Source organism: Ureibacillus sinduriensis BLB-1 = JCM 15800, assembly GCF_000772955.1.
Lineage (GTDB): Bacteria > Bacillota > Bacilli > Bacillales_A > Planococcaceae > Ureibacillus > Ureibacillus sinduriensis.
Genome location: NZ_JPVO01000045.1, coordinates 1 through 57,671 on the forward strand (window position 1 = coordinate 1; position 57,671 = coordinate 57,671).

Genomic DNA, 57,671 nt, shown 5'->3' on the forward strand with positions numbered 1-57,671 from the left:
GCTCATAAAATGAGAGAAACCGCTCATAAAGAGAGAGCGCCCGCTCGAAAAGGAAGAAAAACCGCTCGTAAGGAGTGCGGAAACACTCGAAAAGAAGAAAGTCGCTCGTAAAAGGAGAGAAACCGCTCATAAAAAGAGAGCGCCCGCTCGTAAGGAGTGCCGAAACGCTCAAGAAGAAAAAGTCGCTCATAAAATGAGAGAAACCGCTCATAAAAAGAGGGTGCCCGCTCGTAAGGAGTGCCGAAACACTCAAGAAGAAAAAAGTCGCTCATAAAATGAGAGAAACCGCTCATAAAGAGAGAGCGCCCGCTCGTAAGGAGTGCCGAAACGCTCGAGAAGAAAAAAGTCGCTCGTAAAAGGAGAGAAACCGCTCATAAAAAGAGGGTGCCCGCTCGTAAGGAGTGCCGAAACGCTCAAGAAGAAAAAAGTCGCTCATAAAATGAGAGAAACCGCTCATAAAGAGAGAGCGCCCGCTCGTAAGGAGTGCCGAAACGCTCGAGAAGAAAAAAGTCGCTCGTAAAAGGAGAGAAACCGCTCATAAAAAGAGGGTGCCCGCTCGTAAGGAGTGCCGAAACGCTCAAGAAGAAAAAAGTCGCTCATAAAATGAGAGAAACCGCTCATAAAGAGAGAGCGCCCGCTCGAAAAGGAAGAAAAACCGCTCGTAAGGAGTGCGGAAACACTCGAAAAGAAGAAAGTCGCTCGTAAAAGGAGAGAAACCGCTCATAAAAAGAGAGCGCCCGCTCGTAAGGAGTGCCGAAACGCTCAAGAAGAAAAAGTCGCTCATAAAATGAGAGAAACCGCTCATAAAAAGAGGGTGCCCGCTCGTAAGGAGTGCCGAAACACTCAAGAAGAAAAAAGTCGCTCATAAAATGAGAGAAACCGCTCATAAAGAGAGAGCGCCCGCTCGTAAGGAGTGCCGAAACGCTCGAGAAGAAAAAAGTCGCTCGTAAAAGGAGACAAACGGCTCATAAAAAGAGGGTGCCCGCTCGTAAGGAGTGCGGAAACACTCGAAAAGAAGAGAGTCGCTCGTTTCCAACAAGAAACTGCTAGGATTTAACACGAAAAAATCGCAAAGCACCAGGTGCTTTGCGATTGATCTCTTTTGATTAAGCTAGAAAATTGATGCCCATTTGTAATTTGAATCCCATAAATAATACTGCAAATAATGAAATGGCAAATATTACCCAGAATATTGTCGTTGGTTTGTTTTTAGCTTGACGGACCAATACCATTTCCATCATGCCAATGACGATAATTCCCAAAAGGAATTTAATGCCATACTGCATGCCTTGTCCATAATCCATCGCTTCGATAAATAACGCGCCACCCGTAATAATGACTAAAATATAGAACAAACGCAATACCATGTGAATCCCTTTTGATTTTGATGCAAAGGCCGCCACGAAAAATAGTATCAATGCAACTACCCAAGTGGTAATGTGTAGATGTGTTGAGCCTGTTAAAAAGTCCATATGATTCCCACCTTATTTTTCTTTGTCAGCAATATCCTACCATAGGGGTGTTTGCGTGTTCAATTATAAAAGTCTTTATTTACTTTATTGTACAATTATTTACTATTTTTTAAGATGTAAGAAGGCACTTTACTAGACATTTCTAAATTAATGTTTACTCGAAACGATTGGAAAGTGTCCCAATCCCCTGGATGGATACCTTCACTTCATCCCCCGCCTTTAAGAAAGTTGGAGGATTCATTCCTTTACCCACCCCGGCCGGTGTACCAGTCAAAATTACATCGCCCGGCTCCAGCGTCACGTATTTAGAAAGAATTGAAACGAGATCTTCGATTGAAAAGACCATATCATTCGTTGAACCATTTTGACGAACTTCCCCGTTGACTTTTGTCACCACTGTTAGATTTTGCGGATCTGTAATTTCATCTTTCGAAACGATATAAGGTCCAAGTGGGCATGATCCATCTAAACTTTTTCCTAGGAAAAATTGTTTATGGCGCTCTTGTAGATCACGGGCAGTTAAATCATTTGCGATTGTATAGCCAAAAATATAATCAAAGGCAAGATTTTTTGGAATATCAGACCCTTTTTTACCGATTACAATTGCCAACTCACCTTCGTAATCCAAGGCATCGGTTTTTCCTTCATGAATTGACAGCACCTGTTCATCTGCCGCGATGGAAGTCGGTGATTTTGTAAATACAACTAAATCTTGGGGAGCTTCTAGTGCACCCATCTCTTTTGCATGTTCATTATAATTTTTGCCGATGCATAGAATATTTTTTGGTGTTCTAGGAATCGGTGATAGCCATTCTATATCAGAAAAGGAATGCTTAAATTTTGCAACTTGTTCTGATTGACTTGCTGCTTCAACCAATTTACGAATTTGTTCAACAAAGTCAAAACCTAGCGCAATTCCATCAATAATCTGTGTTGGAAAGGAAGGGAGAATTTCAAGCTCTTCTTGTATTGCCAGCACATCCCAAACTGCTTCTTCTTTTTTAACTTTCGGACCGAATTTCACTTCTCCATTTAATTTGAACGATAAAATCTTCATAAATAATGGCTCCTTCTTTTTTCCTTTGTTGTCTCCACATTCTTTAATTCTCTTGATTGAATGCTAGATTAGTACCATCATACACCAAATTTTCAGAAATTGCTCATTTCCCAGACAAGAATTTTGGACAATTCATAAATAATCACTAATAAGAACTGTTGAATTCTCTAGGTCAATCGGCAGGAAAATCGGTCTATAAAACGTTACTTATAGATTAACTTCTTAACTGCCAACTCCAAAGGTCCCTGTCTAAACTTGATGAACCATAGCTCCGCTAAGATGACCTGGATGATAAATATCCCAATGGCTATAAATGTTCCCATTTGAACATCGACTTTACCATATAAACCGAATCCAAAGTTATAAAATAGCAGTGAACAAATAATCGATTGCAAAAGATATAGAGTAAGGGACATGCGCCCCGCTTTTGCCAATGGCTTAAGAAGCTTTGGCAATACCGGAATCATGCAAAGGCATACGATCAACCCAATATAACCGATTGAAAGAATCGGCCCCCCCACATACACCTTCAAATAGTCCAGCAAATAGGTACGAGTAAATAAATATGGGGCATTCTTAATGAAAAGACCTAAAGCTAAGCATACGATTGTCAATGGTATCCATAGGACCTTCAACTCTTTCCCTCTCTCAATCAGACGCCATTTTGCAAAAGCTGCCCCAATCAGCATATAAGGCAAAATGGTCATTAGCGAGGTAATCCACATGCTGATGTGCATTTGTACCGATAAATCATCGAGTCTTTGAAGGAAAGCATCCGTCCAGCTCCCGATGCCATAGGCGGTAATCGCATTGTTAATCATTGCGATATCGACGGACAGTTCTTCAACTTCCACGTTGGCCAAACCTGCCAATAAGAATATCCCAATGAAGAATAGCTGCATGAAGCCATTGATAACAACGCCAAAAGTCAAAAGCCAGCCACTGCCGAAGCGCAGAAACAAAATAAGGAAAAAACCGCAAAATGCGTACATTGTCAAAATATCCCCGTACCAAATGAAAAAGGCATGGAATAGGCCTAGAATAAATAATATGACTAATCTCTTTGGCGCAAATTTGTAAAAATTGATGCCAGTTCGTTCAGCTTTCATATATTGCATTGCGAGACCGTATCCAAACAGCATTGAAAATAATGGATAAAAACTGCTTTGAACATAAATATCCAACGTTTGGTGCCAGATAATATCTTTTGCTTCCGTAAACCAACTGCCAAGATCAATATGGGGCATCGGCAAATAGAACGCAAACATATTCACAAGCAAAATCCCCAGTAAACTAAATCCGCGCAAAATATCAAGAGTATCTACTCTCTCATTTACAGTCGTAGGTTGAAAATTCACAATCCGTTCTCCTTTTCTTCACAAGTTAAAACTCACCTAAAGTTATTTTACATGATTATCCAACCTTTGTTTAAAAAAAGCCCATTAATTTTTAGTAAATTAATAGGCTCCAGATTTTTGACAGTCCGCTTTATCCTATGTTGGGTAACTTACTGCCACTTATTAACGTTTGGTTCGATTCTAGTATCCTCAATCCAACCGGCCTTGTCGGCAAGCATTCTAGATAGTTTGAAAGTTTTTGTATAAGCTTCACAAGTTACTCCAGCACGATTTCCTTTTCGGCATTGTAAAGATACAGCACTTTTTCATCGACTTTCACTTGTAAAATAGTCTCAATTGCCTCACTATAATTCCTTAATTGAACACCATAGCGTTTTTTCATTTCATTTGTTAAATAAGGTTCTTCGGAGAACGAAGGCAGAATTTTGTCTGTCTTATAATCAAGTAAAACCCACTTCCCTTGCTCATCTTCGAATAAACAATCGAGGATTCCTTGAACGATTTGGGAATCCCCCTCTTCATCAACAATACTTAATGTAAAAGGAATTTCTCGGTGCAATTGCTTTGACCGGGAAAAACGCTGTCCAATATTACTAAAAAAGAATTGAACTACTTTTTGAGGGTCCACAACTTGGATCTCATCTACTGTCAGCAAATCTCTTTCGACGAGGACATTTAAATAGTCACCGACTTCTGCAATGGTAGAAAACCCCTCTTTCGGCGCATGCTGCATCACTGTATGAACAACGGTACCTATTTCCGTCGCCGATAATTTTTTCGCTTGTAAAAACTGCGGCCGTTTTTGTGCTGAAGTGACCGTTGAATTCATGACCTTTGTTTCGGTTTCTTCTGCACGCTGCAAGTTTTCGATTCGTTTAATCTCTGAAACACTCGTTTTGGAGCTTTTCGTCACAGCATTTCTATAAGCATAAGGTGAAGTAAATCGGTTCGTCAGTTTACTTAACAATCCTTCATCCACCTCATGTTCTTCCTCTTCAGCCAATACATCATTCTCCTGTGAGTACAAAGTATTCATAAAGAATGTGTTTGATATTAGAGTAACTACCCATTTAGTTGGGTGGTCGATTGGACGGTACTCTGCATCGCTGAAAGGTACAAAGGATTCATGTCTGGCTACGGCAGGCCCAATCCAATCCAAGTAGTTTTTAGCCCGTGCCCGTAAATACTCCGGCAACATGACATCCGTCGGCAGGTGCTGCACCTCGCACCAAGTCGAACGAACCTTTTCCCAATCTTTCACTGAACCCACAAGGATCAATCTCTCTTTAGCCCTTGTCATGGCTACATACAACACACGCATTTCCTCAGCCTTTAACTCGAGCGTTTTCTTCTCTTTCATTGCCAGAAATGGCAGTGATGTATACATGATTCGGTCATCTGGGTCGATTGCCTTTACAGCTAGTCCAAATTGTTGGTCAAAAAGATAAGGATTGCTAAAATCCATTTGGTTAAAATTGCGTCCCAATCCAGCAACAAAGACAACAGGGTACTCAAGTCCTTTGGATGAATGGATTGTCACGAGACGTACCACATCATCTTTCTCGCCGATTGATTTGGCAACACCGAGATCATCTCCACGGGAGCGTATCCGATCGATAAAGCGCAAAAATCGGAATAACCCGCGAAAGGATGTTTTTTCATACATTAAGGCCCGGTCATGCAATGTTCTTAAATTGGCTTGACGTTGTTTCCCATTCGTCATTGCCCCGACCATTTCATAGTAATTCGTATCGATATAAATCTTCCAAATTAAATCGGATAAGGAACCTCTTCGGGCAAGATTTCTCCAAGTATCAAGCTGTGCTAAAAATCTTTGCAATTTCACCGCAGTGTCAATATCCAATCCCGAATGCCCTTCTTCTACAAATTGTTTTACGGCGTCATAGTAAGGCGCCTTTCGATCGGCAAGCCGGATTTTGGCCAATTCATTTTCAGTACAGCCGATAAAGGGTGCTCTCAAGACGGAAGCTAAAGGAATGTCTTGGTAAGGGTTATCGATTATCTTTAACACATTCAGCATAACCATGACTTCCAGTGCTTCAAAATATCCTTTCGAAGATTCTGCGTATAAAGGAATGCCGGCAGACTTAAACTCTTCGACCAAATCATTCGACCATGTCATGGAACGCATCAAAATCACAATATCGCTATACCGCATCGGTCTGATCCGTTTTGAAGGGTCCTTCTGTTTCGCATCATAAACAGTTGCCCCACCATCAATGAGTTCGCGAATTCGTTTAATAATAAAACGTGCTTCTGCTTGCGATTTCTTTATCTCTTCATCAATGGGTGTTTCCATTTCGGCTTCTTCCGTTACTTGGGAATCTTCTTGTTCTTCATAAAGAATTGCTAGTTCAATCGGCATCTCAACATCATTATAAGGGGCACCGGGTTTCAGCCCCGCTTTTTCATCATAATGAATCTCCCCTACTGTCTTGCCCATAATTTGTTCAAAGACAAAATTCGTTCCATGCAATACTTCTTTCCGACTTCGGAAATTTGCATTCAGATCAATTTTTAAGCCATTCGTATCCGCCTCTTCGTCGAACTGGTTGTACTTATTTAAAAAGAGCATAGGCTCGGCAAGCCGGAATCGGTAAATTGATTGTTTTACATCACCAACCATGAACATGTTCCCGTCGATTTCGGTGCCACTTTTAACGAGCTGTAAAATTGTCTCCTGAAGCATATTCGTATCTTGATATTCATCGACCAATACTTCTTTGAATTTTTCTTTAAAATCAAGTGCAACCGGGGATGGACGGAGTACGCCTTCCTCTTCGACCGTCAATATATCGAGGGCATAATGCTCCAAGTCTGAAAAGTCCACGAGTCCTCTTTGTAACTTCGCGGCTTTAAACTTCTCACTGAAGCTTTCCGTCAACTCTACCAATGTGTCGATAATGGGCGCCATGAGCCTGATTTCTTGCAATAGCCGTTCCGGTTTGCGTAAGAAGAAAGATTCTTTTAGTTGTTTGACCACGTCTTTTGCTTGATCCCTTTTCTTCTTCGCCTTCTTTTGAAGTTCGGGATCGCAACTATCCTTCGGCATCCTTGCCAACGTTGACCATTTTAAAGCATTAAAGAAGTCATATGCCTCCTGCCATGTGCCATGCGAAAGTATTCTTCTCGCTTCCTCTAGTAATTCGGTATCAAGCCTTGCTGTTTCCCCATAATTATATGGTCCATCCGGCTTCAAGGCATATTGGCGTACTTCTTCAATATGGGCAAGTGCTTCCTCAAGACTGAACTTAATGGAATTTTTCAAGGGCTCTATAAAATCCAGTTCATCAATTGTGATATTGTCGGGCAAGTCATATTGCTGGGATAAAGATCTCAACCATTTTGTTGGTTCCGGATGTACTCTTGATGTGTCATACAATTTATCAATTAATGTTTCGATGGCTTGATCGTCTCGATCTGAAGTAAAACTATCCACCAAACGATAAACCGCGTTTACCTTTTCTTCATCTTTTTGGTCATACGCTTCTTCCAACACTTCCGCTAAAACATCATCCCGCAATAAAGCGGATTCTCCTTCATTGGCAATTCGAAACCCAGGGTCGATGTCAATAAGGTAGGCATATTGGCGAACAATGGCTAAACAAAATGAATGCAGGGTGGAAATTTGGGCTTTATTTACTAAGCTTAGCTGGCGCCGCAAATGCTGATTATTAGGATTTTTCGCAATCTCTTTTTCTAGAGCTTCCGCCATACGATGGCGCATTTCAGCTGCCGATGCATTTGTGAAGGTCACAACAAGCAGCTCATCCACATCGATTGGATTTTCGCTTGAAATGGTTTTTTCAATCATTCGGTTAATTAGTACTGCTGTTTTACCCGAACCAGCAGCTGCCGAAACGAGCGTATCTTGTCCAGTGGCCCAAATGGCTTTCCACTGTTCGTCCGTCCAGGTAACATCAGGTCCTTTCTCAGGAATTATCAGCCCCATTGTCCTTCATCTCCTCTCTTATTTTCGAAACAATGTTAATCGGTTTGTCTGCCTGCAGTTGATGATAGAACTGTTCATGGTCGGTTGTGTCGAATTGACATACGGACTTGAAACTGCAGAAATCGCAAGCTGTCCGCCCTTTTAACCGATATGGTTGAATCCCGGTTTCGCCGCTTAAAATACCTTCTCCAGCAACTCTATGTTTATATCGAACATATTGCTTAATTTGACCCATTTCACTTGGCTGGACAATACTGGAGAAATGCGTTGATGCCGATCCATCTTTATTTATTTGCACCGGCACGATTTTCGACTTTCCGTCTATCTCTAGATCCTCATCCATTGCGATTAAGGACTCTGTATTTTCGGTTAGCAGCCCCTTCATGCGGTACTTTCTCATACGTTCCAATTCCAGAGTTGCCTCGTCCACTTCTTGCTCCATTTTTAAAATCGGGTTATGGACATGTACATACAGTACGCCGGCAGGATCGACATCCCCATCAAACCAAATTTGCGAATTTTCCACCGCCACATCCAAGTAAGTCAATAGTTGCAGCGAAATCCCGTGATAGACCTCATTAAGATCAAGATCACGGCTCGAAGACTTATAATCAATAACACGCAAATAGGATTTTTCTCCGATTTTCGCACGATCGATCCGGTCGATACGGCCTTGGATATGCATTTTTTTCCCGCCCGATAAGTCAATCTCCAAAGGCGGCAGCTTCTCATTTGGACCAAATGCCGCTTCAATCGCTACTGGTTTAAAGAAGGAATTTTTCGCATGCTGGGATAGTGCCATCATCGTTCGCTCAACAATCCGTATTAATTTGCGCTGGATATAGCGGTAACGGGCACTACTTAATAAGATTTGGTGCGAGAATACAGGGACGATATGCTCAACAGCCTGCCGGGCAAGCTGGCTGCATTGAATTTTGGATAACCGGTTCCACTGCAAGTTCAATCGTTCCGTTTCGAGGGTAATCCATTTCAATGCTTCGTGGAATAAATCCCCCATCGCAAAGTTTTCGAGCCGGTAAACTGCCCGTTCCTCCAACCTCAAGCCATAGGTTGTAAAGTGGGAGAATGGGCAACGATAAAACTTCTCGACACGAGAAACACTGGAGGTTAACTCAGTGCCGTATAAACTCTCTGTAACTTCGGGAGTTAATTTTTCCGCCACATTTTTCTTTACCAATGGACGCATGACTGCTTGAAGTGCATACTTCCAATTTTTATCCTGTTCGTAGAATGTTTTTAGCGCCATCCACTCCGGAGCAAGCTGCTGGGAATATTCAGCCTGCCGTAATTGCGTCATTAGATATGCCAATGAAGTTCTGGGATGCTGTAAGTAAGAAAGTGCTTTACCATGGTCCACCTCCTCAATCGGATCATTCAGAACTCTTGTGTGTGGACATGTTCTGACTCCATCCACCTCGAACAGCTTATGTAACCGATTGACATAAAGGGAAGGCAACAACGCTTTGCTTTCTTCATCCGAACTAGAAAATGTGACGTACAGTCTGTCGGTTGGTGAAGAGAAAGCACGGTAAATTAATAATGCTTCTTGCAACAGGCGATGTTTCGAAGTCGGTGATAGCTCGGTATCAATCTGTGCAAACCACCCACGTTCAGCATCTGTTATTAGTCCTTCATAATCCATCCGCATTGGATAAACGCCATCATTAACACCAATGACAAATACTGATTTCTTGTTATCAAAATGGGCAAATTCAACGGTTGAAACCGTTACTTCATCTACCGAAGGAGGAATTTTTGAAAAATGCAGCGTATCAAAGCCTTCATCCAAAATTTGCGCAGCTTCCTCAAGCCTCAATTTTTGATCACCAAATAAAAGAGCAAATTGATCCAAGACATTGACCCATCGATTCCATGCTTGATCATGTTCAGTTGCCCCATGCAGGTCATGCTCTTGTAGTTCGGTCGACTTTAAATCCTGCAATTTATCGTACACTCTCAACTCATCTACACAACTATATAGTGCTATAGCAATTTCCCGACCTGTTTCCGCCTTGCTTAGGCTCGCTTGAAGTCTTTCCAAAGGTGCTTTGATGATTTCTCTCATCTCATCAATCAACTTCTGCATTTCGATTTCTTCATCGGTTTGCCTTTTGGAGTAAAATTCCAAACCGCGGTATTTTTTATAGAACCATCTGGAATCCTCAAACCATCGATAGCCATAAATCCCTTGTGCAATGACAAAGTTTTCAAAAAGGTCGGCTTTTTCTCTCATTGTCTTCAAATCACTTTTAAATGGAAAGAACAAATCTGTTTTTACACTTCTAAAAACAGGTTCGTATTGCCAATTGGACGTCATCACTTCCAGAATGGATCGACTGAATTCAATCAATGGGTGGTGCAGCATGGTCTTTTTCTCATTTGTAAAAAAAGGTATATCATATTGGGCAAAAATCGTTTGAATCAACGGATCGTATAGTTCTGCTTGACGATACATAATCCCGATATCCTGATACCGCATTCCTTCCTCTTGGACAATTCGACATATTTCCCGGGCAATCGCATGTATTTCCGCTCTTCGATTTACACCTTCCAATATTTGAACATGGCCATTTGAATGAATGGGCTTTGCAACCGATAGATGAAATTGTTCTTCAATATGCTGCAAGTCATGGTTATGGAAGCGGTGATTTGTTTCCAGATGAATGCGTGGTTCAACTTCCATTTGTACTTTATACGCTTCCTGAAGCAGCTTATCGTACACCATTGCCGGCCGGTAAAATACCGCTTGGTCATCATACATATCGTTTGGGTCCTCAAACGGTAGTACGATCGTCACTCTCTTTGCCAATGACATCAACTGTTTTACAATTTCAAACTCCCTGACGGTAAAAGCAGTGAATCCATCAATATAAATGTGTGCTTCCCTAATCTTCCGGGAATTATGGAGCTGCTCTAGAAGGATGGGGTAAAACCCCTCACTATCGACAAAACGGTCGCCCAGCACGTCTTCCAATTTCGTCAAGATTAATTGCAAATCTTTAGCCTTGGCTATTAGTGTATGCGGTGCTGATGTTTCTTCTAATTTAGAGATGGCTTCATTTAGCGTCTCACTGTCAATGTTATATTGGCTAAACTCCTTCACAAGCTGCTCAATCTCTTTTGTAAACCCACGTTTATCCGCTGCTTGACGGAATAATGAAAACTGTTCTTTATTCTCTGAAAGCAACCGGCGTATGAGCATTCGGTACCCGATTTTATCGATTTGTTCCTTCGCAATACCACCGGTTTCCTGCAAAATATGCCATGCTAAACGCTTGAACGTCATGACCTGCGCTCGAATAATTCCTTTTATATCATAATGATTTGTCAGAACATATTCCGCCTGGTATGACATTTGGTCCGGAACGATTAAATAAATCTGGGAGCCTAAAGGTTGTTCCTTTAACTCTTCAACGATCTCTTGGTGAATGTAAGTGGATTTCCCTGTACCTGCTCGTCCACTGATCACTCGTAACGACATGACGTTCCCCCTCTTTCCTTGAATGATTACTTCTTCTATTATATCAGAATATACGTTCGTTTTTATACTATCTACCACTCTGAAACAATAACAATTTTTACAACCGATGCCAACTTATCATTCTATTATATTTAGTATTAACTCATATCGATCTTTTTTGCTGAAAAAAGAGCGATTTATAGTAATCGCTCTTTCTTGACGGACATTTTCATCTTTTTCTTATCTGCTTGTGTCCTTAAGTCTTTTTCAACTTTTTTATTCAGATGTTTTTCGATTGCCTTGCCAACAATCCATAATAGGAAGATTCCCACACCCGCCAAAATCAACTTTACCGGGTCGGTTAAAAGCGCCTTCAAGTCGTATCCGAGTACACTCATACTAGCTATCATGACAAACTTCCCTGCCATGATAACGATTAAATAGTATTTTTTCTTAATATTTGAAAGACCCGCTACAATATTGACAAGGACTGATGGGGTGAAAGGAAAGCATAGTAAGATAAATAAGGGACTTAAACCGCGCATATCCACCCATTTGATCAACTTCTGCACCTTTTCTTTCCTTATAAATACTTGAAACCTTCGATGTTTGCCAAACCTTCGTACAAGCAGGAAAACAGCATACGAGCCAAGCACGGTTCCAATCCAGGACAATAAAAATCCAATCCATAATCCATAGGAGCTTGCATTCGCAACTACGATCACTACCAAGGGAATGAATGGAAGAAAGGCTTCTATGAATGGAAGTAAAATACCGATCAGCGGCCCAAGTGTCCGATAGTGTGCTGCAATATTTTCGATATTTTCAACTGTAAAAAAATCGTTCACATGTACCACCTCAATCTACATAAATTGATGACGCCCTTTGTTTTTGTGTTTTAGAAAAACGAGAAACCTTCGTATCCCTTGCGAATTTTTATTGTTACTATCTTTTGCATCCATATCCAAATTTAAACCGAAAATTTGATGTGTTCCATAACCCTGTTAAACTTTCTATTCCCAGAAAAAAACGATTCAAATGCTTTTTCGATATTTTTTATATGATTTTATTATAGTAGAATGGATATTAAAAGTAATATCACCAATCTGACATAAATAACGCAAAAAGTTGCATTTAGTTCCAAATTTCTTTCAGTGCTAGTCTACTTTACATGGAAGCATTGATTAGTGTTAATATTTTATTAGATTACGAAATATTGAGATTCTTTTTCAGAAAGGATTAAACCAAATTGAGTACACACTTGAATTTTAACGAGTCAACAATTACCGATGATTCATTTGCACAGGGAATCAAGGACTGTATCCCCACCCTGCTCGGCTATATTAGTATCGGTGTAGCCTTCGGTGTAATCGGCATCACTTCCAACCTTTCGGTGCTTGAAATTTTTCTCTTGTCCGTGCTTGTTTACGCTGGATCTGCCCAATTTATTTTTTGCGGATTATATGTAGCGGGGGCTCCTTTTTCAGTGATCATCGTCACAACTTTCATCGTGAATTTGCGCCACTTTCTCATGTCATTGACCGTTGCCCCTCACCTTACACGCTATTCATCATTGCGCAATATCGGCTTTGGAACATTATTGACCGATGAAACATTTGGGGTCGCCGTCACAAAGGTGATGAAAGACAAACAACTTGGCGGCAATTGGATGGATGGATTGAATCTGACTGCTTATCTTGCTTGGATTGCTTCATGTACGATCGGAGGAGTGGTTGGCAAGTGGTTGCCCAATGCAGAGGACTGGGGACTGGACTTTGCCCTTCTCGCAATGTTTAGTGCATTACTTGTACTGAGCTTAAGCAGTGTCGGAAAAAGCAAACTGATGCATTATTTAAAGCTGATTGCCTTAATGGCCATCTTATTGTATGTCCTTTTATATTTCTTGCCGGGACATTTGGCAGTACTAATTGCAACGATGATCGTTGCCACGATTGGGGTGGCGACAGAAAAATGAGTATCTCATTGGAAATGCTATTGTTGATGCTCGGTTGCGCACTTGTCACATGGATTCCGAGGGTCACGCCATTTATTTTAGTGCGGAACCTACAATTACCTGATGTCGTGCTGCGTTGGCTGGCCTACATACCTGTCTGTATCCTTAGTGCGCTTGTGATCGAATCACTTTACCACGCTGAGGGAAAGTTTGTTACGTTTGATTGGCTAAACTTAATCGCCTTTATTCCGACGTTGATTGTTGCCATCTGGACAAAGAGCTTGTCCAAAACCGTCATCGTCGGTGTTATGACGATGGCAGTCTTGAGGTTTTTCTTGTAGTTTTTAAAATGCTCCATCTCATTACTTTGTAATCAATACACTAGAATACATTACCGAGCCAAAACATAAGACACATCGAAGAGGCAACTCGCCGGTGTTCTGGGTGGGACGCCTGAACTTCGCAACCATGGTGCCCCTTAGACATCTCTATAACTTCACAAAACCAGGATTTATATTTAATAGGAAGAATATCCTTACAAAAGGGAAAAAGCGAAGACGTTTGATTGTCTTCGCTTCTTTAGAATATTTGACGTTATTCCGCAACTAACAGCCCGATGCGGTGGTGATCGCCATTGTAGACAACATGCTGGGTTAATCGGACTTCGTTTTGATGATTGAGCACTTCCAAGCGACAATGAGCAGCATTGATTTGCAATGCTTCATACAATTCGCGTTCACTGCGGACCTCTACACCATTCACTTTTCTTATAATTTCCCCAACATTCAAACCCATCTTTTCAGCGGGTGAATTGGGCAGTACCCCTGCAATCATCACGCCGCTTGATTTTGCGGATACTGCATATACAGCCTTCTGTTCACGTGTTACGTAAAGAATAGAGATGCCGATTCGTGCAATTAAACCTACGATAAGCATAGCAAATCCTACTATAGGAATAAAATAAGCTACAAGGCCTCCAATAATGATGATTTCCCCTAATATAATGACCGCTCGACCTAGCTTCTGGTGCAAATAAACGGGTAACGTATGTCTGCTCATTTGCTGGAAACCTATAATAACTGGAAACAGTACGAGGGAAAACTGTGTAGAATCCAGCGAAATTTGCGGCCACCAAGGGAAATAAGCATCGATGACATTCCCCGGAATGACAACAAAAATCGGCAACACCCAAATTTTCTTACTTAAAAAGGCTACTGCTTTTAGCCCTCTTTTTGAGTTTTCCACAATTGGCGACGCATACTGGGCACCGTATTTGCGTATCAACATTCCTTCTGCAACGAGCAAAAGTCCTGCCATTACTGCAACAGTTATTTCCAGGCCATCGTTCATCTTCACACCAACGATTTCGATGCCGAACAAGTTATAAGACACATCCAAATAATTAAATAAGAAAAGTGTCAATAAACTTAATGAGAAGATGATAATGGGCGAAAGAAAATGAAAGACGTAAACAATAAGTGCTATGAAACTTATCATCGTCGCAACATATAAAAATTGTGTCGGCAATGTTAGTCCAAAGCCGAGTGTAAGAAGCGATATACATAGGGAAATGAGTAATCCTTCTTTCAATAAGCCAATCGTTTCCGACCATCCCCACAAAATACGGATATGGAAATATTTCCTTTCCCTCTTGACCCGACGATAGCCTAAATAGATTGCCATAATAATTGCTATATAAAAGATTGGATTCATGAAGAATCGTCCAATCGCTCTAGCAATCTCTAATAAAATTTCTGTAACCATTTTTCCACCGCCCGTTTACACATAACTAATGTCATTGTATCAAACGAACAATCAATTGCGTAGATAGAATCTAACTATTTCCGGGGTAAAATTACATTTTTCTTGCAAATTTCCATTATGGTAAGTAGTGTTCATTATCGAAAGTTAAATATCGCCTTTTAAACGATTCATCATCACACTAATCCCCATGTTTAATTGCGCATCATTTTCAGCATTTTCTTTATAGGAAGCAACCTGCTCCCTGATACTTGCAAAGAACTCATCATCCATATGGCGCCCTTTTTTCAGTTCATTCTTCTCACGATACAGCACAACCGCCTCAGCTGTATCTTCATCATAGAACCCATCTGTTCTTGTAATATTGTAGCCTAGTCCACTTAATACTTTTTGCGTATAGGCTACCTCTTCCTTGAAATCACCTTCAGCATACTCCCCAGTCAATGGGATAACCTCGAGGGAAAATAAAGGATGTGGTTCTGCTTCGATGTCTGCCTGGATTCCTTTTCCATGAATCCAATCCCTTTGGGGAGTCAGCCATTTATTTGTCGATAATTTCAATTCCCCTCCATTATCAAGCCCCCACGTTTCTTGAACAGTACCTTTGCCAAAGCTTTTTGTACCAACAATCAACGCTCGTTCCCAGCTTTGAACCGCCCCTGCCATTACTTCGCTTGCGGATGCACTTCCTTCATTTTGCAGTATGACAATTGGGAGCTTTTTCATTTTGTCCAAATAAAAATCATCCAGTTCAAGTTTCGATGTCTTTAATGGCTCCATTGCTCCTTTGCCGTTTTGCATATAGGCAAAGACGGTATTATCCTTTTCAATGCTACTTACAACAGCTGCGACGCTATGTAAATATCCGCCCGGATTATCACGAAGATCGACAATAAGGCCTTCAACGTCTTCCCCTATTAATTTTGTTGTCTTTTCCACCCATTCTTCCGCGGTCTTTTCCCCGAACATGGAGATCGAGACATAGCCAATATCCGTATCATCAACAGACATCACCTTTGAAGCGACCGTATCATTATTTATTTCTGCCCGTTCCACACTCACTTTAATATGACGTTCTGTGCTTGGACGGTATAAAACAAGATTCACTTTTTGACCAGCTTCCCCTTGAATCATTTGCATCAGCTCACCAATTGTTTTTCCCTCAAGCCTTTCTTCATCTACTTGTACGATTTCATCATAAGGTCGAATTCCGGCTTTTTCGGCTGGGGATGATTTTACAGGTGAGACAACAATGAATTTTCCATTTTTTTCAGTAATCTCAATGCCAATCCCTACACGTTGCCCGGCTAAGGATTGCCTATGCAAGGCCGCTTCCTTTTCCGTATAATACGTGCTGTATGGATCTTTTATCGCACCGGCCATTCCCCTTATCGCGCCTTCGATTAGCGTAGCTTCGTTTGTACCATAGACCGATTTTTCCGTAATCAGGGAATAGGCTTGGTCAATCACGGCAACATCACTAACATCTTTTCCACCTACCTCATTTGGTTTGGAATTTTGCCAAAAGATAAAGCCCGCTATTATTATACTAACGGCTGCAAGTAATAAAAAAAATCGACTTTTCCTCATTGTTTACCCCCTCTCGTTCACTCTATGAAAAAACAAAAAGGGATAACACCTGGAAATGCCGATTTTTATATTTTAATATACATTCTGCTTATGATGAAAGATTGTCTATGGATGGATAACATCCATCCGCGTGATGAGTACGAATTAATCCAGTTCCTTTACATGATCCCTTAAGGCTTCCTGATCAAGGGGACCTATGATTTGGCGCTGAATGCGCCCTTTTGTATCAATCATGAAAGTGGAAGGAATGGTTATAATATTGTAGAGCTTGTCGACTCCCTCCTCCTCCATCAACGGAATGGGGAATGTCAGGTCAAAACTATCTACAAACTGCTGTACGGTTTTTATTTGGTCCATCGATCTTTCTCTGTGGGTCATATTGACGCCGACAATGACCGCATTATCATCTTGAGCATACTTATCGTGATACTTTTGAAGATGTGGCATTTCTTTTTTGCATGGCGGGCACCAACTTGCCCAGAAATTCAGCACGACTTTTTTTCCTTTCAACTCGGATAAAGTAAACGTTTCACCCGTCAATGTTTGCAAAGTAAAGTTTGGTGCGATCTGCCCTTTTTCCAATCCTTCAACCTGATCCAAGTTCATTTCATAGGAAACAGCTTGTTCAGAAATAGCTTCACTTGCTTCTAGCTGATTTTTTATGTAACTGCCCAGCATGATGACTACGAGCACCATCACTACACCAAGCCCTATTGCTTTCTTTTTCATTTCCCACCCTCCAAGATAGAAAAAATACTTTCAAAGAGACAGAGATGGTTTAAAGTAAACCTGTCATTTTTAACTTCCATCAGAATATCATAAATGTAGAATTTTAAGAAATAATTTGTGTATTTACGGACATAGCAAAAGCAGGCTACTGTCTTAGCCTGCTTCAGACTGTTGACAAACGCTCGCATACTGCGTTGGTCTTCTCACTCGTACCCTCATGAGCGTTATGTTCTATTCGTGTCTTAGCTCGACTTCCCGCCTTGTCTGACAAGCGTTTTCAAGTCAGTCTGGGGATATTTATTTTTTAGTATTTCTCTAAAAAGAGTGTAGACAAAGTCGATTATCGACTTTGTCTACACTCTGGAGCAGGCTCTGTCGTAGCCTGCTTTTGTGATTACTATAGAGAAATATAATTTAGTGGGTTCACACTTCCTACACTTTGGTTTACCCAAGTACCAACGTGGATTTCAAAGTGCAAGTGTGATCCTGTTGAAGCCCCTGTGCTTCCCATTCCGGCAATTTGTTGGCCTTTTGATACCTGTGTGCCTACACCTACGTGAATCGAGCTTAAATGAGCGTAAAGTGAAGTGAAGATTTGTCCATCAATTGAATGTGTCACCATGACCACATTACCGTATGTAGAAAGACGTCCTGCATAGGAAACCACTCCGTCAGCCGCTGCTACTACAGGAGTACCTGTGCTGTTTGCAATATCGATTCCATAATGGAATTTATAACTTCCCGAAATTGGATGGACACGTGCTCCGTATGGACTTGTATAACGACCATTCGCAGGTTTTGTCCAATTTCCAGCCGAAACCGCTGGAGCCGAACCGCCACCGCCATGGCTACTGCTGTTCATGTTATTTGCTGCCGCAGCTTTTCGTGCCGCTTCTTGTTGACGAGCAACTTCCAAAAGTCTTTTTTGCTCTGCCGCGATTTGAGCATTAATTTCATCACTGATTTCTACAGCTTCTTCATACTGTTCCTCTAGTACTTTCTTTTCGCTAGCAATTTGTTTTTGCTGCGCCTCTAGTTCTTTTATTAGATTATCTTTTTCATTTTTTTGCGAATTAAGAGATGCTTTTAAACTATCAAGTTCTGCTTTTTTCGATTCTAGTTCTTGTTTCTTATTTTCCAAACTAGCTTTTTGTTCTTCAAGCTTGTTCTGATCCTCTTTTTGTTCTTTCATAATTTGACGATCGGCATCCATCAAAGTATTGACTGCTGAATAGCGGTCGATGAAATCTACAAAACTATTAGCGCCAAGCAACACATCCAGAAAACTGACAGAACCATTTGCTTGAAGAGCTCTTGCACGTTCTGCAAGCAATTCATCACGTTGGTCGATTTTCGCCTGAAGTGCAATGATATCCGCTTTTAATGTTTCGATTTCACCTGTAGTGACCTCTATCTCTTGCTTTACTACACTGATTTCATTATTTGTATTTGTAATTTCATCCGTTAGTTTTGTAATTTGGTCCAACAGTTTCTTTTGTTTTGCTTCTATTGTATTAATCTCGGAAGTTTTTTCCTTGATTTCACCATTTAATTGACTCTTTTTTTGTTCTACTTGAGATTTCTCATCTTTTAAATCTGACAAACTAGCAGCATATGTAATTGGTCCTTGGATAGCAAGCGCCAGGATAGCAGCACTCATCAAAATCCGGAATGACTTTTTACTTCTTTTCACAGGTTAAGACCCCTTTCCACTTTCTTACACAGGATTCTACTTTTTTATTCTACTTTTTTCGCGCAAAGGGCATATTTATACCTTTAAGAATTTTCTTACCGACATAAAGCTGCCCCATACTCCGATTAAAATACCCATAACCAGGATCAATGCATTGACTTGATAAAGTAGCGGTGTTACGTCAAGTATCTGTAATAATTCACCGTTAAGTTTTGGTTGCAAGACTTTGAAAATATTGACATAGACGATGGATACGATGGTCATTGGAACGATTGATCCCAATACCCCAAGCCACATTCCTTCTATTACAAATGGAATTCGAACGAAAGAGTTCGTAGCACCCACTAGTTTCATAATTTCAATCTCATCTTTACGGGCAATGATTGTAATACGGATGGTATTGGAAATTAAGAATATTGCTGTAAAGAGTAAGCCGAGAATTAGCACGAGGCCAACATTCCGACTCGTATTGAGGAAACTGAATAGTTTACCAACCTTCTCTTCTCCATACTTTACGTCATTGACATTATCAAACTTCTCAATTTTCTTTGCGACATTTACCGTTTGCTGGGGTTCCTTCGCTTTTACATAGAGGACATTGTTTAATGGGTTGCTTTGTTCGAAAAGACTCAAATCTTCCCCATAGCTTTCAATCAATAAATCAAGCTCTTGTTCTTTCGATGAATAGACAACCTCCGAAACACCCGGTAAGTTTTTTATATCCTTCATAAGTTTCGCTTCTGCGGATTTCGCTTCCGCCGGGTCTGCAATAATCTCGATCAATACTTTGACTTCGACATCCTTTTCGATATCGTCTGCAACTTTGTTCAAGTTCATCATGATGATGGTAAAGACGCCCACTAATAGCAGGGTAACCGTTACAGCACTGATGGACGCAAATGTCATCCAACCGTTCCGGCCGAGTGACTTTATACTTTCACGAAAATGTCGTCGGATTGTTCTACCCTTCATAGCCGTAGTCACCTCCGTATACATCTCGTACAATTAATCCGCCTTCGATGGCGATTACACGTTTTCTGATTGTGTTGACAATTTCACGGTTATGGGTTGCCATTACAATCGTAGTGCCACGAGAGTTGATCTCTTCGAAAATATTCATAATTTCCCAAGAAGTTTCAGGATCCAGGTTACCTGTAGGCTCGTCCGCTATAACCACTTTAGGCATATTCACAATTGAGCGTGCAATGGAAACACGTTGTTGTTCCCCACCAGAAAGCTCATTTGGGAACATGCGAACTTTGTGCTTCAAACCTACCAAATCCAATACTTCCATCACCCGTTTGCGGATGTCTTTCGGGTTTTCCTCTATCACTTCCAGAGCAAATGCGACATTTTCATACACATTCAGTCGGGGAAGCAGCTTGAAATCTTGAAAAACTACCCCTAGTTGACGTCTTAGTTGCGGCACTTGTCGATTTTTAAGATTCGATAAGTTCATTCCCGCAATCACGACATCTCCAGAAGTAGGTTTCTCCTCACGATACATTAATTTTATAAAAGTAGATTTACCGGCACCACTAGGGCCAACTACATAAACAAATTCACCTTTTTTTATATCAATAGAAATCCCATTTGCTGCAACAACACCATTTGGGTATTTCTTCACAACATTATTCATTTGAATCATTAATTAAAACCACCTAAGTTCAAGTTTCTATTAACTAGATTTTTTCACTCACCATCCATTATAGCACTCATTCCCTCAGATTTTATTACATTTTCATTTCATATTTCTAGTTACGAAGGTTAGCTTTAGACAAATTTCCACATTTCCCATGATAATAGAACTAAAAATTTTCTTCCCTCTTTCTATTATTCCATTAATAGACAAATATTCCTTTTAAATTACAATAATTTATTTTTGAAACCTGAGAGGAATGAGATAAGAGCTTAACCCACGGTTGGATAATAGAAACTCTTATCATATTTGTCTAACTATCTAAATTTCTGCAAATAGATTGTGTACATGTATTCTTCAATCCAGTTGAAATAAACGGGATTGTTGCTTTCCCAAAATAGATACACAAAAAAAACGAACCGCATTTGCGATTCGTTTTCAAGATTATTCTGCAATGTATCGAACGATGATTGTACCAGTTCGGGATTCACCATTTACTTTTAAAATATCGGCATTGTCGATTATTTTATCGAAGCGATAGGTTTTAAGGAAAAATTGATCTTCCTCCATTCTCGTCTCAACATCCGGCAAGCCTACATCGGCTTTCCCGAAGTTCGTAGCCACTTGTCCATCAATCGATAGAGTTTTCGGCACATACAGTTCCACTGCACCTGCAACAGTTTGTGCTTTTACTTTTCGAGCATCTTTAGCGTTCGTAGTAATGACTACTGCTCCGTTTACAGATTCGGCTTCGACTTCTTGCAACTCACCATCAATATAGATGCGTCCATTTACCGTTTCCGCTTCCAGATCTTCGCCTTTTACATGGCGAAGCTCGATTGCCCCATTACCAGTTTCGATATTAGCATGCTGGAAGGAGGAATGATCCACTTTTACGGCGCCATTATAAGTTTTCACCTTAATGAGCTTAGATTCCAGGTTTTGAATTGTCACGCCGCCATTTAGTAGACGAATTAGGACAAGATCATATAACTTTTCTGGAATGAGTAGGCGCAAGGAAACTTGGGACATCTTTGGCGAAACAGAGATTGTCAATTTTTCATTCGTTAAGTTCACAAATTTTTCTTCAAATTGCGCTCTCGTTTTTTCCTCATCATGATCTATCAGCGAGGTTTTTACTTGTGCTTCCACTAGTAATTGTTCACCATCCGATTTAACAAGGTCCACTTTCCCATTTGGGATCTCAACCTCAATCCCCTTCACTTCATTTGCATCAAAGGAATAAGTATTATCAAACTGCACCTTTTCACCAAATGGAAATTCAAGATCAAAGTCTTTGATTTTAGTAAAGGTCGTATTCATCAATCCCATTACCCGCTCACTAAATTGAGAAAGGTCCAGTTTTAAATCATTCATAAATTCATCCATTTTTTTGTTTGCTTCTTTATTATTAAATGCTTTGCCAAAGATGTCTTCAAAGCCCGTTTTGGATTTCTTTTCTTCATCAAAAGTTTGTTTATGCGTACTGTCAGTTTTCCCCTCTTCCTCAGTGCTCTTTGCAAGAGGTACGATTGTGGTTGGAGTGGAGATTTGTTCTTTTGTTAACGACTCAAGTAAAACAATTGCCTCTTCAGCTGTGATGGTTCCGTTTTCAACTAATTTTAAAATGCGTTTGCGTTCGTTTTCCATGATAAAAAAGCCTCCCTCTATTTATATATTTAGTTATACGCTGAGGGAGGACCAAAAGTTTCAATTTCTACCTATAAATCGATAGTTCAATACGATACTTTTATTCATCATGCATTAAAATAGTTTGCATGATGAACGGTGCCCCCGCATCAGCCCCGATTTAAACATAGAAGAATTTCATGTTACTTAACTAATTCCGATGAATTATTTATTCGTTGCTTCGGCCAGTAGGGCGTCCATTCGTTTTCGATCGCGTTCCAACACTGTTTTTAAATAGCGCCCTGTGTAGGATTGTTCGTTGGACGAAATATCTTCCGGTGTGCCCGTGGCTAAAATCGTTCCGCCCTTTTCTCCACCTTCCGGACCTAAGTCGATCAAATAATCGGCTGTTTTAATAACGTCCAGGTTATGTTCAATTACTAGGACCGTATCTCCGTTCTCCACCAATCGCTGCAACACTTTCAGAAGTCGTGCAATATCATGGGCATGGAGACCTGTAGTCGGTTCATCCAGGATGTAGATGGATTTCCCAGTTGAACGACGATGTAATTCAGAAGCCAACTTTACACGCTGTGCTTCCCCACCAGAAAGTGTGGTAGCCGGTTGCCCCAATTTCATATATCCGAGTCCCACATCAACAATTGTTTGAAGTTTCCTTTGGATTTTTGGGACATTTTCAAAGAATACGACGGCATCTTCAATGGTCATATCTAATAGCTCCGCTATATTTTTGTCCTTATATCGCACTTCCAGCGTTTCACGATTATAACGTTTTCCGTGGCATACTTCACATGGGACATAAACGTCGGGCAGGAAGTGCATCTCGATCCGGATGATGCCGTCCCCACTACACGCTTCACAACGACCGCCTTTGACATTGAAGCTAAAACGTCCCTTTTTGTAACCGCGGACTTTCGCTTCATTTGTCGAAGCGAAAAGGTCGCGGATGTCATCAAATACACCTGTATAGGTTGCTGGATTGGATCGAGGCGTTCGGCCGATTGGAGATTGGTCGATATCAATGACCTTTTCCAAGTGCTCGATGCCTGTAATCTCCTTATGCGCACCAGGCTTGGTACGTGCACGATTTAACTTGTGGGCAAGTGCTTTATATAGAATCTCATTGATCAGAGTGGATTTTCCTGATCCGGATACTCCTGTTACCGCGACAAATTGCCCCAATGGGATATCCACTTTCACATTTTTTAAATTGTTTTCCGTCGCGCCTTTAATTGTGATTTTGCGACCATCAGGTTTTCGGCGTTCAATCGGAAGTGGGATGAATTTTTTTCCGCTTAAATATTGTCCAGTAATCGAAGCAGGATTGTTCATGACTTCTTCCGGCGTTCCTGCAGCCACAATCTCCCCGCCATGAACACCGGCCCCTGGTCCCACGTCTATTAAATAATCCGCGGCCATCATTGTATCTTCGTCATGCTCCACTACAATCAACGTGTTTCCTAGATCGCGCATATCTTGCATTGTCGCTACTAGACGGTCATTATCCCTTTGGTGCAATCCAATGGATGGTTCATCCAGAATATAGAGCACGCCAGATAAACGCGAACCAATTTGTGTCGCTAGTCGGATCCTTTGCGCCTCTCCACCTGATAATGTTCCTGCAGAGCGGGAGAGGGTTAAATAGTCTAGTCCCACATTAATCAAAAAGCTCAGTCTTTCGGTTATTTCACGAATGATTAGTTTCGCTATCTGCATATCTTTTTCCGAAAGTGTCAGATTGGAGAAGAAGTTATACATATCACCTACTGAATGCTGGGTTGCTTCTGCAATATGTAAACCTTCCACTTTCACTGCAAGTGTCTCAGGTCTTAAACGATAACCTTTACATGATGGGCAGGCTTGCTCGGTCATATATTTTTGCATCTGCTCCCTGACATAGTCGGAAGTAGAATCACGGAAACGTCGCTCAATATTGCCAACGACCCCTTCAAATTCAATTTCTTTGTTATGAACACTGCCATATTCATTTTCATAATAAAAATGGATTCTTTCGCTGCCCGATCCATATAAAATTTTATCCATCTGGCTCGTTGGCAACTGTGATACCGGCACATCCATTGCGATTCCATAATGGGTACAAACTGCTTTTAATAACTGTGGATAGTATTGTGAGCTTGTCGGTTCCCATGCAGCAATTGCATGTTCCTCCAGCGTTTTCTCCCAGTCCGGTATCAACAAGTCCAAGTCGACTTCTTGTTTTGAACCAAGTCCATCACATGACGGGCAAGCTCCAAAAGGACTGTTGAAAGAAAACATGCGCGGCTCCAGTTCACCTATTGAAAATCCACATAGCGGACAAGCATGATGTTCACTGAATAATAGTTCCTCATGCTCCATGACATCCACTAGGACCTTTCCATCCGCTAAATTACAAGCAGCCTCAAGGGATTCGAATAATCTCGAAGAAATCCCATCTTTCAGTACAACCCGGTCTATAACTACTTCAATATTATGTTTTTTATTTTTATCCAACTCAATGGAATCGTCCAAATCCTGCATCTCACCATCTATACGGACGCGCACATACCCTTGCTTCTTCAAGTCTTCAAGCAGTTTGACGTGTGCTCCCTTACGCCCGGAAACTACTGGTGCGAGCAATTGCATTTTCGTTCTTTCGGGATATTCCAATAAACGATCGACCATTTGTTCAATGGTTTGCGATGCAATTTCAATCCTATGATTAGGACAAATCGGTTTACCGACTCGTGCGAATAATAAACGTAAATAGTCGTATATTTCCGTGACAGTCCCTACAGTGGAACGAGGGTTTTTGCTCGTCGTTTTTTGGTCGATTGAAATAGCGGGAGATAATCCTTCAATGGAATCAACATCTGGTTTATCCATCTGACCAAGAAATTGTCGGGCATAAGCAGAGAGGGATTCAACGTAGCGGCGTTGTCCTTCTGCGTAGATTGTATCGAAAGCAAGCGAAGATTTTCCCGATCCCGATAAACCTGTTATGACAACAAGCTTATCGCGCGGGATGGTTACATTTATGTTTTTCAGGTTATTTGAACGTGCACCTTGCACTACTATTTCAGTATTTTTCACAATAGATTATCCCTCTACCTTCAATTCAAATATTGTATCTCTCAATTCTGCTGCACGTTCAAAGTCAAGTGCTTTTGCGGCATCTTTCATTTCCAATTCAAGCGATGCAATCAGTTTCTCGATTTCGGACTTTGTCATCTTTTTGCCCTTCATCACCTTTGTAACGTATGTTTCCTCAGCTTCTGCCGCTTGTGTTGCGCGAATCAATTCCGGAATTTTTTTCTGGATTGTCTGCGGTGTGATGCCATGCTCTTTGTTATAGCTCTCTTGTATTGTACGTCGGCGTTTTGTTTCGTCTATTGCCTTTCTCATCGAATCCGTAATGTTATCTGCATACATAATGACATGTCCGTTGGAATTTCGGGCTGCCCTTCCGATTGTCTGGATCAGTGAGCGTTCGGAACGTAAAAACCCTTCCTTGTCAGCATCAAGAATGGCGACAAGAGAAACTTCTGGAATATCCAAGCCCTCACGAAGCAAGTTAATCCCCACTAATACATCGTGTGTTCCTTTACGTAGTTCTCTTAGGATTTCTATCCGCTCCAGTGTTTTTATTTCTGAATGGAGATACTCTACTTTAATACCCAGTTCTTTCAGATAATCTGTTAAATCTTCGGACATTTTTTTCGTTAAGGTTGTAATAAGCACACGCTCATTGTTTCTTACCCGTTCATTAATTTCATCAATCAAATCATCAATTTGCCCTTCTATCGGCCGCACGTCAATCGTTGGGTCCAGCAATCCGGTAGGACGTATGATTTGTTCAACCATTTCCGGTGTGTGCTCAAGTTCATATGGACCTGGTGTTGCTGAAACAAAGATGGCCTGACTGATATGTTGTTCAAACTCTTCAAATTTCAACGGTCTGTTGTCCAAAGCGGATGGCAAGCGGAATCCATGCTCCACCAGAACTCCCTTGCGTGCCTGGTCGCCGTTAAACATCCCGCGAATTTGCGGCAATGTTACGTGACTCTCATCCACAACCAACAAGAAGTCCTTCGGGAAGTAGTCAAGCAATGTATAAGGTGTTGCGCCTGCTTCTCTTAATGTTAAATGACGTGAATAGTTTTCGATTCCTGAACAGAATCCCATTTCACGCATCATTTCCAAATCGTAATTTGTCCGTTGTTCCAAGCGCTGCGCTTCCAATAATTTATCTTCTGATCGGAATTTCTCAAGTTGTTGTTCAAGTTCGACTTCAATATTTTCAATCGCCTTCACCATTTTTTCTTCACGTGTTACGAAGTGGGATGCCGGGAAAATAGCAACGTGGTCACGATCACCCAAAATTTCTCCTGTTAGAGCATCCACTTCGCGAATACGGTCGATTTCATCTCCGAAAAATTCCACACGGAGGCACTTTTCATCGCGCGATGCCGGGAAAATCTCCACAACATCCCCTCTTACACGGAATGTCCCGCGGGTAAAATTGATATCATTTCGCTCATATTGAATGTCCACCAGTTTCCGCAACAATTGGTTGCGTTCTATTTCCATACCGGTACGAACAGAAACAACCATTTCGCGGTACTCTTCCGGATTCCCCAATCCGTATATGCAGGAAACAGAAGCGATGATGATGACATCATCCCTTTCAAACAATGCCGATGTCGCAGAGTGTCTTAGTTTATCGATTTCGTCATTAATACTTGAGTCTTTTTCGATGTATGTATCGGTTTGTGGTACATACGCTTCCGGTTGAAAGTAGTCGTAGTAACTTACAAAGTATTCAACTGCATTGTTTGGGAAGAATTGTTTGAATTCGCTATAAAGCTGTCCTGCCAACGTTTTGTTATGCGCTATTACGAGCGTAGGCTTTTTTACTTCTTTGATGACATTGGAGATTGTAAATGTTTTACCTGTACCTGTAGCCCCGAGCAGCGTCTGGTTACGCTTCCCCTCTTGCACGCCCTTAACAAGCTCTTTTATGGCGTTTGGCTGATCGCCGCTAGGTTGATATGCGGATTGTAAGTCAAATGTGCCCATTTTTCGTTCGTCCTTCCATCCAAATCTTGTATATTCATTTTAGCATATCCTTTTTCAAATTACGAGAAATATGCGAACGTATATTCTTAATCTCTTTCAGTTTAGTTATGTATTATTTAATTGCCTATAATCCATTTAACCAAACTATTAGCATTATTTTCTATTATGGTACAAACCAGATAAAATAAAACAAACTCCAAAAGCGTGATTCCTTTGCTTTTGGAGTTATACCTAACCTTTTTATAAAATTATGTTTGATTCTTTCTTTGCGAACAAAAATTGATGCTCCCGCTTTTTTAAAAGACTGATGAACCAGCTAGCTGTTAAAGCGCCTGTTTTATTGATTCCATACAACCAACTTCGTTTCTGTCATCTCATGGATGGCGTATTTTACTCCTTCTTTCCCGGTGCCGCTTTCTTTCACACCACCGTACGGCATTTGATCCACGCGGTATGTAGGGACATCGTTGATAATCACTCCGCCAACCTGCAGTTTTTTTGATGCTTTGAAGGCTGTTTGGATATCATTTGTAAAAATACCCGCTTGCAAACCATATTTTGAATCATTGATTTCCGCAATTCCTTTATCAATGGACGAAATGCGATTGACAATGACAATAGGTGCAAATACTTCCTGGCATGAAACATTAAGATTTGAAGATACGTTCGTTAAAATGGTCGGCAAAAAGACGTCATTCTCGATTTTTCCGCCCGTCATTACTTTGGCGCCGTTTTCAACCGCTTCTTCTACCCAGCTTAAGGCGCGTTCTTGTTCGGCACTATGAATCATTGCTGATACATCTGTATTTTTATCCAATGGATTACCTACGATTAACTTTTTTGCCGCTTCAACAAATTGCTCTATAAAATCATCGAACACCTCTTCCATCACGTACGTACGTTGCAATGAAATACAAACTTGTCCCTGATTTGAAAAGGCGCCCGCTATACATTTAGGTACAATTTGTGATAAATCCACACCCTTATCAATGATCAGCCCGGCGTTTGAGCCAAGTTCTAATGCAACCTTTTTTAAGCCGGCTCTCTCCCGGATTCCGATTCCGACAGCAGGACTTCCGGTAAATGTGATCATTTTTACTTTATTGCTTTCAACTAAAGCATCCCCTACTGTTTTCCCGCTTCCCGTAATTACATTGAATGCCCCTTTAGGCAAGGCTGTTTGATCGATCAATTCCGCCAAAAACAAAGCAGAAAGGGGCGTTTGGGATGCGGGTTTTAAAACAATTGTATTCCCTGCTGCAATCGCAGGCCCTACTTTATGTGCTACCAAATTTTGCGGGAAATTGAATGGTGTAATAGCCCCGATGACGCCCAGTGGTTCTTCGATTGTGTAACCGAAACGATTTGCCCCATTTTTGGCCGCATCCATCGGGATTATTTCCCCTGTTATACGCTTTGCTTCTTCTGCTGCAAATTTATATGTTTCGATTGTGCGATCAATTTCGCCCAATGCAAATTTCATTGGTTTTGCTGCTTCCAAGGAAATAATCTCCGCCGCTTTCTCACGATTTTCCGCGAAAAGTTGTGCAATATGCTCCAGGATGGATGCCCTTTCATAGGCAGTCAGCTTTTCCATCTCTTCTCTTGAATCAAAAGCCATATCAATAGCTTGCTCTACTTCACTGCGTGAAGCCTGTGGGATATAGGCAAGGATTTCTTTCGTATACGGTGAATAAAGTTCCGCTTTTTTCTCCGCTGTTTTCCATTGTCCATTGACGTAATAGTTCTTTTCAAATGTGTTTGATTTGATATGATTCATATTTTCCATTTTGGTCCCAAATCCTTTCTCGTTTTTGATATTTAAAGAATATATCGTTCTTTCCTCCAATGAAGAAGTTATATTATAGAATGTCATCACACATTTGTTTACAGTGCGATATTTCATATTATAGTCCAAATACAAAAAGGTCGCCTTTAGTTAAGCCCCTACTTCGGTTGAAATAAGGATCGTTACTTGTCATGGCGACTTTTTAAATCGAATTATTCATTTACATTACGGACTCTTGCGTCTCTTCCATTTCATGAGTTTCTTGTAATTCGCTTAGTTCCTTTGTGTACTTATAAAAAGCTTCTTCGTTTCTTTCATCCAATGCATTATCGATGAGATCTTTAAGCTGTTCAATTCTTTGCAATCTTTGCATCCGGTTCAAAAACAAGTCCAAATAAATGTCATTCAACAACTTTTCAGATTCGTTTGCATGTTGATAGTGCCCAACTGCTTTAAGAAAATCTGTGTATGAATAATATTTATCCATCGATATCACCCCGATTCCCTTTTTTCTATTATAAAAAATTGATAGTCAATTTGCAATATTTTCTGAAAAATAGATATATTTTTTATTCTAAAACGAAGATATACCTACTTCCTAGGATGTTTTCAACTTCCACTGCATTTCGTTTAATTATAGTAATAGGGGAAATGGAGATATTTCAAAAAATGTCAAAATTTCCAATTGAATTGGTAAAAAGTTCATATTATAATTTTATTAAATCGGTTATATAGCATTATAAAAATATTATTGGAGGAGTATTTATGCTAAGAAAGAGTATTCATATCGAGTCATATCGTATTTCTCTTAATACGTATTTAATTATGCCTGTACAGCACGGTGATAAACTGTACTCACATGTCTATGACAAAAATGGGGAATATATTGTCGAACGGAAGCCTTTCTACATAGTTCGAAAATCCTGTGAAGTGTTAGGCTATAATTATAATAATGCAAAGAATTTCTCGAAGTCCTTCTTCGGAAAAGAGAAGCACAAATTACCGATCATTATTACGCACGATGGAATACCAAACGTATTCTTCCCTCTTTTTTCTCCAGCTTCACCGAATAACATCTGGATTGGCCTGCATGCAATTACAAACATTCGTCGCCTCAAAGAATCTACTGAAATCACCTTAATCGATGGGAAAGAATTTATACTTCAAATTAATTATGCATCTTTTTGCTCCCAATACGTATGTGCAACCATGTTGCAAAAACACGCTTCTCACCAAAGAATCATTATTCGAAACGAATTGAATCATCCTCAGAAGCCTATAGAACCTGGGGAAGCTTATGATCCTTTCGAGACCAACGTGTCTATTGAACGTTTTGATCGGAACTAATATTAGACGCTTTATTTAAGTAATATTTAAGTAAATCTTCAACTTGATTTCTTAGTCGTATATTCGAATATCTTCTAACATCCATTACCTGCTTGTAATGAAATTGATACTCAGTAAACATTTCGTCCCGTTTACCTTGAACAACTCTTAATTGATGACTTTTTAAATACGCCTTTGTTTTCTTCAAATCAACTTCTGCGTGTTTTCTTGCTTCATCAATCAAATAAATATAAGGACGCTTTAATTTAAACTGCCCAGCCTCGATTTGTTCTTGATCTTTTTCTAAAACGATAAGTAGCATCGGTAAGTAGATGGCCGATTCCAGATATGGGACAGTTTCAATGGGAATATGTGCCATTAAACCCCTCCTAATAATAGAACGCACGTTCTTATTATTATAATACAACAAATCGGAAATAATGCAATTGCATTTGTGAAGGTAAATAGTGGGTAATGAAGTAATGAAAGCTGGGGTGTCCAAGGAGAATAAAGGCATTCACAACAAATTCGATATTAAATAAACTTGCTATATAACCGATTTTATTTCTTCCAAGTCAGAGCATAATGAAACGAAATAACAGCTATAAAGGAGGAAGTTTAAATGGAACAAGTATTACAAGCGGTTTTGGAACTATCAGATGAAATGGATGACCAATATGAAACAATAAAAAAATTGGACGAGTTCATTATAAAATGGATGGGAACCATGGAGAACTACTAAAAAAAGGTAGAAGTTAGAATCGGTATTTTTAGCGACCGAATTCAACTCCATCAAAGCAAAGCGATTATGCTTTAGTCTTTAGAAAGAAAATAAACCTTTTTGGCCACTAACGCCAAAAAGGTTTATTTTTTATTGCCCGATACGCGAACGGAGATAAGCGTTGATAAAGTCGTCCAAATCGCCATCCATTACACCTTGGACATTGCCTGTCTCAAAAGTGGTACGGTGATCTTTTACCATTGAATATGGATGGAAGACATATGAACGTATTTGGGAACCCCAGCCAATTTCCTTTTGTTCCCCACGGATTGCATCCAGCTCGGCCTGTTGTTTCTCAATCTCAAGCTGGTATAATTTCGCTTTTAACATGTTCATCGCTTTTTCGCGGTTTTTGATCTGCGAACGTTCCGCTTGGCAGGAAACGACAACGCCGGTTGGGATATGCGTAATACGAACAGCTGAATCTGTAGTATTAATATGCTGACCACCTGCACCTGTTGCGCGATACGTATCGATTTTCAAATCTTCGGTGCGAATGTCAATTTCAATTTCATTGTTGAACTCCGGCATGATATCGCAAGAAACGAAGGAAGTATGGCGTCTTCCTGCAGAGTCAAAAGGTGAAATCCGCACTAAACGGTGTACCCCTTTTTCGGCTTTTAGGTAGCCATAAGCATTATGTCCTTGAATTAAAAGTGTCACAGATTTAATCCCCGCTTCATCACCAGGCAAATAATCCATTGTCTCTACTTTAAAGCCATGTTTTTCAGCCCAGCGAGTATACATGCGCAACAGCATCGAACCCCAGTCTTGCGATTCTGTACCACCCGCTCCTGGATGCAACTCTAAAATGGCATTGTTTTTGTCGTAAGGCTCACTCAGTAGCATTTGCAACTCAAAGCCGTCCATTTTGCGTTGGAAATCTTCCAGCTCGCTGCCCAATTCCGTTTGGAGTTCTTCATCGGGTTCTTCTTTTAAAAGCTCCAATGTCATTTCCAGATTTTCGTGTGTTGTCACTAGGTCATTGAATTCATTGACAATGGCTTTTAATGCGTTTGCTTCATTAATAACAGTTTGGGCTCCATTTTGGTCATTCCAAAAATCTGGCGTAAGCATCATTTCATCCAATTCCTGTATACGTGCCTCTTTGTTTTCTAAGTCAAAGAGACCCCCTGAAGTCCGCCAATTTCGAGGCTGTAGTTTCCAACACATTTCTTACTTCTGATAATTCAATCATTTAAAATCCTCCGTACTCGTATTTAAACCTTTGAGAACCGCATCATCTCTTCATGAAAGAAAAGATGCCTACGGTTCAAATGTTTATATCTTCACTTGTTCTTGCAGGTAGGGAAAGAAATTGCTTTCCATCCTTTAGGGCACCTGCCCAAAGCTAATCGTTTGGCCTATTCTGCACCATGGCAGTTTTTATATTTTTTCCCGCTACCGCAAGGGCATGGGTTATTTCTGCCAATGTTTTCTGCTTTACGAACAGGTTGCTTTTTCTTGGGAGCTGCTTCTTCTTTTGGATTGACGGCTTGACCTTTTGCCACTTCTTCACGTTCCAGGTTGCTGCGAATTTGCGCTTTCATTGCATATTTCGTTACATCCTCCCGAATTGCAGCGACCATGTCCTCGAACATCGCAAATCCTTCTTGTTCGTACTCGCGCAGTGGGTCCGTTTGGCCATATGCACGTAGGTGAATCCCTTGACGCAGTTGGTCCATCGCATCAATATGATCAATCCATTTTGTATCAATTGAACGAAGTAAGATGACTTTTTCAAATTCACGCATACGCTCAGGAGTTAACAGTTCTTCTTTTTCATCGTAGCGCTTTTGCACCTCTGAATAGATAAAGGCAATGATTTCTTCAGGGGATTTCCCTTCAAGGTCACTAGCTTTCACGGCCCCTTCTTCCAATAAGTTCGCCTGGATATAATCTTCAAGCGATTTTAAGTTCCAATCTTTTTGATCGCCTTGTGTATGAACAGCGACGATATTCTCGATGGATTCTTGGATCATGGACTCGACAAGTGCGCGCATGTTTTCAGTTTCCAATACATCACGGCGTTCTTTATAAATAACCTCACGTTGCTGGCGCAATACATCATCATATTGCAGTAAACGCTTGCGGGCATCGAAGTTATTTCCTTCAACTCGTTTTTGGGCGGATTCCACCGCTTTGGATACCATGCCCGATTGAATCGGTTGATTGTCATCCATTCCGAGTCTCGTCATCATTGCTTTCATTTTATCGGAACCGAAGCGGCGCATCAGATCATCTTCAAGGGATAAGTAAAATTGCGTTACCCCTGGATCTCCCTGACGACCGGAACGTCCACGCAGCTGATTATCAATACGTCTAGATTCGTGTCGTTCTGTACCGATTACAGCCAATCCACCTAGGTCAAGCACCCCTTCACCAAGCTTGATGTCGGTACCACGACCGGCCATGTTTGTGGCAATTGTGACAGCACCTTTATTCCCTGCATTGGCGATAATTTCGGCTTCTCGTTCATGATTTTTCGCATTTAACACATTGTGTGGAATTTTATGTTTATCCAATAAATTGGAGATGATTTCTGATGTTTCAATCGCCACTGTACCTACCAAAACGGGTTGACCCTTTTTATGGCGCTCAGCTATTTCAGCCGCAACCGCACTGTATTTCCCATTCATCGTAGCGAAAATCAAGTCCGGTTTATCATCACGGGCAATCGGTTTATTCGTTGGGATGACCACAACCTGCATATTATAAATATTGCGGAATTCCTCTTCTTCTGTTTTGGCAGTACCCGTCATACCGGATAACTTCTCATACATACGGAAATAGTTCTGGAACGTAATCGTCGCCATTGTCATCGATTCATTTTGAATATCCACCACTTCTTTTGCCTCGATTGCTTGGTGAAGCCCATCAGAATAACGGCGGCCTTTCATCAAACGACCAGTAAAGCCATCAACGATGACAATTTCCCCATCCTGAACAACATAATCCACGTCACGGTGCATGGACACATGTGCTTTTAACGATTGGTTGATTGCATGCAATAGGCGGACATGTGATAGATCAAATAGATTATCAATGCCGAAAGCTTTCTCTGCTTTGCCGATCCCGCTTTCCGTTAAAGTAACGCCTTTCGTTGTTTCATCGTATGTGTAGTCTTCCTCTGCTTTAAGTCTGCTTACGAACATATTGGATTGAACGTAAAGCTGGGCAGTTTTGCCTGCTTGTCCGGAAATAATCAGTGGCGTACGCGCTTCATCGATCAAGATGGAATCCACTTCATCAATTACGGCATAGTGCAGGGGACGTTGTACACGCTCTTCCTTATACACAACCATGTTATCACGCAAATAGTCAAAGCCTAGCTCGTTGTTCGTACTATATGTAATATCTGCCGCATAAGCTTCCCGTTTTTCATCTTTCGATAAGCTATTTAAATTCAAGCCCACTGTTAAACCAAGGAAATTGTATAGCTGTCCCATTTCAGTCGCATCACGGGTAGCAAGATATTCATTGACCGTCACGACGTGGACACCTTTACCAGTAAGGGCATTCAAATAAACGGACAGCGTGGAAGTCAATGTTTTCCCTTCCCCTGTTTTCATTTCCGCAATATTACCTTCATTCAACGTGGCAGCACCCATAATTTGGACGCGGAAAGGGTACATACCAAGTACGCGACGTGCAGCTTCACGACAAACTGCAAAGGCTTCGGGCAGCAGTTGTTCCAGTGTTTCACCTTTTTGATAGCGTTCTTTAAATTCTGTTGTCTTTTCTTTTAAGTCTTCGTCATTCAATTGCTCCATTTGAGAAGCATATGCTTCCACCTGATCAGCAATCTTCGTTAATTTTTTAACTTCTTTTTTGTTCGGATCAAAAATTTTATTTAAAATGTTTGCCATGGATTTTTTCACTTCCCATATAGTCTCAATTTCCATTTTATCATTTCCTATAGAGTAGGTGCAAATATGCGTACCATATAAATTAGTGCCTGGCACCCGAACAATTCAGAATTGTTCGGGTGCCAGGCACACATGCAATTTCTGTACAATTTAGAATTTTCTATTTATAATTGTTTACGAATGTGTGTTTTTTGACTGGATGGTATCAATATGCCACAGTTAAATTATTCTAATGGTTGGGAGTGTGTAGGAATGGCTATCGAAGTATATTTGAATTTCAACGGGAATTGTCGCGAAGCCGCGGAATTTTATGCGGAGGTATTTAATACTGAAAAGCCGAATATTATGACGTTTGGCGATGCACCGAAAGATCCAAACTTCGAAATCCCTGAAGAGGCAAAGCATTTGGTGATGCATACTAGATTAGATATTCTTGGAAGTCGCGTCATGTTCTCAGATACTTGGCCTGGCTCTCCGTTTGTTGCGGGAAACAATATCTCGCTAACTGTCGTAAGTGAAGATGAAGACCTTATTCGCTCCAGCTTTGAACGGTTAAGCGAAGGCGGCACGGTTTCTATGGAGCTGCAGGAAACATTCTGGAGCAAGTGCTACGGGGCCGTGAAGGATAAGTTCGGCATTGAATGGCAAGTAAGCTTGGATAGCGGAGAACAATTTTAGTTTTTCGGGTAAAAATATACCTCCCTTTGACCGGAATTCCGAAATTTAATTCCAGTTGAATGGGAGGCGCTTTTTTTTATAATGATTTTGTTTGAATCGAATACATCGGATGGAAAATCTTGCTGCAAGTAGAGCTGTTTGTATCTCAGTTTCTCCCATTAGCAATTGCGGATCCAATTGCATAAGAAAGCATGTGTCCCACATAAGTGACTGTTATCAACCAAAATGCAATCATAGAATGGAAAACAACAAGCGATAAAAACCAAACTATAAAAATAACCCCCAGTGAACCGAACCAACTGTAAGAACGAGCTAGGTGGTCGTTCATAACGTATCTCTCATCAAGTTGCTTTTTCTTTTTCATCATCCTTCTTGGGAGATAAAAAGCACTCACTATTACTGCCGCTAAACCGATCCAAAATAATGATGCTACCCAAAAGTTATCCATTATTGTTCCCCTCCTCAAAAATAAACACATCTTCAATTTGCATTTCGAACATTTTAGAAATTTTGTAAGCAAGAATGAGTGACGGATTATATCTGCCTTTTTCAAGAGATATAATTGTTTGCCTAGAAACTTCGAGCCTTTCAGCAAGTTCATCTTGTGTTAAATCATGCTTTTGCCGTAAATCTTTGATGCGGTTTTGCAAACTCTCACCTCGCCCTAAAAAATGTAAAGCTACCTTTACGTAAAGGTTACTTTACATTTCATCTTATGTCAAGGAAAATTATGTATGCGCTTTTGTGTATGTGCCAGGCACTCACACAAATCCAAAACTATTCAGAATATTCACCGTTGTGTGAGTGCCTGGCACACAAAAAAATTGCTCCGAAAGAATTCTATTCTTTTGGAGCAATTTTAGTTTAATAAGTATTGTAAATAGGATAATTCGGGTCCGTATCCGATTTGGGGGATGTCTTTTTCGAAGGAATCGATATATTCCCCATTGCCGATTGTTTCATATGTAGCATCGGTCTTTACTTCGACCCGGTATTTTTCTTTTGAGATCATCACATCGATATGTTCCTCATTGCCTTCATTTTCTCTAACGACATTTTGAACGGCATGATAAATTTTCGTAGAATCTAATTGAATATGACCTTTTAAAATCGGGTCCCCAAGTCTCCCTGGCAGTATGTCATTTAGTGATTTTATATAAGCTTCCTGCTCTCCCAAACCACTTGTTATATAGCTCTCTATGCGCTCTTCGATATCATCCCATAATGGTTCATATTCCACCCCGGCTTCAATCGCTTTTTTCAACATCTCTAAGTCGAAATCCTTAATGCCCTCCTCTGTAGCCAACAAAATCTCGCTTGTGGCGGCAAAGGCCCCCAGTTGGGCAGCGGTGGATGCCTGTTGCTTAACAGCGTATACCTTGGCAATGTTGACTATAATGAGAGTCAGGACAATAATGACCGTCATAATCCACAATAAGTAAATGGCGGCACTTCCCTTTTCATTCCTTACAAGCTTCAATGGGCCACCATCATTGCCGGTTTCCACCTGTGTCAGCTCAAGTTTTTCATTCGTTGAATGTCTCATGGTACAAGCACCTTTCCAGTCGCCTTGGAGTCGATATTAATGGATGCCAAATTAGCAATGCTATCCGGCAGGAAGACGAGCGGGTGTTTGGCTGAGATCTTGATTTCGAATAGCTCCGCACTCCCCGGGACATTTTGTATGAAAACCTGATGATTTTGCAAAATGGAAGAACTGCCTATCGATTCATTTATTACCTCTTCCGTTTCAAGGCTATCCCCTGACACTGCATATACTTGTGCCCCATCAGATGCAGCAGCTTTTAAACTTATCACGGCATAGCCTGAAGCCACCACTTGCCAAAGAAGCAGAAAAAGTAAAAAGTATAATGGGAGAATTCCTAAAAACTCGATGGAAAGCGACCCTCTTTCTTCTTTTAGCAGTTTTCTTACTTTCAACCATATCGCCTCCTTTTCTTGGTTTTACCAATTCTTTCATCCGTTTAGGTGTTACCGGATAATTGGTGCAATTATCATGAGGAAAATACCCATGAAAAATAACATAAAGGACCTATCAATACTTTGAATGTCCTTTACGCATACGTCCTATCGCACCTATATCTTTTACTTAGAAGTCGAAGGTACTTGATTTAATTTGAATTGGATATAAAAGATATGGAAAATAAATAATAAATATTTATTCAGATGCAGATCATATTGATCTTCGAAAGATTCTTTTAATCTAAAAATAGAATAGTAAAGCAAACCGATAAAACTGAAATTAAAGATGACTTCGTATGATTTTAGGTTGGCGATACCGTAATCGCTCAGCACCCAATTTCCGAACCATTGAATAAACAAAAAAACAAACGAAACTACTGTAAACAATCTCCACAAACCGAAATGAATATTTGGTTTATGGTTAAAACTCTCAATACTATTCCTGCTTCTCAAGAACCAAACTCCTATATACGCGCCTAATGTTATAAACGATAATATTATGAGGACAAAGAGGTTAAGTTTTTTAAAGTCGAGACTCAAATGATTATGATTACTAATTGCCTTTTCCATCCATTTCACCTCTTTTACACAGAATAGTTTTTCAAAAAAATTTCGTATTACTTCTCCATCTCTTCTAATTGTTTCGCACGTTCAGGAGTTGTTAGGAACGCAGGCAAAACAAGCATTAGTAGCAAACCAATAAAGTATAAGGCTAACGCAACACCCATAAATGGACCTGTTTCAAAAGCAAGCATATAAGCCCACAATAACCCTCCAATAATTAAAAGAATGCCTATAAAGATATATAAAAACATTTTAAATCGCATTTCTCTTGGGTTCACTAGTGCCTTTGTTATGGCATCCCGCCTTCCTAATAAAAAGATGAAGAAACCGATCGTAATGATGAGAATCACCCAAAAGAAAAGCGTTGGATAAAGTCCCTTAAAGATTGGCGACATTAAATAAACTATTAGAACAATCACCATAACAAATGAATGCAGTGAAAAATACCGTTTACTATCATGTTTCTGGTAAATCCAAATAATATAGTTCATGACGGCTGCCAAGATTGCGATACTCATATTGATAATTAACCATTTAATGACATTTTCTTCGGGCATAAAACTCGAAAAAAATCCTATTACTACATGGAGAAATAAAGTGAGAAAAATAAAATTCTCTTTAAATGCCACCCATTCATTTTCTTCCTTCATTCTTTATCAGTCCTTCAGAGTTTTACATTGTAAATTGCTACTTTCATCCCAACTAATCCATCAGTGGATTTGATAGTTCTTTTCGAAATCGCAAAGTTAAATAAATATAGAGAAAAGGGAACACAAGAGCATTCAATAAAACTCGGAAGACCATGAAAGCAAAAATATTGTTCTCATACTGGGATAAAAAGAGCATCATAATTACCCAACACCCGATATTTATACTGAAAATCACAATCAGTTCCCCAATTAATGAAACATTCTCTCTCATCATAGCTTGAATGGTATTTTTGTATACTTCCTTGACATTTCGGCCTTCTGAAAAGAATGGAAAAATCAATAGGAAAACAAGTGCAAGGATTGTAGGGATAAATAAGAAATAGATACCTACTACTGCAATAAAATATAAGATACCAGTAAAAATAAACAGAATGCCAAATTGTTTAACAAAATACGAAATTCCCTCAAGCGAATTGATTGAGTGATCTTGTTTATAAACGATGACCATTTTCATAAATGGTGGAATACAAATAATAAAATTAAGTATGATGGCAAAAACAGAAAAATACTCGGGCGAATTTATATATTCAGAACTATATACATAAATCATGCTCAAAAAGGAAACCGCAGTAACAGGTAAGATGAGAACGAACGACCAAATCAGAATTTGGCTCCAATTTCGATTATATATATCTAGAATGTCTCGAATCATCATAGAACACCTTCTCTTTTATTACGGATAAATACAGTCACAACAGCAAATAATAGACTTACAATAACTGCAGAGGACAGGCTCATTCCAATCCCTTCCGGATCTGCAAACACTAATATATTAAAAACAAAATGCGAAACGAGAAGGTTAATAAAGACGATTACGATTGAACCTAGGTACGCAGCTGTATAGGGAGTTTCAGTATTCCATATCGCTGCGAAAAAACCGACGCATCCATAGGTGAGGACGATTTGAACGAACAAGAACAACCCATAGCTCTCTATCGGGAGAAAGCCTAATAGAAAGGAAATCACAATCGTCAATAAAATACTTACACCTATTGTCTGGAAAAATTTCATTGTATTAAACAACATCTCACCTACTATCTACTAGATTGGATTGCCCCAAAAGGAGCAATCCTCTTATCCAAATCCAAACATTTTTTTAGCTCCGTTAAAGAGTCCTTTAGCTTTATCTCCAACCCAGGAACCAGCTTTGCTTACTTTATCGGCAGCCCATGAGTAACCCTTGCTTATTCCCTTGCTAGCCCACTCTTTAAACGCTTTTCCTGGTTTGGTTCCACTAAAGAACCAAGTCGAAAGAAGTCCTGCTCCCAAACCGACTCCAGCACCGATGATTGTACCTACACCTGGAACAACTGAACCAGCCGTTGCACCTGTAATAATACTTGTGAGCACACTAGTACCAGCCGTTGTTACTGCCCCGATACCGAGGTCTACGGTAAAGTCAGCATAAAAATCAGAAGTCTTCCAAGCATTCTTTCCATGTTTATCGACAGCGCTAAATAAGTTGGCTGCGATACTAACTGGACCACTTAGTTTAGTGAAGTTGGATTTTGCCCAAAACTTCTTCGAGAAGATGTTATACCCTTCATTCATGCTAGTCTTTAAGTTTTTAGCTATAAAACCTGTAATACCTTTTTTCGTTTCAAGTAACTTTTTTGTATCAAAGAAGCCCTTTATCTTGAAAGCTTTTTCATACGAATTTCCTGTTTTCATGTAACGATCTTTGCCGTCAATTTTATATTTCTTATAGTTATCATAAAAATGATTTAGTATGGGGTTTTTCAACTTACTTTTCCCATGTACTTTATATTTGCCTTTGCCTAAATCTTCAAATCTAAAGCCGGCGTAAGTCGCCGTGCCTCCTTCTAAAATTGGTTTGACGAGGCTTGTAAAGTACGTTTTGCTGTCTTTTAATGCTTGGGAAACAGTACCCCAAGCGCTATTTTCCGAATTTGTTGAGTTGAAAAGAATATTCCAAAGTGATTTTTTTTCTTCTGCACCCGAGCTGGAAGGAGATCCGTCATTACCTGATCCAGGTGTACCTGAATCCCCGGAATGGTTTTCCCCTCCTGTTGGGCCGTCCCCTCCTGTCGGATTTTGTCCTCCTGTTGGACTTTCTCCTCCTGTCGGGCCGTCACCACCTGTTGGACCGTTTCCTCCTGTTGGGCCATTCCCCCCAGTTGGACCTTCTCCTCCTGTCGGACCATCACCACCTGTTGGGCCGTTTCCTCCTGTCGGACCATCACCACCTGTTGGGCCGTTTCCTCCTGTCGGGCCATCCCCTCCAGTTGGACCATTCCCTCCTGTCGGGCCGTCACCACCTGTTGGACCGTTCCCTCCTGTCGGGCCATTCCCTCCTGCTAGACCGTTCCCTCCTGTCGGGCCGTTCCCTCCTGTCGGGCCGTTCCCTCCTGTTGGGCCATTCCCTCCTGCTGGACCGTTCCCTCCTGTCGGGCCATTCCCTCCTGTCGGGCCGCTCCCTCCTGTTGGACCGTTCCCTCCTGTCGGGCCTTCTCCTCCTGTTGGACCAGTTCCCCCGGTTGGGCCATTTCCGCCACCAGTAGCGTTTCCGCCATTCACTGCCTGTCCGCCGGATGGACCTTGCCCGCCCGTGATGGCGTCACCTGCTGTGATTGGATTATTAATTGGTAAGGAACCCGCAATGTTTGGGATAATCCATTGACCGTTATTGCTTTGATAAGGAGGAATTAGTGGCTGACCAGAAATAGCCGCCTCCCCGCCTTGTAAAAATGGACCGCCCTTATAAGCATCCCCTGGTTTCAGCGGGTCCCCGGGAATAATGAACTGTCCGCCAGTAATCGGATTGCCGGGTGTGATTGCTTGCCCTGGCTGGATTGCATTACCTGGTGTTATGAAAAACGCCATGCTTATTGAGGGCATTGCGGACCAGAATAACACAAACGCAATCATGAAAATTGCAGAAATTCCGCGGAAATTGTTTCCTTTCACACTTTCACCTCACTTTTCTTTTTAAGGTGCATTGCTTGTTTTTCTAATATGGAAACTCTTTAAGGTGTACTGCTTGTATTATTTAAATACTTTTCCTCTAATTGTTTTACTGCTTCGTTATAATCCGCTTCGTTCATCGCTTTTAAATCGTCTCGAAGAATACCGTATTGCTCTTCAATCCAATTGTGATATTCAGTATTCTTCTTTTTTAAATAATCATGGGACTCTGCGGACATCTTATCTTCATGTTGATATAAATACGTAAGCGTAAAACCAACTGCCTGCCCTTCATCAACCCTTTTTTTATACTCCCCGGCGTGATAACCGAAAATATCTAAAGAATTATCTACTCTATAAAAACCCAACCAGCCTTCCTGGGAGGTTTTCCACTGTTCCCATTTCTCCGCAACTTTACTCGCTTCATTTAGTTGTTCTTGAAGTCCTTGGGCATCGCTAACGTTTTGATACGTTCCCTCTGTTGCCCTAGCAATATCCTTCAGTTGTTTTTGGCCTTCTTGGTCTACATTAAAGCCAATAACATTGATAAGTGGCGTAATGTCAGAATCATAGAGTGATTTTGCGGTACCTACCGGATCATCGTCGCAAGTAGAAATCCCGTCACTTACTAAATAAACAATATTAGTATTCGTATCCCCTTTAAATGAAGCTAAATCATTTTGCGCCTCTTTTAAAGCTAGTCCAATTGGCGTCCAGCCTGCTGGTGTTGCCTTTGAAAGTGATTGCTCAAAATTTGCCGCATTATAAGTACTTAAAGGATAAACTAATTCACTACTACTGCATGACAGTGCTTTATCTTCGTTTTTACCAGAACCTTTATGTCCATAAATGCGTAAACCGACATTTGCATCTTCTGGTAAACCTTTCACGAATTCCGTAATGGCTTTTTTAGCAGCATCCATACGTGTTTCACTGCCTTCGATATTAGCCATACTCCCCGAAGCATCCAAAATGACCATCACATTTAAATTTTCTTTAAATTGATAGCGGGAATCCTCAATTTCCGGATTACCGATCGATTGAAATTTCATTTTTTCAAGCAAATCTCCCGGACCGACATAATCTTGTTGGAAGACTGATAGAATCGCCTCATAGTAGCGATCTAACTCCTCGGTTGTTGGATTGCCAGAAATGTCGGGAAGGTTTTTCGTTAATTCATTCGTTAACTTCTTCCCTTCATCACTGAGTCTATCAATATACTTTGTATATCCCGAAGGCAGCTGTTCGAGTTCCTCTAATGTAGTTGGTAGAGGAGGGCCTACAATTACCTCTTCATTTACTTCTTCGACTTCCTCCATCTCAGCGGGTTGCTTTTCAATGTCTTTTTCTGAAGTTTCTTCTGTCTGAATTGTTTTCTGGTCTTCTGCTTCTGTTTTTTCAGTTTCTTTATTACTACAACCAGCAACAAGAAGTAATACTAGAATTAATAGTATGCTTAAACGGTTTTGCAATTTTTTCAACTCCCACTTATCTAGAAGGGCACCCTACTGCTTGTGTCAAATCTAATTCGTTCAAAGAATGAAAAGGGACTATGGCTTACTCCCCAACCATTCCGCTGATTTTCGAAATAATACTTCCAATTAATTCTCCAATTGAACCTTGTTGTTGGCTAACAGCCGTTGAAATAATCCCCAACACCAAAATCAATAACGCAGCCAAACCTAACCATTCCAATGATTGTGCACCTTTTTCGTTTTTCACCGGCGCTAATACTTTTACTGCTAACATTTGCATAAATTTTTTCATGTTTTTTCTCTCCTTTTATTTTAATAAATCGAAAATCCCACTATTTTGGTTAAACATATTGATTATCATCAACCCGCCGATCAGGATGAGGGAGGAAGGAAGAATCAGAAAGGTTGTGACCAGCGTCACTTTAGGTGAAGCTTTTGCGGCTTTTTCCTTTATCATTTCTTTCTTCAGTTTTCTCATTTCCTCGGCTTGTTGCTTAAAGGAAGCGGCGATAGGGACTCCCAGTCGCTCTCCCTGAATTAATGATTTGATTAAAATTTGAAACTCTTTTGATTCGTTACGTTCGAGCAGCAATCGGTAGGCTTCCACCCTTGGAACACCGACACTGATTTCTTGAAGGAATCGCTCGAACTCTTCTTTGATTGGCCCTACAAAATAGGGCACGATATCCCGCAACGCTTGAGTCAACCCGACACCGGCCTGCAATGTAACACTCATCGTGTCGAGAAAATCAGGCAGTTGGTACGAAATTTCGTCTTGCCTTGCTTTCGCTTTTGACTTAATCCAGAGAATGGCACCCATAAAGCCTGCAATCGGCAGTAAAATCACCATAAACTGCGAAAATGGAAATCTAAGCACCAGCAGGATTCCGCCGATTAAAACACCGATGATCAGCAGGAATATTTTCAATCCTTGAAATCTTTCCACCGTGATGCCATAAGGGTATCCGGCCTGAATAATCCACTTTTTCACATCCGCGTTTTCGCTGAAGAAATTAATGCGCTGTCCCAGATCCGAAAAATCATCCGCAAAACGAAGCATCTTTTTCAATAACTTTTCCTTCCGGCTTTCTTTCTTTTGAAAGCCGTCATACACATACAAGGTATCGGTTACAGTCGTCTTTAGTTCCCGATGTTTTGTTAGATATACATAGACTGCCCGAAGTGATACGCCGATGAAGAAGACGGTAAGTATGATGGTGATTGCGATAATTCCATCCATTTTGTCACACCCTAATATTTGTAATCTTATTGATAATGAGGAACGTAGCGACGGTTCCTGCGGCAAATATCGCGAATAAAATCATTCCGATTCCTGAAAACAAGGCATCCAGGAACCCATCCACCACATTGTTCATCATGAGGACAAGAAAGATTGGAATGATGGGAACAATGTACGCAATATACTTATGCTCGGCTGTCATCGTTTTGATTTCTTGCTTCAATAATTTTCGTTCATCAAGCGTTTGGCTCATTTCATCCAACACAGCATATAAATTCCCGCCTGCCCGTTTTTGGATAAGCAAGGTTGCCGTAAAAAGATGGAATTCTTTATTGTCGATGCGCTTTTCCAGTGTACGGATCGCACTCCCAAAATCAATCCCTAGTGACAATTCATGAGCCAGGTTTTTGAACTCGCTCTTTGCAGGTTCAGCCATCTCTTTAGCGACCAGCTGGATTCCTTGGTTTAACGTCATCCCCGATCTCGTGGAGTTGGCGAGCAGTCGGCAAATATCCGGCAATTGATCCACCAAGATTTGTCTTCGCCGGTCTTTCCGCATTTTGAAGAGCATTCTTCTTCCTGCCTCAAGCAACAAGAGAGACAAGACGATGGCTATCAAAGTCGGAACGTTGAAAAAGTTTACGAGGACAAACAAAATTCCCATGTACGATACGATCAGCGCCCCACAAAATTCGGATGGCGTAAAAGGAATATTGGCATCATGCAACTTGGCTTCCATTTCCTTTGCTGTTTCGGTTTCGTCAAACTTCGAACCCCACAACACGATGACACTTTTTCGTTTTTCCCCTTCAAGGTAAAACTGGTGTGTCTTCTTTTTCCATTCCTTTTTCTCTTTTCGATAGCCCAAAAGATAATAAAGTCCTATGATGAGCAAAAGGACTGCTCCCCCAGCAATCGATGCGGCGGTCATACAATCACCTCCTGCTGCTGTGGCCTGAATAACGATTCCGGAATATCAATGCCGAACATTCGAATGCGTTCGATACACTTCGGCTTCCTGCCCGTCGGAGTAAAATACCCGATGACATCCCCATCTTCCGACATCCCAATCCGTTTAAAGGTGAAAATTTCAACGATTTCGGAAGTCCCATCTTCATGCTTTTGCACTTCCGAAATGGATACGATTTTTCGCGTACCGTCTGTTAATCTCGTTGCTTGGATAATAATGTCCAACGCCCCGACGATAAACTCCCGAATGATGGAAGAGGGAAGGTCCATCCCGGCCATGATGACCATGGACTCAACACGCCGCAATGCATCATCCGGCGTATTGGCATGGACAGTCGTAATCGATCCTTCGTGACCTGTGTTCATCGCTTGAAGCATGTCGAAGGCTTCCCCGCTACGAACCTCCCCGACGATTATTCGATCGGGCCGCATCCGCAGTGCATTTCGAACAAGGTTCCGGATGGTGATTTCCCCTTTGCCCTCCACGTTGGCGGGACGGGCCTCCATTCCTACTACGTTGGAGCGGTTCAGCCGAAGTTCGGCGGAATCCTCTATCGTAATGACGCGTTCAAAATGCGGGATCGAGCTAGCCGCAACATTCAGCAGGGTCGTTTTCCCGGAACCGGTACCACCCGAAATGAGCATGTTCATCTTCGCCTTTACAACACAGTCGATAAAGTACGCCATATTGTCATCAAGTGAACTAAACTCAAGTAAATCCTCCATTTGGAAAGGCTCGGCCCGGAACTTTCGGATGGAAACGAGCGTCCCATTAAGGCTGATAGGTGGAATAACCGCATTTACACGGCTTCCATCAGGCAGTCGGGCATCCACCATCGGGGAGCTTTCATCAATACGACGTCCAAGCGGCGCCACGATTCGGTCGACGATATGCCGAACATGCTCATCGTCGCGGAAGCTAATATTCACTTGCTCAAGCTTCCCTTTCCGCTCTACATGGACTTCGCTATAACCGTTAATGAGTATCTCTGTAATCGTTGGATCATTAATCAATGGCTCAAGCGGCCCTAATCCGACCGACTCATCCAAAATCCGGGTAACGAGGAGCTCTTTATCGTGACGGGATATGACGACCCGTTCCTCCGACATAAATTGTGAAACATACTGCTCGATTTTCAGCCGCATTTCACCTTGCGAAAGCTGTGTCAAGGCTTCTAAATTGGTATCTCGAAGCAAGCGAGCTTTATAGTGTTCTACCAGTTCATCTACAAGATGGTTATCGTATTGATAGGAAACAGTCTTCTTTTGTGAAGCCAATTCTTTTCTTCTTTCAAAAATTGAAGCCATCACGATACCCCCTTATGGTTTCAAAATTTCCCGAGAAAACTTTCGAATGTCCTTAGCAAAAGGAATGAGTTTCCTTTCCTTTACAACCTTTCGAACCGGCTCCCCCTTGTTGACAAAAGGCTGCAACCCTTTAATGTCCTTGCGGAGCGTTGCCGCAATCGGGTACCTTAGTACATTTTTCAAATCCTTTTCCTGCACTTCATTTTCTTTTGCCACGTGGTTAAGGATGACTTCCATTTTCCCCACTAGATTCATGCCAATGCGTGCCGCCAATTCTTCATAATGTTTCAAAACTCTCAATGCCGGTGTATCCGGCGTCAGCACATAAAAAATCTTGTCCGACTCTTCCATAGCCGTGATGACCGAGCCATTCAATGAAGAAGGCAGGTCGACAATTACATAATCAAAAGCTCTTCGGGAAGTCCTCAGCAGCTTTGCGACAAACTCTTCCCCCAACGTTTCCGCCACTTCTGCATCAATCGGACTCACCAAAATTTCAAGCTTGGAATGCTGCTCCGTTCTGGATACGTTACGGATATGGCTTTCATTCAGCTCCTCAATTACGGGTAAAAGATCTGCCACGGAACGGTTGGATTCAATTGAAAACATCGATTCAACGCCGCCATATTGTCCATTCAAATCAATGAGAATGACTTCCGCAGTGGATTCGAGCTTCAATGTTTGTGCCAATACGGAAGAGATCACCGATTTACCGCTGCCACCTTTTCCACTGTAGAACGAATAGATTTGCCCTCTGCCTCGACCAAAGGAAATGGAGGATTCCGTTTCCTTTGAATTTTTCGTAATTGCGTAATTTTTTACTGTAGTCGGGAAACGGCTTGTAAAGAGCGAAGTTTCCTCAGGGAATACGAAAAATTCATCCACTCCTGCTCGCATCATATTGCGCAACAACACAAAATCTGTTCGATCGGCGATAAAAATGATCAGTACCGATCGATTAATCTGCTTCATGGATTGAACAAGATCAATGGCCAAATCCGTCTCAGGCTGGGTGATGATGACAATATCCCTTGTTTCGCGGTTCATTTCACGAATGGCATCGGATGTCGTGGCACTCAGCACATTTCCTTCCGTGTTTTCGGCAATCGTTTGAAGCTGTTGGCGAAGTAAGTTATCGTCACTAACAATTAATAAATTCAATTTATTTTCCATACTTGACTCCCCCTCCCCTTACGAATTTCCTTCTGAAGATTTAGCATTCGTATTCGGGGCTTGCGGTTCTTCAGTATTTGTTTTTGCTGCAGGATCCTTTTGTGTGTTTGCTTCGTCTGCTGATTTAGGTTCAGTCGTTTTTTGTTCGGACGCTTCTGCTGGCACTTCTTGTTTTGATGCCGGGACCACTTCGCCCGCCCCTTCGGAATCCTCGACGTCTTGTCCTACATTGGCTTTGAGCACACGTATGTATTCCGCATAATTTTGCATATGTATCAGCTTCGTTGCATCCTCGGAGGATACTTCAACCCCAATCCCTGCAAATTTCTCGCCTGTCCCTTGCGCAAAAGCAACAGCTACATCTTTCATGAAAAGCTCTGTACTCTTTTTTCCTTCTTTTTCGATCGATACGACGATATCCACCCGATCAAGTGCCGCAATTTCCTGGTCGAACTGGATTTTATCCGTTCGATATAGTGCAACGAGACGATTATTTTCATTTTGAAGGTTGGAATAACTTTTCAGCATATTTTGTGTAATAATATCCCCTTCATCTAAAGGAACCACCGATACTTGACCAAGAATGTCATTTTCATCTGTAATATGTGATTCTGTCAGGAATTTTTGAGGAATTTCCATTTTGGTTAGTTGATTGGACTGCAGCAATGTACGGGCAGGGATATCCCCATTGGATACATAAACCTCTACCATCCCCCCAAGTTCTGCATTAAGTTGTTTCACTTTTTCTAAAACTAAGTAGCCTGCGACGGCCGCTAAGATAAACGCAAGTAAAAGAAAAATGGCCGCACGTCGTTTTGCCTCTAACACAAATTCCCCTACCTTCTAATTCACGATTTTTATCATATTGATTTGTTTGGTTCATTAGGTCGATAAGCAAAGGATTTTAGTTTCCTATCTCCCAATGCAATACCTTTTTACAGTTTTTAGTATAGATAAGTAAAAAAAGTTGTCAAAGGTGGGCGAATTTTCATAGCTAGTTTCATAGATAAATAGGCATGAGCAGATAGTTTTGATTGTTGATTTTAATAATCTGATTTTTTCGAGGAAAATGTTTTATTTTGTCGAATGCGTTTGAAAACGGGGTCAGAGGACATAGATGATCACTTTCTTATGTGAAGAAAGTAGGGTTTTCCATATTTTTTTATTTTTCTAGGTAGTTCGAATTGAAGATACTTAGCTTCAAAATACTTGGAATTGAGAGGGAACGTTAATGAATTGAAAAGTGGAAGATATAAACATATAAAATATAGGACGTATGAGAAAAGATTTGGTTCTTAATTTTCCATATTTTATTGTGTCCAAAGTAAATTTAAAACGCACAAATGGACTTTACAGCATTTGTACGCTTAATTGATCGAGAATGTTTACTTGATTGAAATGTTTACCGGATATTCGGCGATAGTATCCCAAGTATCTCCGTTCATAACGATTAACGTCGTCTCAATATTTTCATTGAATGTCGGGAACTCATAGCCTTCATATTCCGAAATATCCAGGCTGGTGTTGGCTGTTTTTCCTGCGGCGATCGTTTCAGAATAAGCAATCAATGTATCGTCTACCATGACGTTGTCCGTCGAAAGTTCCCGCGATTGAACCTCGATGGAGTTCCCCATTTTGTTGACAATTTGGAACTTGATGGAGGCTGTTTTCCCAAAGATATCGTCCTCTTGCGTTGTCGTTCCTTGATACGTAATCGTTACATTCGCATCATCGACAATGACTTCCGATACTTCCTCTTCTGCCGGTGCAGGTTCTTGTTCCCCGCCTTCCGTTTCACCTTCAGTTCCTGCAGCAGTATCCTCCGCTGGTTGCTCTTCATTCTTATCTACTGTCGAGTCGATGGCTGTTTCATTATCTCCCCCACAAGCAGCCAGCAACATAGCTCCGATCAACGTGATAAATAGCAGCAAGTTTTTCATTTATTGTACACTCTCCTTTGTTAACCAATTAAAGTTTTCTTCCCATCTTGATAGGCAGATATCAATAAGATTACCGCCGTAATAATATGCATCGCCATCCCAAGAAACGGAATCCATGCCAAAGTATTGGTAACAATACCCAAAATACTTCCCACCTTGCTTTTGCCTTCTTTCTTGCAAACAATCAATGTGGCAATATGTAGGATCAGCATTACCAGTAATGGGAAATAAGACAAAGCGATAATAATTGTCCCTCCAATTAGAGGGATGCCCAACAAAGCTTCCAATCCCCCAGAAACCCATTTCAATATGACGGCCATTTCAACCCTCCTTTTTAAATGTCCAGACATTGAACGAGGCCAATTCAGACTACGTTCTAAATAATGGCTTCGTAATTTTTCAATAATATACAACTGGTTTTAGTATGTTCAGATAAATTGAAACGATGTAAAAACAGAGTATATCGATTTCAAAATAGTTGGAGTCTAATGTTAATTTCCATCCAAAACAAAAAAGCCCTTGCTTTAAGCAAGGACTGGATAAGATAGTTTATATTACATTCAAGTATTAATTTGTTTCAATTAAACCGTATTTTCCGTCTCGGCGTTTATAGACGATGTTGGTTGCATCGGATTCCGAATCAGTATAAACGAAGAAATCATGTCCAAGCAGATTCATTTGCAGGATGGCCTCTTCCTGATCCATCGGTTTTAGGTCAAATTGCTTTGTACGCACAACCGTGAACTCCTCGTCCTCCGCTGCAGTCGTTGCCGCCGAACCGTTAAGTGCTTCTTGAGCAAAATAGATGCCTGTACTTTCCCGGAATTTACGATTGACTTTCGTTTTATGTTTGCGAATTTGGCGCTCCAGTTTGTCAACGATGAGATCAATCGCTGCATACATATCATCATGACGTTCTTCGGCGCGAAGTGTGATGTTCTTCAAAGGAATGGTTACTTCGACTTTCGTTTGCTTGCCATTGTAAACTTTTAAATTTACATTTGCATTAGCATCTACGCCTTCGCTGAAATAACGTTCGATTTTCTCGATCTTGTTTTCAACGTACTCGCGTATCGCTGGAGTTACCTCAATGTTTTCACCACGAATGTTAAAGTTAATCATGTAAACTCCTCCTTTTATTACACCTATGTAAATATATATTCGCCATAGGTTCAAAAAATCCTACCACTACTAGAGAATCTTTTTCATCTTTCGACAATTCCATTCACATATTTTTAACAAATAATTTAGAAATGATTCATCTTCACAATCGGTTGGCATACCGGAATTGTTATCTCGAATATTAGATTGGAAGAACACCCACACTACTTTGGATAAAACATAAGCTTTTTTAACAACATGTGTCGAAAAGTTTATTCTATTACCAAGTTTGTTTGGACTGCATGACTTCTTTTTTACGGCGAAGTTTCATTTCACTAATAATGAGTTCATCAATTTCTTTTTGATCTTGAAAAAGGATGCCGTATTGATCGCCTCGTCCAAAAGGTTTTCGCCAAACAACTTCCCCGATCGCCTGGATAGTCGTCACATCCAGTACGAATTGCACTTCAATTTGGAGAGTAGCCTTATTTAGGTATTCCCCTAACTTCACTTCCGAAAACATTTTCACGCCTCGAGGGCTAATATCCAGTATTTTACACGGAAAGCGATTTCCACTATCAACGAATTTTCCATCTTGGATTAATTTAAAACTCGCTTCAATCGGCTCATTAAAAATATAACGAAACCCTTCTTGTCTCTTAAACTGCTGCATAGGTGGTTCCTCCTTAAAAAACACGATTTAACGCCTCCACGCGAAATCGTAATCCCCTCTGGGACGGTTTTATGATTTGCAAAATTTCTAGCCGCTAAAAAATCTCCTTCTACCAAGGTAACGAAAGTGGCATATTATGTCTATATGACTTTTTACTGTAATTTACTTTATCTATACTTAGGATAATATTGACAGTATTTCAATAAAGTTTTTGTAACCGACTGACAAGGGTGCTATTTGAACAAAAGGAAAGCCTTACATCCTATCAATGATAGAGTATGTAAGGCTTAAGATGCTTAAACTTGTTGTGCGTTGCTGAACTGCTGTTGGCGCGTAATTTGGATGACTTGTTTCCATGTATCACGGAATTCGGTTGTCAGGCCGATCACTTCATCAATAATCGCCGTGTCATTTTTTACATTTGCTTCGATTAGACGACGGTTCATATATTCGTATAATGGAAGCATTTGCTTTGATATCTCGATGTCCATATTTAACGTGGACATCAGTTCAGCAATAATTGCCTGTGATCTCAGGATATAAGTATTTTTTTCTTGAATATTTTTTTCGTCTATCGCATTTTTTGCCTTTGTCAAAAACTTAAGGCAACCGTTGTATAGCATTAGTGTTAACTCACCTGGTGAAGCAGTTGTAACACTATTTTGTTTATACGCATTTAACGCAGTATTTGGTGCTGCCAATTTGGGACACTCCTTTTGAGAGAAACATTCTATTTTTGATTGTTATGTATTCTTTAACGAATACAATTAATTGTGAAGATCATATGGCTAAAGTGCTACTTCTTCTTATCGTAATACATCCCATCCATTACTTGAACGGACGAATATGGATTCATATATTGTTGTTCATTTTTTTTTGAGTTTTGTAAATCCTTCATGTCCAACTTCACAAGCTTCATAACGTCATCAAGTCGTTCCCGAATAGCCTTGTCCAATTGTGCGAGTGTTCCATGAATCTTGTTATCCGAATCCATTTGAAAGCCTTCTTGCCTCAACTTCTCGATCAAGGCACCTCGCTCATCCAGCATCATGTTGATTTCATCAATGTATACCGAGCGAAATTCCCCTTTCGGAATTTCGTTAAGATGCTTCAGCAATTTAGCTGAAATTTGTAATACCTGTTGTAGAGTATCCATCATCTAGCTCCAGTTTAATATCCAGTTTGGAAAATACTTGATTGACTGTTCGCCTTGTTGATCGCTGTTTCCATCGCCGTAAATTGTTTCCAGTAACGGGATTCAATATTTTTCAGCTTATCGACCCATGCATCGATCCGTGTTTTCACTTCGTCCAAACGTTTTCCGATTGTATAGGTTTGATTAGTTGCAGATGCTTTACCTGCTTTTTTCTCAATCGCTCCGGTAAAACCTTTCAGTTCATCACGCAATCGTTGGGCGATTCCTCGAGTATCTTCCGTAATGCCTTTGGAAACGTCTTTTGCCGTCCCGGTTTTGGTAAAGATAGAAGCTACTTGATCGGCATTTTTTTCAATAGCTGTGCGTAACTTGTCTTCATTGATAATCAACTTTCCGCCATCCGAAGTCGTAGAAGAAGTCGTAATGCCGATTTCTGCAAGTGAATTAATCGTAGCATCTCCCAATCCACCAACAGCATCCGTAAACGTCCTTCTCATACTGTAGAGACCATTTGTTAAAATGGAATCATTTCGTAAAAGACCCGTTTGCGCCTTTTTCTCCCACTTTTCAATCTCATCTTCCGACATCTCTTCTTTTTGTTCCTCCGTTAACGGTGGATAATTCCGATTGTAAGTTTCTTTCAATTTGCCGTTAATCGTTGTTACTAACCCGTTGTATGTTTCAACGAATTTTTTGATTTTGTCGACCATGTTGTCAGTGTCGGTTGAGGAAGTAAGGGTAACTGGATTTACTTTGGTTGCATTACTAATTTCGCTGTTCAAAAATGCTCCTAGGTCGGGAATCGTAGCTCCACTAGAATCCTTGGCTTCGTTGTTGTCATAATCATATGTTATACCATAATTCGTTGATAAGGCATCTGTAAGCGTGGATTTAGCTGAAGTAAGATTTTTATTAGCTTCTGCCATTTCACTTGTTCTAGTTGCTAATGTTTTATTGGCATTAAAATAAGCCGAAACATCAGTAAACACCTTACCTGTTTCCCCTTCATTCAAGCTAGCTTCATTCAATTTCTCTGCTAATACACCGAGCGTATTACCTGAGGCCGTTAGTGAGATAGTTGCTTCTGTGCTTTCAGTTGCTTCAGTTTCACTAATTAACAGTTTTTTCAATTGCTTTACTTCTGATTCTGTAAATAAGTTAGTAGTACTATCAGCAGAATATAAACCTTCTATTTCTGATTTAAGAGTTGCCGGGTCATCATAATTTAAGGATGCAAGTTTCGTTAATTTTTCTTTCCCATTTTCCCCTATATTCATCAGGAATGCATTTAATTGATCATCAGCTTCAACTGAGTCTATTGCTGTTCTTACATTTGGGTAGTCTGTCGTTAAACTAGATCTTTTACTTGCCACGTCATTATTTGCAGTGGCTAAATTCGAACTTGCCGTACTATATTGTGACTTTGCTATCACATAGTTATTATACATATCTTTCGTATACTCCGCCTTTGTAGACTGAGTATTAAAAGTAGAGTTAAGTGTAACTGAGTAACCATTAATACTAAAAGTATTAGAACTTCTTTCCGTAGCTATGCCATTTATAGAGAATACTGCATTTTGACCACCTGAAGCTAAATCAAGTGGAGCACCACTATTAAAGCCTCCAGTTTGGTCGCCAAAGCCGAGTTTATTAAATAAAGTAGCGCCGTTTCCGGAGGACACTGTTACTTCGGCACCGTTTTCAATATCACCCATATTTTTTGCAGTAATTGAAAGTTTACCGTTTTCAAAGAGTGCTGTCACACCAACGTCACTACTATTTATTTTCTTAACTAATGAATCTATTGTTTCATCGGCTCCAATTGACAGTTCTCTTTGACTTAGAGTCCCGCTGCTGTTAATCGCACCTAATGTAAATTTAGAACCGCTAGGTAACCCTGTTAACGCCGTGATTTTGGTTGAGCCAGTTGCAATAATTGTAGAGCCTACACCTTGAGCGGATTTCGCAAGTTGACTTACTCCATCAATCGATAAAGTACCTGTTGCAGCAGAAGTTGCAGTAGCTGTAACTAAATTACTATTCGTAGAATTTACTGTTTTTTTATAGAAATTACTAGATAAACGATAATTATCGAATAAGTAATCATCAAAAGTCTTTAGCGCCGTGTTAATCTCTCTATACGCGTCGCGTTCCCACTCATATTTTGTTTGTTGTTGATAAAGTTTAGTTAATGGAGCTTTTTCGGCAGACATCAATTTCTCTACAATCGAATCAATGTCCATACCGGATGCTAATCCACCTACACGTGTTACCATTTATTCAACCTCCCAATTAAATCTTTTCATCTACAATCATTCCTACCATTTTTTGCATTTCATAAAATGCATCCAAGAGTTTCTTTGGTGGAATTTCCTTGATCACTTCTTCAGTATCTTTATTGACTACTTGTACAAAGTATCGATCTAACCCCTCGTGATAAACAAACTTCGATGAATTATGGTTGATTTCCATAAATTCGTTAAGGGAATCTACAGCTTGTTTTAGCTTTTCTTCTGTTATATCAAGCTTTTCTGTACTTTGTTCATTCACCTGTGATGTTATATCTTGGCTGTCTTGCTTTTCTATCATGCCTTTAGATGAACCTTGAACCGCATTCGTTAAAGTTGAAGACTCAACTACATTTTGTGACGAAATACGCATGCTCCCATCCTCCTTGAATTTATCCGAGCGTAAAAATGGTTCTTATATATATTTTATATCGGCTTATAACTTAAATGTTTCATAAAAATAAATAGAAAATGTAGGCAAAATAAAACTAAGCACCTTGATGCTTAGTTTTAATGAACATTTTATAGCATGGAAATGTATTTAACTTGCGAACTCTTTGAAAGAATTAATAATAAACTCTATTTCATTCTTTCTTAAGCTTGGATGAATAGGTAAAGTTAATACATTGCTATACCAATGTTCGGCGATAGGACAAATTCCTTTTTCGTATCCCAATTTTTGATAGTACGGATGCCAATATACCGGAATGTAATGAACGTGTACGCCAATATTTCGATCTCGCATCTTTTGAAATACTTCTTTTCGGGATTTAGTACACTTAAGTTGTATCATATAAAGATGCCAACCTGACTTTGTTCCTTCCAATTGCGAAGGGATCACGAGATTAGGATTACCTTTAAAAGCATTATTATATATCTCTGCTACTTCATTGCGTCCTTTTATGAAGCTTTCTATTTTTTTAAGTTGCGATAAACCAAGTGCAGCTTGAATATCTGTCATTCGATAATTGTAACCCAGTTCTGTCATTTCATAATACCAATCGCCTTGTTCTATTGAATAAGGTGTTTTTTCGATACCATGACTGCGGAATAATTGTAGTTTCCGATAAAAGTCTTCATTGTCTGTTACAATTACACCACCTTCTGCAGTTGTAATTGGCTTTACAGGATGAAAGCTAAACATTGTCATATCGGCCAATGTCCCCACTTTTCGTCCTTTATACTCTGCTCCTAAAGAATGCGCACCATCTTCAATTACAATAAGATTATGCTTTTTGGCTATCTCCATTATTTTATCCATATCTGCAGGCTGGCCTGTAAAATCTACTGGTATAATGGCTTTTGTTTTCGAAGTAATCTTCTTCTCAATTTCTATTGGATCGATATTATAAGTTTGCGGGTCGATATCGGCAAATACAACTGTTCCACCAACATAGCGTACACAATTGGCACTTGCAGCGAATGTAATTGGAGTCGTGACTACTTCATCCCCGGTTTCAATACCTGCAGCATGACAGGCCGCATGAAGTGCTGCAGTACCGTTGCAAAAAGCAACTGCAAACTTTGAGCCAACATATTGGGCGATAGCCTGTTCAAACTCGGCAATTTTCGGCCCTTGAGTTAAAAATGGTGAACGTAATGTATCGACTACTGCTTGAATATCTTCTTCATCTATTAATTGACGGCCGTATGACAAAAATTCAGGTAGTTTCTCCATAACTATTCCTCTCTTTTAAAAGCAGATATAATTGGCGGATATATTCTAGGTAATTTACCATCCAAGAATTGGTCAACTATATCATTATTATAAGTATTATAGACAAACCGTAAATGTTGTGGGAACCAATCTGAACCTACCCAAAGTTTCCCATTTCCTTTTTGTGGTATATATTGAACCTCGTTTAGTGGGAGAGTAGTTAGAATTTCTTTAAGATCTTCAGCAGCTCGTATAACCGCTTTACATGCAACGTCATGCAACCCATCACCATATTCTAATTCTGGAACAGATTGATGAACAATATTACCTGCATCTAAACGCGAGGAAAGTCGATGTATCGTCATACCAGCCCAATTTGGTCGTAGCATGAAGAAAGGCCAAAATAATGTAGTATTTCCTTTATACCAAGGTGATAATCCACCATGAATATTCCATGAGTGTTGAGGAAGTACTTCCAAAAGTTCATCACTTAACTTATGAACACCATAGCTGATTGCAAGATCAAAACTTTGATTTTTTACCCATTCGATGGTTTCTTTAGCATTTAACTCTTGAAGTGAAACTTCTAAAGTAGGTATGCTGTCTTTTACTTTTTCATTTCCTTTAAAATGTAAATGTTCTGCCTTATCC

The 57,671-nt window shown here is 40.4% G+C and carries 50 protein-coding genes (1 of these 50 running past the window's edge); 4 read left to right on the forward strand and 46 right to left on the reverse strand.

Annotation, left to right across the window (positions count from 1 at the left end; genetic code table 11):
- Positions 1–1,106: 1,106 nt before the first annotated feature.
- From CD33_RS05750 to CD33_RS05775, 6 genes are all read right to left on the reverse strand, one after another.
- Entirely contained in the window at positions 1,107–1,472 is a 366-nt protein-coding gene (locus CD33_RS05750; RefSeq protein ID WP_036198962.1) for a YisL family protein, read from the reverse strand.
- A 154-nt stretch (positions 1,473–1,626) separates the two neighbouring features.
- Positions 1,627–2,529 (reverse strand): fumarylacetoacetate hydrolase family protein, encoded by a 903-nt coding sequence (locus tag CD33_RS05755; protein ID WP_036198964.1) that lies wholly within the window; start codon positions 2,527–2,529, stop codon positions 1,627–1,629.
- Positions 2,530–2,732: 203 nt separating this feature from the next.
- Entirely contained in the window at positions 2,733–3,887 is a 1,155-nt protein-coding gene (locus tag CD33_RS05760) for a DUF418 domain-containing protein (RefSeq protein WP_036198965.1), read from the reverse strand.
- Between the two features lie 256 nt (positions 3,888–4,143).
- The gene (gene addA, locus CD33_RS05765; protein ID WP_036198967.1) at positions 4,144–7,860 is read right to left on the reverse strand and encodes a helicase-exonuclease AddAB subunit AddA; all 3,717 of its coding nucleotides are present in this window, start codon (positions 7,858–7,860) and stop codon (positions 4,144–4,146) included.
- Entirely contained in the window at positions 7,841–11,362 is a 3,522-nt protein-coding gene (addB, locus tag CD33_RS05770) for a helicase-exonuclease AddAB subunit AddB (protein WP_036198969.1), read from the reverse strand. Before addB ends, addA begins: the two co-directional genes overlap by 20 nt.
- 176 nt (positions 11,363–11,538) lie before the next feature.
- A complete protein-coding gene (locus CD33_RS05775; RefSeq protein WP_036198970.1) occupies positions 11,539–12,189 on the reverse strand; it encodes a TVP38/TMEM64 family protein in 651 nt (216 codons plus the stop codon).
- Positions 12,190–12,590: 401 nt separating this feature from the next.
- On the opposite strand from CD33_RS05775, the gene CD33_RS05780 reads away from it, so the two are divergent.
- Positions 12,591–13,316 (forward strand): AzlC family ABC transporter permease, encoded by a 726-nt coding sequence (locus CD33_RS05780; protein WP_052130036.1) that lies wholly within the window; start codon positions 12,591–12,593, stop codon positions 13,314–13,316.
- Positions 13,313–13,636, forward strand: coding sequence for an AzlD domain-containing protein (locus tag CD33_RS05785; RefSeq protein ID WP_036198972.1), 324 nt, complete (start codon positions 13,313–13,315; stop codon positions 13,634–13,636). The genes CD33_RS05780 and CD33_RS05785 overlap by 4 nt, the downstream gene beginning before the upstream one ends.
- A gap of 253 nt (positions 13,637–13,889) precedes the next feature.
- Here the strand turns inward: CD33_RS05785 and CD33_RS05790 are convergent, their stop codons facing one another.
- The 11 genes from CD33_RS05790 to CD33_RS05840 form a co-directional block, all read right to left on the reverse strand.
- On the reverse strand, positions 13,890–15,059 hold the full coding sequence (locus tag CD33_RS05790) for a PDZ domain-containing protein (protein WP_036198973.1): 1,170 nt from the start codon (positions 15,057–15,059) through the stop codon (positions 13,890–13,892).
- Positions 15,060–15,203: 144 nt separating this feature from the next.
- Positions 15,204–16,646, reverse strand: a complete 1,443-nt coding sequence (locus tag CD33_RS05795) for a S41 family peptidase (protein ID WP_036198975.1) — start codon at positions 16,644–16,646, stop codon at positions 15,204–15,206.
- Positions 16,647–16,790: 144 nt separating this feature from the next.
- Positions 16,791–17,375: a peroxiredoxin family protein gene (locus tag CD33_RS05800; RefSeq protein ID WP_036198977.1), complete on the reverse strand. Its 585-nt coding sequence runs from the start codon at positions 17,373–17,375 to the stop codon at positions 16,791–16,793.
- Positions 17,376–17,772: 397 nt separating this feature from the next.
- Entirely contained in the window at positions 17,773–19,068 is a 1,296-nt protein-coding gene (locus tag CD33_RS05805; RefSeq protein ID WP_036198979.1) for a murein hydrolase activator EnvC family protein, read from the reverse strand.
- Between the two features lie 75 nt (positions 19,069–19,143).
- Positions 19,144–20,040 (reverse strand): permease-like cell division protein FtsX, encoded by an 897-nt coding sequence (gene ftsX / locus CD33_RS05810; protein ID WP_036198980.1) that lies wholly within the window; start codon positions 20,038–20,040, stop codon positions 19,144–19,146.
- Positions 20,030–20,716: a cell division ATP-binding protein FtsE gene (gene ftsE, locus CD33_RS05815; protein WP_036198982.1), complete on the reverse strand. Its 687-nt coding sequence runs from the start codon at positions 20,714–20,716 to the stop codon at positions 20,030–20,032. Before ftsE ends, ftsX begins: the two co-directional genes overlap by 11 nt.
- Before the next feature lie 435 nt (positions 20,717–21,151).
- The gene (locus CD33_RS05820) at positions 21,152–22,357 is read right to left on the reverse strand and encodes a DUF4097 family beta strand repeat-containing protein (protein ID WP_036198984.1); all 1,206 of its coding nucleotides are present in this window, start codon (positions 22,355–22,357) and stop codon (positions 21,152–21,154) included.
- Between the two features lie 204 nt (positions 22,358–22,561).
- Complete coding sequence (gene uvrA / locus CD33_RS05825; protein WP_036198985.1) at positions 22,562–25,429, reverse strand: excinuclease ABC subunit UvrA; 2,868 nt, start codon at positions 25,427–25,429, stop codon at positions 22,562–22,564.
- Positions 25,430–25,435: 6 nt separating this feature from the next.
- On the reverse strand, positions 25,436–27,415 hold the full coding sequence (gene uvrB, locus CD33_RS05830) for an excinuclease ABC subunit UvrB (protein ID WP_036198987.1): 1,980 nt from the start codon (positions 27,413–27,415) through the stop codon (positions 25,436–25,438).
- 337 nt (positions 27,416–27,752) lie between these two features.
- Positions 27,753–29,204, reverse strand: a complete 1,452-nt coding sequence (locus CD33_RS05835; RefSeq protein ID WP_084591273.1) for an aldehyde dehydrogenase family protein — start codon at positions 29,202–29,204, stop codon at positions 27,753–27,755.
- Between the two features lie 220 nt (positions 29,205–29,424).
- The gene (locus CD33_RS05840) at positions 29,425–29,691 is read right to left on the reverse strand and encodes an IDEAL domain-containing protein (RefSeq protein ID WP_036198989.1); all 267 of its coding nucleotides are present in this window, start codon (positions 29,689–29,691) and stop codon (positions 29,425–29,427) included.
- 278 nt (positions 29,692–29,969) lie between these two features.
- Between CD33_RS05840 and CD33_RS05845 the strand changes: the two genes are divergently transcribed.
- Complete coding sequence (locus CD33_RS05845; RefSeq protein ID WP_052130037.1) at positions 29,970–30,551, forward strand: competence protein ComK; 582 nt, start codon at positions 29,970–29,972, stop codon at positions 30,549–30,551.
- Here the strand turns inward: CD33_RS05845 and CD33_RS05850 are convergent.
- The 3 genes from CD33_RS05850 to secA form a co-directional block, all read right to left on the reverse strand.
- Positions 30,526–30,909, reverse strand: a complete 384-nt coding sequence (locus tag CD33_RS05850; RefSeq protein WP_036198990.1) for a YhjD family protein — start codon at positions 30,907–30,909, stop codon at positions 30,526–30,528. The two genes, CD33_RS05845 and CD33_RS05850, sit on opposite strands and share 26 nt — an antisense overlap.
- A 492-nt stretch (positions 30,910–31,401) precedes the next feature.
- Positions 31,402–32,506, reverse strand: a protein-coding gene (gene prfB, locus CD33_RS05855) for a peptide chain release factor 2 (RefSeq protein WP_140422975.1) whose coding sequence is annotated in 2 segments (ribosomal slippage) — positions 31,402–32,433 and positions 32,435–32,506 — 1,104 coding nt in all. Because the reading frame shifts where the segments join, the coding sequence is not laid out codon by codon here.
- A 169-nt stretch (positions 32,507–32,675) separates the two neighbouring features.
- Positions 32,676–35,180, reverse strand: a complete 2,505-nt coding sequence (gene secA / locus CD33_RS05860) for a preprotein translocase subunit SecA (RefSeq protein WP_036199193.1) — start codon at positions 35,178–35,180, stop codon at positions 32,676–32,678.
- A gap of 252 nt (positions 35,181–35,432) precedes the next feature.
- Here secA and CD33_RS05865 point away from each other — a divergent pair, with 252 nt between their 5' ends.
- A complete protein-coding gene (locus tag CD33_RS05865) occupies positions 35,433–35,858 on the forward strand; it encodes a VOC family protein (protein ID WP_036198993.1) in 426 nt (141 codons plus the stop codon).
- Positions 35,859–36,003: 145 nt separating this feature from the next.
- On the opposite strand, the gene CD33_RS05870 is transcribed toward CD33_RS05865, so the two are convergent.
- The 26 genes from CD33_RS05870 to CD33_RS05995 all read right to left on the reverse strand — a co-directional run.
- Positions 36,004–36,306 carry a hypothetical protein gene (locus CD33_RS05870; RefSeq protein ID WP_036198995.1) on the reverse strand — a complete coding sequence of 101 codons (303 nt, stop codon included), beginning with the start codon at positions 36,304–36,306 and terminating at the stop codon, positions 36,004–36,006.
- A complete protein-coding gene (locus CD33_RS05875) occupies positions 36,299–36,508 on the reverse strand; it encodes a helix-turn-helix transcriptional regulator (protein ID WP_036198998.1) in 210 nt (69 codons plus the stop codon). Before CD33_RS05875 ends, CD33_RS05870 begins: the two co-directional genes overlap by 8 nt.
- A 209-nt stretch (positions 36,509–36,717) precedes the next feature.
- Positions 36,718–37,404: a TadE/TadG family type IV pilus assembly protein gene (locus CD33_RS05880; RefSeq protein WP_036199001.1), complete on the reverse strand. Its 687-nt coding sequence runs from the start codon at positions 37,402–37,404 to the stop codon at positions 36,718–36,720.
- On the reverse strand, positions 37,401–37,799 hold the full coding sequence (locus CD33_RS05885) for a TadE/TadG family type IV pilus assembly protein (protein WP_036199004.1): 399 nt from the start codon (positions 37,797–37,799) through the stop codon (positions 37,401–37,403). The genes CD33_RS05880 and CD33_RS05885 overlap by 4 nt, the downstream gene beginning before the upstream one ends.
- A 165-nt stretch (positions 37,800–37,964) precedes the next feature.
- Positions 37,965–38,411, reverse strand: a complete 447-nt coding sequence (locus CD33_RS05890; RefSeq protein ID WP_036199007.1) for a DUF4234 domain-containing protein — start codon at positions 38,409–38,411, stop codon at positions 37,965–37,967.
- A gap of 47 nt (positions 38,412–38,458) precedes the next feature.
- On the reverse strand, positions 38,459–39,055 hold the full coding sequence (locus CD33_RS05895; protein ID WP_036199009.1) for a hypothetical protein: 597 nt from the start codon (positions 39,053–39,055) through the stop codon (positions 38,459–38,461).
- A 52-nt stretch (positions 39,056–39,107) separates the two neighbouring features.
- The gene (locus tag CD33_RS05900; protein WP_036199011.1) at positions 39,108–39,770 is read right to left on the reverse strand and encodes a hypothetical protein; all 663 of its coding nucleotides are present in this window, start codon (positions 39,768–39,770) and stop codon (positions 39,108–39,110) included.
- Complete coding sequence (locus tag CD33_RS05905) at positions 39,767–40,138, reverse strand: hypothetical protein (RefSeq protein WP_036199013.1); 372 nt, start codon at positions 40,136–40,138, stop codon at positions 39,767–39,769. Before CD33_RS05905 ends, CD33_RS05900 begins: the two co-directional genes overlap by 4 nt.
- A gap of 51 nt (positions 40,139–40,189) precedes the next feature.
- Positions 40,190–42,043, reverse strand: coding sequence for a hypothetical protein (locus CD33_RS19395; protein ID WP_052130038.1), 1,854 nt, complete (start codon positions 42,041–42,043; stop codon positions 40,190–40,192).
- A 59-nt stretch (positions 42,044–42,102) separates the two neighbouring features.
- The gene (locus CD33_RS05915) at positions 42,103–43,512 is read right to left on the reverse strand and encodes a vWA domain-containing protein (protein ID WP_036199015.1); all 1,410 of its coding nucleotides are present in this window, start codon (positions 43,510–43,512) and stop codon (positions 42,103–42,105) included.
- Between the two features lie 85 nt (positions 43,513–43,597).
- Positions 43,598–43,807 carry a hypothetical protein gene (locus tag CD33_RS05920; RefSeq protein WP_036199016.1) on the reverse strand — a complete coding sequence of 70 codons (210 nt, stop codon included), beginning with the start codon at positions 43,805–43,807 and terminating at the stop codon, positions 43,598–43,600.
- Positions 43,808–43,822: 15 nt separating this feature from the next.
- A complete protein-coding gene (locus tag CD33_RS05925; RefSeq protein ID WP_036199018.1) occupies positions 43,823–44,755 on the reverse strand; it encodes a type II secretion system F family protein in 933 nt (310 codons plus the stop codon).
- A 4-nt stretch (positions 44,756–44,759) separates the two neighbouring features.
- The gene (locus CD33_RS05930; RefSeq protein ID WP_036199020.1) at positions 44,760–45,686 is read right to left on the reverse strand and encodes a type II secretion system F family protein; all 927 of its coding nucleotides are present in this window, start codon (positions 45,684–45,686) and stop codon (positions 44,760–44,762) included.
- The gene (locus CD33_RS05935) at positions 45,683–47,032 is read right to left on the reverse strand and encodes a TadA family conjugal transfer-associated ATPase (protein WP_036199022.1); all 1,350 of its coding nucleotides are present in this window, start codon (positions 47,030–47,032) and stop codon (positions 45,683–45,685) included. Before CD33_RS05935 ends, CD33_RS05930 begins: the two co-directional genes overlap by 4 nt.
- A gap of 12 nt (positions 47,033–47,044) precedes the next feature.
- Positions 47,045–48,205 carry a CpaE/TadZ family protein gene (locus CD33_RS05940; RefSeq protein WP_036199023.1) on the reverse strand — a complete coding sequence of 387 codons (1,161 nt, stop codon included), beginning with the start codon at positions 48,203–48,205 and terminating at the stop codon, positions 47,045–47,047.
- A gap of 18 nt (positions 48,206–48,223) precedes the next feature.
- Positions 48,224–49,033 (reverse strand): Flp pilus assembly protein CpaB, encoded by an 810-nt coding sequence (cpaB, locus tag CD33_RS05945; protein ID WP_084591269.1) that lies wholly within the window; start codon positions 49,031–49,033, stop codon positions 48,224–48,226.
- Between the two features lie 557 nt (positions 49,034–49,590).
- Entirely contained in the window at positions 49,591–50,145 is a 555-nt protein-coding gene (locus CD33_RS05950) for a hypothetical protein (protein WP_036199025.1), read from the reverse strand.
- Between the two features lie 20 nt (positions 50,146–50,165).
- Complete coding sequence (locus tag CD33_RS05955) at positions 50,166–50,465, reverse strand: hypothetical protein (protein WP_036199027.1); 300 nt, start codon at positions 50,463–50,465, stop codon at positions 50,166–50,168.
- Between the two features lie 247 nt (positions 50,466–50,712).
- Entirely contained in the window at positions 50,713–51,267 is a 555-nt protein-coding gene (gene hpf / locus CD33_RS05960) for a ribosome hibernation-promoting factor, HPF/YfiA family (protein ID WP_036199029.1), read from the reverse strand.
- A gap of 259 nt (positions 51,268–51,526) precedes the next feature.
- Positions 51,527–51,919, reverse strand: coding sequence for a PilZ domain-containing protein (locus CD33_RS05965; protein ID WP_036199031.1), 393 nt, complete (start codon positions 51,917–51,919; stop codon positions 51,527–51,529).
- A 296-nt stretch (positions 51,920–52,215) separates the two neighbouring features.
- Entirely contained in the window at positions 52,216–52,620 is a 405-nt protein-coding gene (fliS, locus tag CD33_RS05970; RefSeq protein ID WP_036199033.1) for a flagellar export chaperone FliS, read from the reverse strand.
- A gap of 95 nt (positions 52,621–52,715) precedes the next feature.
- Positions 52,716–53,075 carry a flagellar protein FliT gene (gene fliT / locus CD33_RS05975; protein WP_036199036.1) on the reverse strand — a complete coding sequence of 120 codons (360 nt, stop codon included), beginning with the start codon at positions 53,073–53,075 and terminating at the stop codon, positions 52,716–52,718.
- Positions 53,076–53,089: 14 nt separating this feature from the next.
- Positions 53,090–55,351 (reverse strand): flagellar filament capping protein FliD, encoded by a 2,262-nt coding sequence (fliD, locus tag CD33_RS05980; protein ID WP_036199037.1) that lies wholly within the window; start codon positions 55,349–55,351, stop codon positions 53,090–53,092.
- A 16-nt stretch (positions 55,352–55,367) separates the two neighbouring features.
- Positions 55,368–55,736 carry a flagellar protein FlaG gene (locus CD33_RS05985; RefSeq protein WP_036199039.1) on the reverse strand — a complete coding sequence of 123 codons (369 nt, stop codon included), beginning with the start codon at positions 55,734–55,736 and terminating at the stop codon, positions 55,368–55,370.
- Positions 55,737–55,904: 168 nt separating this feature from the next.
- A complete protein-coding gene (gene pseC / locus CD33_RS05990) occupies positions 55,905–57,041 on the reverse strand; it encodes a UDP-4-amino-4,6-dideoxy-N-acetyl-beta-L-altrosamine transaminase (RefSeq protein WP_036199041.1) in 1,137 nt (378 codons plus the stop codon).
- 2 nt (positions 57,042–57,043) lie between these two features.
- Positions 57,044–57,671, reverse strand: the 3' portion of a protein-coding gene (locus CD33_RS05995; RefSeq protein ID WP_036199043.1) for a formyltransferase family protein. The gene runs 179 nt beyond the window's last position; only the last 628 of its 807 coding nucleotides appear in the window; its start codon lies beyond the right edge, outside the window; its stop codon occupies positions 57,044–57,046.

Bases quoted from the DNA above. Each gene is read 5' to 3' on its own strand.
- CD33_RS05785 (WP_036198972.1), top strand. From the start codon at position 13,313: ATGAGTATCTCATTGGAAATGCTATTGTTGATGCTCGGTTGCGCACTT.
- CD33_RS05955 (WP_036199027.1), bottom strand. From the start codon at position 50,465: ATGGCCGTCATATTGAAATGGGTTTCTGGGGGATTGGAAGCTTTGTTG.
- CD33_RS05985 (WP_036199039.1), bottom strand. From the start codon at position 55,736: ATGCGTATTTCGTCACAAAATGTAGTTGAGTCTTCAACTTTAACGAAT.
- CD33_RS05845 (WP_052130037.1), top strand. From the start codon at position 29,970: ATGCTAAGAAAGAGTATTCATATCGAGTCATATCGTATTTCTCTTAAT.
- ftsX (WP_036198980.1), bottom strand. From the start codon at position 20,040: ATGAAGGGTAGAACAATCCGACGACATTTTCGTGAAAGTATAAAGTCA.
- CD33_RS05820 (WP_036198984.1), bottom strand. From the start codon at position 22,357: ATGGAAAACGAACGCAAACGCATTTTAAAATTAGTTGAAAACGGAACC.
- CD33_RS05965 (WP_036199031.1), bottom strand. From the start codon at position 51,919: ATGCAGCAGTTTAAGAGACAAGAAGGGTTTCGTTATATTTTTAATGAG.
- CD33_RS05925 (WP_036199018.1), bottom strand. From the start codon at position 44,755: ATGGATGGAATTATCGCAATCACCATCATACTTACCGTCTTCTTCATC.
- CD33_RS05935 (WP_036199022.1), bottom strand. From the start codon at position 47,032: ATGGCTTCAATTTTTGAAAGAAGAAAAGAATTGGCTTCACAAAAGAAG.
- CD33_RS05865 (WP_036198993.1), top strand. From the start codon at position 35,433: ATGGCTATCGAAGTATATTTGAATTTCAACGGGAATTGTCGCGAAGCC.
- CD33_RS05790 (WP_036198973.1), bottom strand. From the start codon at position 15,059: ATGGTTACAGAAATTTTATTAGAGATTGCTAGAGCGATTGGACGATTC.
- CD33_RS05950 (WP_036199025.1), bottom strand. From the start codon at position 50,145: ATGAAAAACTTGCTGCTATTTATCACGTTGATCGGAGCTATGTTGCTG.
- CD33_RS05795 (WP_036198975.1), bottom strand. From the start codon at position 16,646: ATGAGGAAAAGTCGATTTTTTTTATTACTTGCAGCCGTTAGTATAATA.
- CD33_RS05800 (WP_036198977.1), bottom strand. From the start codon at position 17,375: ATGAAAAAGAAAGCAATAGGGCTTGGTGTAGTGATGGTGCTCGTAGTC.
- hpf (WP_036199029.1), bottom strand. From the start codon at position 51,267: ATGATTAACTTTAACATTCGTGGTGAAAACATTGAGGTAACTCCAGCG.
- CD33_RS05755 (WP_036198964.1), bottom strand. From the start codon at position 2,529: ATGAAGATTTTATCGTTCAAATTAAATGGAGAAGTGAAATTCGGTCCG.
- addA (WP_036198967.1), bottom strand. From the start codon at position 7,860: ATGGGGCTGATAATTCCTGAGAAAGGACCTGATGTTACCTGGACGGAC.
- CD33_RS05940 (WP_036199023.1), bottom strand. From the start codon at position 48,205: ATGGAAAATAAATTGAATTTATTAATTGTTAGTGACGATAACTTACTT.
- CD33_RS05880 (WP_036199001.1), bottom strand. From the start codon at position 37,404: ATGAGACATTCAACGAATGAAAAACTTGAGCTGACACAGGTGGAAACC.
- fliT (WP_036199036.1), bottom strand. From the start codon at position 53,075: ATGGATACTCTACAACAGGTATTACAAATTTCAGCTAAATTGCTGAAG.
- CD33_RS05750 (WP_036198962.1), bottom strand. From the start codon at position 1,472: ATGGACTTTTTAACAGGCTCAACACATCTACACATTACCACTTGGGTA.
- pseC (WP_036199041.1), bottom strand. From the start codon at position 57,041: ATGGAGAAACTACCTGAATTTTTGTCATACGGCCGTCAATTAATAGAT.
- CD33_RS05930 (WP_036199020.1), bottom strand. From the start codon at position 45,686: ATGACCGCCGCATCGATTGCTGGGGGAGCAGTCCTTTTGCTCATCATA.
- uvrB (WP_036198987.1), bottom strand. From the start codon at position 27,415: ATGGGCACATTTGACTTACAATCCGCATATCAACCTAGCGGCGATCAG.
- CD33_RS05840 (WP_036198989.1), bottom strand. From the start codon at position 29,691: ATGGATAAATATTATTCATACACAGATTTTCTTAAAGCAGTTGGGCAC.
- fliD (WP_036199037.1), bottom strand. From the start codon at position 55,351: ATGGTAACACGTGTAGGTGGATTAGCATCCGGTATGGACATTGATTCG.
- CD33_RS05850 (WP_036198990.1), bottom strand. From the start codon at position 30,909: ATGGCACATATTCCCATTGAAACTGTCCCATATCTGGAATCGGCCATC.
- CD33_RS05890 (WP_036199007.1), bottom strand. From the start codon at position 38,411: ATGGAAAAGGCAATTAGTAATCATAATCATTTGAGTCTCGACTTTAAA.
- secA (WP_036199193.1), bottom strand. From the start codon at position 35,180: ATGGCAAACATTTTAAATAAAATTTTTGATCCGAACAAAAAAGAAGTT.
- CD33_RS05900 (WP_036199011.1), bottom strand. From the start codon at position 39,770: ATGATGATTCGAGACATTCTAGATATATATAATCGAAATTGGAGCCAA.
- CD33_RS05895 (WP_036199009.1), bottom strand. From the start codon at position 39,055: ATGAAGGAAGAAAATGAATGGGTGGCATTTAAAGAGAATTTTATTTTT.
- CD33_RS05920 (WP_036199016.1), bottom strand. From the start codon at position 43,807: ATGAAAAAATTTATGCAAATGTTAGCAGTAAAAGTATTAGCGCCGGTG.
- ftsE (WP_036198982.1), bottom strand. From the start codon at position 20,716: ATGATTCAAATGAATAATGTTGTGAAGAAATACCCAAATGGTGTTGTT.
- CD33_RS05870 (WP_036198995.1), bottom strand. From the start codon at position 36,306: ATGGATAACTTTTGGGTAGCATCATTATTTTGGATCGGTTTAGCGGCA.
- addB (WP_036198969.1), bottom strand. From the start codon at position 11,362: ATGTCGTTACGAGTGATCAGTGGACGAGCAGGTACAGGGAAATCCACT.
- CD33_RS05835 (WP_084591273.1), bottom strand. From the start codon at position 29,204: ATGGAAAATATGAATCATATCAAATCAAACACATTTGAAAAGAACTAT.